This is a genomic window from Enterobacter cloacae complex sp. HYC080_NIDB (genome assembly GCF_056673325.1).
Genome location: NZ_CP114212.1, coordinates 3,905,253 through 3,960,691, shown reverse-complemented (window position 1 = coordinate 3,960,691; position 55,439 = coordinate 3,905,253). Strand labels below are relative to the sequence as shown.

Below are 55,439 nucleotides of genomic sequence, written 5' to 3'. Positions count from 1 at the left end.
GCGTCAGTGGCGTGCGGTGATCGACGATGCCATTCTCGATACCGGGTTAACCCAGTCGAGCTGGACGGTGATGATGCAGCTTTTTCAACTTGGGGATAACGTCTCAATGAGTGAGCTGGCGGAGGTGCAGGGCATTGAACTGCCGCCGCTGATGCGCACGCTCACACAGCTGGAAAAACAGGGTTACCTGCTGCGCACCACATCGCCTTATGACAAGCGCATCCGGCTTCTGACGCTGACGCCTGAGGGAAAAGCCATCTTAAAAAGGCTTACTCAGGTGATTGAGACCTATCAGGCGCGGGTATCGCAAAATATCGCGCCGGAACATATCGAGATCTTCAGCGCCACCCTGAATCAAATCGCCTGTAATTTGCGGACAATCCGCGAAGAAGACAACAAGACCGAAAAATAATGACCCCTGAACAAAAGTTTGCCCGCTGGGTAAGGGTGAGTATTGCCTCTTTCCTGCTGATGTTTATCTATTTTGTCGTCGCGGATATCTGGATCCCGCTGACGCCGGACTCCACCGTGATGCGCGTGGTGACGCCGGTTTCTCCGCGTGTCTCCGGCTATGTGGCGGCCGTGCATGTGCACAACAACAGCCAGGTGAAGCGGGGCGATCTGCTGTTTGAACTCGACGACACGCCGTTTCGCAATAAAGTGGAAGCGGCGCAAATCGCGCTGGAGCAGGCTCGTCTTTCCAACCAGCAGCTGGACGCGCAGATTGCCGCCGCGCAGGCCAGCCTGAAAACCGCCGTGCTGACCGCGCGTAACGATAAAGTGACCTTCGAACGTTATCAGAAGCTGAGCACGTTACAGAACGTCTCGCAGGCGGATCTGGATAAAGTCCGGACCACCTGGCAGAGCAGCGAGCAGTCCGTCAGCACGATTCAGGCTAATATCCAGAACCTGCGTATTCAGCGCGGCGAGCGGGATGAACACCGCAACGTCACGCTGCAAAAATACCGCAACGCGCTGGATGAGGCGGAGCTGAATCTCGGCTGGACGAAGGTGTATGCTCAGGCAGACGGCACGGTCAGTAACCTGCAGTTAAGCCCCGGTTTTTATGCCTCCTCAGGCGCAGCGGCGCTGGCGCTGGTGAACAACCAGACCGACATCGTGGCCGATTTCCGCGAGAAAAGCCTGCGCCATACCCATCAGGGCACCGATGCCGCGGTGGTGTTTGACGCCTTTCCGGGACGCGTCTTCCACGCCCACGTGACCAGCAGCGACGCGGGGATCCTCGCGGGTCAGGAGGCGGTGAACGGCCAGCTCTCCGAGCCGGAAACCTCGAACCGCTGGGTGCGTGACGCCCAACGCATGCGCATCCACGTCATGCTGGACGAGGCGCTGCCGAAGCCACTGCCGACCGGCGCGCGGGCGACTGTCCAGCTCTATAACAGTGAAGGGCCGTTTGCGCGCTTCTTCTCCGGGATGCAGATCCATCTGGTGAGCCTGCTGCATTATGTCTATTAATACGCTGGCGCGGGTGTTTACCCCGCACGGTAACATCGTCTACACGGCAAACGACTTTCGCCAGACTTTGCGCATCGTCTTTGCAGGGATGATTGCGCTGAGCATTTCCAGTTTCTACAACACCAGCTACGGCGTGTTTTTTGTGGTCTACCCGATCATGCTGCTCTCGCTGGTGCCGGTCTTCAACCGCCATGTGGCGAAGCAGTTTATCTTCAGTGCATCGCTGAACTGCGTTGAAATGGTGATTATCATCGGCTATCTGTCGCAATGGCCGGTCATCATGACGCTGGTGGTGTTTGCCCTGTACGTCATGCGTTTTCGCTTTATGAGCAAAGGGCCGCTGTTCCTGTTCGGGTCGATGGGCGTGGTGTGCCAGAGCGTGATGCTCAATTTTATGAGCTACCCCACCACCAACTGGCACACGCTGCTGTTTTCCAACATCGAAGCGAGCGTGATGGCGGTGTGCCTGAGCGCGCTGATGAACTATCTCCTGCCGGACGTGGAACCCCGCAAGCCGCCGCCATTGATTGAGAAAGACGATGCCCGCGTGCGCCATGAGTCGCTGCTCTCCGGCACCGTCGCGACGCTGATTTTCGTCGTTTTTCAAATCAGTGACTTAAGCGATTCCCTCTCGGCGCTGATGGCCGGGATTTTGATCCTGTTCCCGATGCACTATCGTGGCGCGGTGATGAGCTCCATCTGGCGCGTGGTCGGCGTAGTATTGGGCTGTCTTTATATCCTGGTTGTCCAGCTCATACTCTACGACCACAGTAGCCATATGCTGCTCATGATGCCGCTGATTGGCCTTGGGCTGGCGTTTGGCGCACGTCTGCATGTGATGGAGAAAGTAGGCGCAGGCGTAGGATTTTCCAGTATTACCACCATCGGCATTATGTTCGGGCAGAACATGCATCCTGACAGCGACCTGGTGTTCAGCGATCTCTATCGCATCACCTCCGTCACGTTTTCGCTGGTGGCGACGCTGACGATGGTCTTTCTGGTGCATTTAATCCTGAATCGCTTCGAGGCGACGCGCTATATCATCGCGCCGCCCAAAGCGGATTAATGTCCCAGCACGGCAGGCAGCTGCGAGAGTAAAAACAGGATCAGGCCAATCGTCCCGCCCACCAGCGTACCGTTGACGCGGATAAACTGCAGATCTTTGCCGATATTCAGCTCGATCTGGCGGGACATGTCTTTAGCATCCCAGCTTTTCACCGTGTCGCTGATGTGGCGGGTCAGGAACGCGGCGAAATCCGGCGCGACGCGATGCGCGGCCTGCTCCAGATGCTCGTTCAGCGACGCCCGCAGGCTGGCATCGTTTGTCAGCGTTTCGCCAAACCACAGCCCGGCGTTGGCGATGCGCTGCTTCACGCGCGAGTCTTCACTTTGCATATCCGCCTTCAGCCACTGGCGCAGATCGGCCCACATTTCCCCCAGATAGCGGTTAAACGCCTCGTCATTTTTCAGGTAGTGCTTGATGTTGTCGGCTTTCGCCGCCATTTCCGGATCGTTTTTCAGGTTGTCGATAAGCTTCAGCGTGGCCCGGTCGAACGCCTGACGGATCTGGTGCGTGCGGTCGTGGCTGATATCGTCCAGCAACGTGTTCACCGCATTCGATACCATCTCTGCACTCTGATCGCCCAGCCACTCGGTGGGCAATACCATCGCTTTGCGGGGATGTTCGGTCTTCAGCCAGTGGACGATCTGGTCAGAGATAAATTCCCGCGTGCTGTCGCGCTGAATCAAGGTAATCAGGCGGTTGATGATGGCATCGAGCAGCACCTGGTGGCGGTTGTTTTTGGTCATGCTCTCCAGCATCACGGCGCTGGTTTCGGTGAAATCGACCTTATCGATGGCCTTATGCACCGCGCGTTTGAGCATCCGCTGAATGCGCCCGTCGTCGGTCAACTCAAGGAACCCGCTCATCACCTGCATCAGATGCAGCCCGACGCGCTGGGCGTTGTCAGGCTTGCTGAACCAGGCACCGATCATGTGCGCGGGTTCATAGCGGCGGATTAACGCTACCAGGGACTGGGTATCCAGAAACTTCTCCTGCACAAACTGGCCAAGATTGTCGCCGATACGGTCTTTATTGCGCGGGATAATCGCCGTATGGCGCGCGATAAACGGAATGGGGACCCGGCGAAAAAGCGCAACGACGGCGAACCAGTCCGCCAGTGCGCCGACCATCGCCGCCTCGGCAATCGCCTTTACCCCGCGCACCCAGAAAGTCTGCGGCAGGAACAGAGTGAAGATAAACGCCGCGGCGGCAACCAGCAGCAGCGACAGCGCGAGAAGCTTAGCGCGTTTGAGTTCAGCTATTTTTTCCATGGGTTAAGGATAGAGGGAGACGGGAAGAAAATGCAAAAATCGCCACAGCACCCACCCACCAAACCCCATCAGCACCACGCCCGCCGTGCGTTCAATCCACCCGAGCGCACGGCTGAGCTTCTGTTGCACCGCTCGCAACCCCATTAGCGACACCAGCGCCAGATCCCACACCAGCACCACCATCACCATCCAGACGCCGCAGGTTGCCTGCTGAAGCAGCGTGACGTCTGGCCCCAGTAACGCCGTCATCAGCGCCAGATAGAACAGCGCGTTCTTCGGATTAAGCAGTGCCGAGCCGAGCCCCAGCAGGATTTGCTTACGCAATGCGGGAAGCCGCTGATGAGTTTCATTCAGCGCCAGCGTCTGCGGGCGGCTGCGCACCAGGTGCGAGCCAATCCACAGCAGGTACAGCGCCCCGGACAGTTCGATTAGCGTAAACAGCCACGTAAACTGGCGCAGGGCGCTCCAGCCGACAATCACCAGAACAATATAGAGCGCATTACCCGCGGCGATGCCGAGGCACAGCCCGGCGCTGCCGCGCAGTCGGTAGCGCGCCGCGTAGCCCACAAGCAAGAAGAAATCCGGACCCGGGCTTAACAGCGCAACAAAATGCGCCAGCGCCAGGGCGAGAAAAGCGGAAGGGAAGAACAGTTCCATAGTGACCTCATAGCCGTAACTGAGATCACCTTACGGTGTTACGTATCCTGATTATTGTCTGATATTGATCGTCCTGTGGCGTACTGGCGCGGCGTAGCGGCGCTATAGCGAACGAAGGTCTTATGGAAATGGCTCTGATCGGCAAACCCACTCTGGTAGCTTACGTCGGCAATATCATCCCCGGCGCGCAGCCGTGCTTTGGCGTATTCCACGCGGGAGATATTAAGGAAGCTGGCTGGCGTCAGCCCGGTGTCCTGCCGGAAGGTACGAATCAGCGTCTCCTTGCGTAGCGAGAAGCGTTGAGCAAGTTCATCAAGCGAAGGCGGTGCAGCCAGATCGGCAAGAAGTGCCTGCTGAATATGCTGGCTGGTTGAACGCAGCGCATCAGGGTTATCCGCACGGTGGGGAAGGGCAGAAAGCAGCCTGTCCACGGATGCAGGCGACATTGTCTCAACAATATCAAGGAAGTGCTTGAAGAACGTAGCGTTACGGATCACCTGGAGCGCCAGAAGACGATCGGTGTCGATATAGAGCATATGGTAGCTGCGCGCTTGCCCGGCGATGGGGTTGCAGCTGTGCGGCGCATAAGCCGGGATCACAATCAGATCCCCGGGATGAAGGATGTACTCCCTGTCATGGCACACGCAGCAGGTCTGGCCTTCCACAATCGCGCCAATAGAGAGTTGAGGATGACAATGACGTTTGTAGGCCTGCGTGCTCTGCCATGTGCTGCGCAGCTCAAGGCCTGAGGCGCGGTGAAAAGTCTGGAGGATGTGTCGGATATCGGTCATGGGAACTCCTTCTGGACGTTTTTTATACCACGTCAGGCAACCGTCTGGCAGCGCTTCATTAGGAACCGTCCGGATATACCCAACTTTACGTCCATAGCCAGTCATGTTGACTACCCTTAATACCCTAAGCGGTAAAACATGGAGATTCGATATGGCTTATCAGACAGTAAATCCTGCCACTAACCAGCTCATCAAAGAATACCCCTCACATACCGACGCGGATATTGAAGCGGCCCTGAAGGCGGCTGATGCGCTTTACCATTCTGACTGGGCGAAAGGCGACATCAACCAGCGTCTCCCGGTGTTGCATAAGCTTGCCGACCTGATCGACGAGCGCGTGGACGATCTGGCGAAAATCGCCAGTCAGGAGATGGGTAAGCTCATCGAGCAGAGCCGCGGCGAGGTGAAGCTGTGCGCACAAATCGCGCGCTACTACGCCGACAACGCGAAGCAGTTCCTGGCGCCGGTGAAGTATCCCTCAGAACTTGGGGAAGCGTGGGTGGAGCATCATCCTATCGGCGTACTGATGGCCGTTGAGCCGTGGAACTTCCCGTACTACCAGCTGATGCGCGTTCTGGCGCCGAACCTGGCGGCGGGGAACCCGGTCATCGCCAAACACGCCAGCATTGTACCGCACTGCGCTGAGACCTTTGCCCATCTGGTACGCGAGGCGGGTGCGCCGGAAGGGGCGTGGACCAACCTGTTTATCTCGTCCGATCAGGTGGCGAACATCATCGCTGACGATCGCGTCCAGGGTGCCGCGCTGACCGGTTCCGAAAAAGCCGGTAGCGTCGTGGCCGCACAGGCGGCGAAGCACATCAAGAAATCCACGCTGGAATTGGGCGGTAACGACGTCTTCGTGGTGCTGGATGACGCCGACCTCGAAAAAGCGGTGAAGACGGGGGTCAGTGCGCGCCTCAACAACGCCGGGCAGGTCTGTACCGCGGCGAAGCGATTTATCCTGCATGAAAAGATTGCGGATGCCTTCCTGACTAAATTCACCGAGGCGTTTAAGCAGGTGAAAATCGGCGATCCGCTGGACGAAAGCACCACGCTGGGACCGCTCTCGTCTAAAGATGCGCTGGAAACGCTGACCAAACAGGTTAACGAGGCGGTGAAAAACGGTGCGACGCTGCACTATGGCGGTAAACCTGTTCAGCGTGACGGCAGCTTCTTCGAGCCGACGATTCTGACGAATATCTCTCGCGACAACCCGGCGTATTTCGAGGAGTTCTTCGGTCCGGTGGCCCAGATGTATGTGGTGAAAAACGACGACGAGGCCGTCGCCCTGGCGAACGATTCACACTATGGCCTGGGTGGGGCGGTATTCAGTCAGGATATCGAGCGCGCGAAGAAAATGGCGTCGCGGATTGAGACCGGGATGGTGTACATCAACTGGCTCACCGATACCGCGCCAGAGCTGCCGTTCGGCGGCGTGAAGCGCTCCGGTTATGGACGCGAGCTGTCGGATCTGGGGATAAAAGAGTTTGTGAACCAGAAGCTGGTGGTGGTGCGTAAGTAACGTCATCGCCTTTCTTGCCGGGTGGCGCTGCGCTTACCCGGCCTACAAAACCCGTAGGCCCGTGCAAGCGTAGCGCCGCCGGGCGAAACGCGCAATACAGCCTTAGAAGGACACACCACCGCCCACGTATGCGCCGTCAATCAGCGTGTGGCCAGGGCGACCGTCTTTGCCATCAACGCTCACGTGGCGGTAACCCACTTTCAGGGTCAGCGGCGTGACAGGCGTCCAGCTTACGCCGCCGTTGGCTTCCACGTAGTTTTTCACGCTGTTGTTCAGGCCTTCAGGCGCAACGTAACCTTCGCCATAGACATGGATGCTGTCCGTCAGCGCAACGTTTACGCCGCCACCAATCGGGAACGCCACGCCGTTATCGCCTTTTTTCGGGCCGATGTAGATCGCCTTCGCGCCTGCGTTCAGGATGACCGGGCCCACTTCCAGGTTGTAGCCTGCGCCCACGCCACCGGTCTGGGTACCGTCATCGGTGTTTTTGAGCCAGTTGCTTTCGGCGTAAAGGCCGGATGAGGATTTGCCCATTTCCAGATTGAGGTTAGTAAAGTTTTTACCCTGCTCAACGCTACCGCCCATGGCCAGTGCGGAACCAGAGAGGGCGGTCAGTGCAGAAAGAAGAAGGATATTCAGTTTTTTCATGTTTCGTGCCTCATCATCAAATTAATCTGGAGGCACCATAACAAGCGACGTTTATGACTGCAAATGTGATACAAGTCGCTGTTTTATGCTGGTTTTGTTAAATTTAATTTATTTAATGTTGCGTTTTTGTTTGGTTGAACGGGAGTCAACGCGTGATTTTCAGGCGTTTAGAAACCGTTTAGTTTTTTGACTAAACATAAACTGAACGAGGACGGGATAGTGACTGGAGGTGTAATAATGGAGGCTCCAGAAATTTCCAAAAATATTTCAAAAATCACATAAAACAACAAAGATTTACACTTATGGTGGTGAAAACACGTTCTCTCGCGCAGGCGCCTTTCCCTGCGATGTCATTTTTCTGACACGTTTGTTCATTACGTTGTTGGCTTCACTTACTGGATGCTAACAATATGAAAAGAAAAATCATTCCTGTGCTGGTTGGTTGTGCGCTCTCTTTCTCTGGCCTGGCGGCACAGCCCACGGCTGAGCGCTATGTCGTCAGCTTTCCTGAAGGCTCACACGTCAATTACAGCGGCGCGTTCGCCAGCGCATTTCCGAACGGACTCCCGGTGGGCATTGGCTCTGGCCTGCTGTTTACGGGTAAGCAGGGCGATGCTCTGACCTTTGCAACCGTGACCGATCGCGGTCCAAACGCCGATGCGCCAAAAATGGGTAAAAATGAAGCCAAAATTTTTGTCACGCCGGATTTCGCGCCGCTGCTGATGACCATCCGCGTGCAGAACGGTAAAGCAGAAGCGACGGATGCCCGCCCGCTGCATGACGATAAAGGCGAGATTAACGGTCTGCCGCTGCAAAGCGGCGTGATTGGATCCACCAATGAGGTGGCGTTTAGCGACACCCTAAAGACGCTGAAGGGTGACAACCGCGGGCTGGATACGGAAGGCATCACGCCGGACGGCAAAGGCGGCTACTGGCTGTGCGACGAGTATGGTCCGTTTCTGATTAACGTCGACAGTAAAGGGAAAATCCTGGCGATCCACGGCCCGCAGGCGGCGGAAGGGGAAAAGTCGATCGCGGGCGGTCTGCCAAACGTTATCAAATGGCGCCAACCGAACCGGGGCTTTGAAGGCCTGACCCGTATGCCGGACGGACGCATTATCGCCGCGGTACAAAGTACGCTGGATATCGACGGTAAAAGCAAAAAGCAGGCGCTGTTTACGCGTCTCGTGAGCTTCGACCCGGCGACCGGCAAAACAGCGATGTACGGCTACCCTATCGACAGCGCGGCCTACAGCAAAAACAGTGATGCCAAAATCGGCGACATCGTGGCGCTTGATGACCAGCATATCCTGCTGATTGAGCAGGGCAGCGATAAAAATGACGGGATGCGTAACCTTATCTACAAGGTGGACCTCAGCAAGGCGAGCGACCTGAGCGCCTTTGACAAGCCGGGCGAGTACCCGGAGTTTGATGATGAGAAAACCCTGAAGCAGCGCGGCATTACCCTTGCGGCAAAAACGCAGGTCGTTGATTTGCGCGCGCTGGGCTGGCAGCAGGAGAAAGCTGAAGGGCTGGCGCTGATCGACAGCAAACGGCTTGCCGTGGCGAACGATAATGACTTTGGCGTGAAGGTGGCGATGCAAAATCCGGTCGAGGGCAAGAAGCTCAAGGATTATCGGGTGAACGCGGAAGGCAAGCTGACGCTGGATGATAAACCGGTTGAAACCACGCTTAGCGTGAAGCCGCTGAAGAAGCCTGAGTCGGATAGTGAGCTGTGGATTGTGACGCTGCCGGAGGCGTTGAAATAAGTTTAGGCACCCCTCAACCTTCCCCTCTCCCCACGGGGGAGAGGGGAAGCAGGGCGGTTATTTTTTCAGATCTGCAAACGCCGCGCGAATCTCTTCCTCCGGCAGCTGTATGCCAATAAATACCATTACGCTACGCGGCGCTTCATCGCCCCACGGGCGATCCCAGTCGGCGCTGTATAAGCGCTGCACGCCCTGGAACAGCAGGCGGTTCGGTTCGCCGTCGATCCACAGCATCCCTTTGTAGCGCAGCAGTTTGTCGGCAAATGACAGCAGCAGGTTCTCCATCACGCGGGAGACCTTGCTGATATCCACCGGGTAATCCAGCTCCACCACAATCGACGTCACGTCGTTTTGCTTGTCTCCCATAAAGTGGAAACGCGGTTTCGTGGTGACGTTCTCTTCCAGCATAAAGCCGTTGGTGTTAAACAGCTGTGAGAGGTCGATATCGCCGTGCGTCACGGTGTAAATCGGCGCGCGGGAGTTAATGCGGGTCAGACGTTCACGCAGTTTCTCGCTGTCACCCGCCACGTCGGTTTTGGTCAGCAGGATGCGGTCAGCGTAGCCCACCTGAGACTGGGCGATGGTGAACTGGTTCATCTGATCGTTGGCGTGAACCGCATCGACCAGGGCGATGACGCCGTCCAGCAGGTAGCGCTGGCAAAGAATGTCATGGGAGAAAAAGGTCTGAATAATCGGGCCGGGGTCGGCCATGCCGGTGCATTCAATCACCAGGCGGTCGAAGTCGATTTCACCGCGATCGCGGCTGTCGAGCAGATCCAGCAGGGCGTCTTCCAGCTCGTTTGAGCGGGTACAGCAGATGCAGCCGTTGGTCAGGGTTTTGATCTGCGTGGCGCGATCGCCTATTAATTGATCGTCCACGGAGACTTCGCCGAATTCGTTTTCGATGACGGCGATCCTGAAGCCGTGCTGCTCGTTCAGGATGTGGCGCAGCAGGGTGGTTTTACCGGCGCCGAGGAAACCGGTCAGCAGGGTGACGGCAATCGAGGTCATGTTCTCTCCTTTAGCAGCAGCGGACGCCGCCTTCTCCACTTCCACCGTAGCGTGCTTCCTGACGCTCGCGGAAGAATTCAGTGTAGGTCATGTACGGTTTATCCGGATGGTTGGTCTTCATATGTTCAACGTAGTTGTCATAGTCCGGAATACCAATCAGCATTTTTGCCGCCTGACCGAGGTATTTTTTCGCTTCGCCTAAGTTACCAAACATAATGCATCCTGATAAGACAAAGCCCGGTGGCGCTACGCTTACCGGGCCTACAGTACCGTTGTAGGGCGGGTCAGCGTAGCGCCACCCGCCATTTTTTTAATGGTGTGAAGAGGTCTTCACGCCGCCTTCCGGCACCGGCACGTACGGCGTTTCTTTATCCGTACGGCCTTCGGCGTTACGCACTTTCAGCCAGGTTTTGATACCGTAGAAAATGATGCTGTACACCACCACCAGGAACAGAATGCTCAGACCTGCGTTGGTGTAGTTGTTCACCACGATATGGTTCATGTTGGCAATCTGCTGCGCGGTCAGATCTGCGCCGCCTGCGGCAATCTTCTCTTTGTACTGGTTCGCCATGAAGAAGAAGCCTTCCAGCTGCGGGTTGGTGCTGAACAGCTTCAGGCCCAGCGCCCAGGTGGTGCAGAGCAGCAGCCACAGTGCAGGAATGACGGTCACCCAGATGTATTTGGTGCGTTTCATTTTCACCAGTACGACGGTGCCAAGTACCAGAGCCACAGCGGCCAGCATCTGGTTAGAGATACCGAACAGCGGCCACAGGCTCTTCACGCCGCCGAGTGGATCAACCACGCCCTGATACAGCAGGTAACCCCACAGGCCTACGCAACCCGCAGTGCCGAGCACACCCGCCACCAGAGAGTCGGTTTTCTTCAGGAACGGCACGAAGTTACCCAGCAGGTCCTGCAGCATGAAGCGGCCCGCACGGGTACCGGCATCCAGCGCGGTGAGGATAAACAGCGCTTCAAACAGAATACCGAAGTGGTACCAGAAGCCCATGTCTGCCCACGGCAGCACTTTATGGAACACATGTGCGATACCGACAGCCAGCGTCGGTGCGCCACCTGCGCGGTTCAGCACGGACGGTTCGCCGATGTCTTTCGCGGTCTGCATGATCTGCTCAGGGGAGATCACGAAGCCCCAGGAGCTGACGGTCGCTGCCGCGTGGGCGCTGGCATCCTTCAGCTGGGCCATGATCAGCGCGGTATTTTCGCCGCCCATCTCATGCAGGTTTGGCATGGTGATGCCCAGACCCGCAGGCGGGGTGTTCATTGCGAAGTACAGGCCCGGTTCGATGATAGACGCCGCAACCAGCGCCATGATCGCCACGAAGGATTCCATCAGCATCGCGCCGTAACCGATAAAGCGCGCGTCGGTTTCGTTGGCCATCAGCTTCGGCGTGGTGCCGGAGGAGATCAGCGCGTGGAAGCCAGACACGGCACCACAGGCGATGGTGATAAACAGGAACGGGAACAGCGCGCCTTTCCACAGTGGGCCGGTGCCGTCAATGTACTGAGTCACCGCCGGCATTTTCAGCTCAGGGTTGATGATCACAATCCCGATAGCCAGCCCGACGATAACCCCGATTTTCAGGAAGGTCGCGAGGTAATCACGTGGTGCCAGAATCAGCCATACCGGGAGCAGGGCGGATACAAACGCGTAACCAATCAGCGCGAAGGTGATGGTGGTGTCCTTAAAGGTCAGCGCCGGGCCCCAGTACGGGTCATGCGCAATGACGCCGCCAAAGTAGATAGAGGCAACCAGCAGCACGATACCAATCACGGAGACTTCGCCCACGCGCCCCGGGCGCAGGAAGCGCATGTAAATGCCCATGAACAGCGCGATCGGTACGGTAGAGCAGACGGTAAACACGCCCCACGGACTTTCGGCCAGCGCTTTCACGACGATCAGCGCCAGCACCGCGAGGATAATGATCATAATCAGGAAACAACCGAACAGGGCAATGGTGCCCGGCACGCGACCCATCTCTTCTTTGATCATCTCACCCAGCGACGAACCGTTACGGCGTGAGGAGATAAACAGCACCATAAAGTCCTGCACCGCGCCCGCGAGCACCACGCCCGCCAGCAGCCAGAGGGTACCCGGTAGGTAGCCCATCTGCGCGGCCAGTACCGGGCCGACCAGCGGGCCAGCGCCTGCAATGGCGGCAAAGTGGTGACCAAACAGCACGTAGCGGTTGGTTGGCACGTAGTTCAGGCCGTCATTGTTAATGACCGCCGGCGTGGCGCGCGTTGGGTCGAGCTTCATGACCTTCTGCGCGATGTATAAGCTGTAGTAGCGATAAGCCACAAGATAGACGGAAACGGACGCGACGACGATCCACAGGGCGCTGACGTGTTCGCCCCGGCGTAATGCGACAACCGCCAGACAGAAAGCACCGAGGATCCCGAGTAAGGCCCAGGGCACGTGCTTAAGTAGTTTTTTAGTATCCATAGTAAGACCTGGTTTTTTATGTAAAGAAAAAAGGGTCAAGGTTCGTTGTGAGGAGGTATTGAGTAATGCTGGAGCGATCGTGCCAGATCCTCGCGCGTGTAAAGGTGGGTAAATGAATGAGTGGTTGAAAGTGACGGGTGAGCGGTCAAAGGAAGCGGCGAGTGGTTAAGGCTCGCCGCCGCTGGAGGAAATTATGTGATTGAGATCACGTGGTTATCCGGGCTGCGCGCCATCGCCAGATAGTTTTCCAGCGTTTTAACCAGTTTCTCCTTCAGCCAGTTCGGCTCCAGGATTTGAATATTCGGCAGCCAGTAGAACAGCAGCGGCAGGATCTGGTTCTCGTGTGCCGCCCGGCAGCGCAGCGTGATACCGCCGCGTTGTTCTTCCAGCAGCTCTTGTTCCGGCAGAAGATCCCGGCGCAGGAAGTAATGTGAAATATTATCTTTAATGAATATTTTCACGGTGAAAGTATCTTCAGACACCCACGGATCGAGGCTTTTTTCCAGGAGCGCGCGGACATTCTCTTCAGGGGTAAAAAGGGTTTTCTGAATATCAAACCAGCGAATCTGACTCAATGAAAAGGATTTAAGCCGACTATTTTCGGTAGCTTGTAAATACCATATATTTTTTTTGTTAATGAGTTTATAGGGATTAATCAGGCGGGTTTTACCCTTATAAACGATCTGGCAAACATTATGGTTCTTAATAGATTTCTCAATTTTCGCTAAATGACGGCTGATATCACGTTGTACCGTGTGCTCTGCGTCGTTACCAAGGATAAGAATATGATTTTCGTCAACGCGTGTTTCCAGCTTTTGCCAGAATTCCGTATTTCTTTCAGGGAAAAAGTTATCTGCATTCAGGAAGTTAGCCAGTGTGAGATGTAACCCTTGTCCGCCGGGAGATTGTGCGGAATGGATCAGCCGATATAGCCCGTTACCGGTATGTTCAACGATAGGAGAGAGCGCATTTAAATCCCGGTAGACGGTACGCTCGGTAATTTTAAATTTGGTCATTAGCGCACTGCGGTTTACCACACCGTTTAAATGTAGCTCAACCAGAATATCGACCAGACGTTCAGCCGAGCGGCTCCGCGTCGTTTTAGCCATAAGGTCATCCTGTATATTAGGTATGCGCTGAATGAAGCGGGAAGCACTGACCAGAGATGTCAGTATTCAGGCACAGAAAATTTATCTTATGGTTGTATAACGGCGTGATTTAGCGGAAACCTTAGGAGTTTTTGCAGAAAGTGGCGCTGGCCGAAAAAAAGGCCAGCGCGCGGGAGAATTACGCGGTGGCTTCCACCTCCATCATGACCGGGTGGAAACGGCGTTTGAAGTAGATCAGGCCGTGTCCTGCATCACTCAAAATGATATTTTTAATTTCAACAAGATACACCAGATGCGTGCCGATGGTTTGCACCTGGCTTATCTCGCCTTCAAGGCTGGCCAGCGCACCTTTCAGCATCGGCTGCGCCAGCGGGCCTTTCTGCCAGCAGGAGAGGGCAAAGCGCTCCTCCATTGTCATACCGGTCATCCCGGCGAAGTGGCGAGCCATGATCTCCTGCTCGTGGTTCAGCACGTTTATGCACAGTCTGCCGTTGCCCTGGAATACCGGGTTCATGGCGCTGTTGGCGTTGATGCACACCATGACCGACGGCGGGGTGTCCGTAACCGAACAGACTGCGGTGGCGGTAATGCCGCAGCGGCCCGCTTCCCCCTCGGTGGTGACGACATTGACTGCGGCCGACAGGCTGGCCATCGCGTCGCGAAAACGCAGGCGTTCTTCTGATTGCATTGAAACCTCCCGCTGCGCTATTTCAGCAGCTTATCCAGCATGTTGATATCGCTGTTGTTGTGCAGGTGCGGCACCGTCCAGCCGTGTTGGTCGTATTCGGACATACAGCGGTCGACCATCGCCATCATTTTGTCCATGTTGCCGGAGCTCAGCGCCTGGCGCAGACACTGCAGGCGAATTTCATCCTGGCTACCGGAGTAGTTGATCTCATACAGCTCGTGACGGCCGCCAAACTCGCTGCCAATGGCATCCCACATCAGTTTCAAAATCTTGATGCGTTCGACGTGATCCATGCCGTTGGAGCCGCGCACGTATTTCGCCAGATACTGGTCAATCTGTGGGTTATTCAGGTCCCGCGCGCTGGACGGCAGATAGATCAACCCGCTGGTGACGTTACGTTCGATAATATTCTTAATCTTCGCGTAGGCCATCGGGGCCATCACGCGGTAGGTCTGTAGCGCCGCGTGGTCCGGCAGATACGCGCCATTGACCCACGGCGTGGCTTCAGAGCACATTGAGTCGCTCAGCGCCCAGAACATATTGCGCCAGGCCACCACCTCGCCGAGATCCGCCTGTACGCCGCGGAATTCAAGGGTGCCGGTACACTCCAGCGATTTTTTCAACAGGGCGGTGATGAAGTCGAGCTTCACTGCCAGGCGCACGCATGCCTGTAGCGGATACATCCGCGCAAAGCCACCTTCCATCGTCCAGCGACGACAGCGGTCGAAATCGCGGTAGATCAGCACGTTTTCCCACGGGATCAGCACATGATCCATCACCAGGATCGCGTCGTTCTCATCAAAGCGGCTGGAGAGCGGGTAGTCATACGGGGAGCCGGTTGCGCCAGCCACCATCTCGTAAGAGGCACGGGAGATGAGCTTGACGCCTTCGGCATCCATCGGTGCGACGAACATCAGCGCAAAGTCCGGGTTTTCGCCCATCACCTGCGCGGAGCCGAAGCCGATCATGTTGTAGTGGGTCAGCGCCGAGTTGGTTGCCACCACTTTCGCCCCACTGACAACGATCCCGGCGTCGGTCTCTTTCTCCAGTTTGATGTAGACGTCTTTCACCTCATCCGCCGGTTTGTGGCGGTCGATAGGCGGGTTAACGATGGCGTGGTTGAAATACAGGCCGGTTTCCTGAATGCGGGTGTACCAGCTGCGGGCGTTCTGCTCGAACTGACCGTAGAAGGCCGGGTTGGCACCGAGCGCGCAGCCGAACGCGGCCTTATAGTCCGGCGTGCGCCCCATCCAGCCGTAGCTGAGGCGTGACCATTCGGCGATAGCGTCGCGCTGCTGGCGCAGGTCGTCGGCGCTTTTCGCCACGCGGAAGAACTTGTGGGTGTAACCGCCGCTGCCGGTGTCGGTGCCCCAGCACAGCGTGTCCTGCATGTCCGGCTTGTGCAGGGCGTCGTACATCTGCGCGATGGAGGCTGCCGCATTGCGAAACGCCGGATGGGTGGTGACGTCTTTGACGCGCTCGCCGTAGATATAAATCTCACGCCCGTCCTGCAGGCTTTTTAAATACTCTTCACCGGTTAACGGACGTTTGGCATCGGCGCGGAAATCTTCAGGCTTCATAGGGACCTCGTATCGGAATGGTGATGTTAAATTTATGTTTTGTTTTTGTTGTTTAATTGAAGCCTGAGAGGGGCGGAACGTGAAGGGACGATTGGGACAACGGCGGGTACTTTTCGGGGGGGATGTGGATTTGTGATCTGTGCGGCTTTTCGGCGGGTGGCGCTGCGCTTACCCGCCCTACGAACCGTGATGCGTTCAGGAAACCGGTACTTTCTGCGCCCGATATGCGCTTGGCGAGCACCCCACTAAGCGGTTAAAAAAGCGGGCGAAATAGGCCGGATCTTTAAACCCCAGCTGCCAGGCAATCTCGCTGACCGCGCTGTCGGAAAAGAGCAGCAGCCGTCTGGCTTCCCGCAGCTGTCGGTCGAAGATCAACCGCTTCGGCGGGCGGTTGGCGAAGCGGCGACAGATATCGGTTAGCCGGGATTCGGTCAGGTGCAGTTCGCTGGCATATTCCGGCACTGTCCAGTGCTGGTGGTAGTGCGTGTCGATCAGTTGGGTAAAGCGCTGGAACAGCTTCAGCTCGCCGCGCATACCGCCTGAAGCGTGATCGTCGAGCTTCGCGTTGCGCAGCAGCAGAGTGAATACGGCCTGCGCCAGCAGAACCAGCGTATGCTCGCGGCCCGGCAGCTGTTCCATGGACTCCCGGGCTATCAGCTGCCAGTAGTGTTTCAGCGCCGCCAGTTCATCAGGCTTGTCGGCCAGCGACAGGCAGATCCCCGGCAGACCAAACGCTTCCCGCGTGCCGGGGTAGAGCACCTCCAGCAGCGGCCAGATCAGATCCTCGCGCACCGTCAGCACGTGCCCGTCGCTGTCGGATTCGGTAATAAACGCGTGCGGCACCGACGGCGGCGTGAGAACGAAAAGCGGGGCCTGCACCGAGTAACGGTGATCGTCGAGCTGGAGTTCAATCTGCCCGGTATCCAGAAAGTGCATCTGAAAATACTGGTCGTGACGATGCGCCTGCATGTCGCGGCCAAAAAAGGCCGCCATGCGTGCGAACGACTGGTAGTGCACATCGTCGGTGCCCAGACTTTCGTCGTACTCCTTGCTGATATCAATGTTGGCGATAGGGCTCTGGCACATGATCGTTCCTCTGTTGATCCCGCTGCGTCATCGGAATGCGCGTCAGCACCAGCGCGCCGACCACCAGTAGCCCGGCCACGAACCACAGCCCGGAGCTGAAGCTGCCGGTCGCGTCGCGCAGAATGCCGATCAGCAGCGGGCTAACGGCAGAACCCACATTGCCGATTGCGTTGATCACCGCCAGCGCCACCGCGCGGGACTGCAGGCTAATCACCCGATCTGGCGTGGTCCAGAATATCGCCATGGCGGTAAATGATCCGGTTGAGGCCATGATGATGCCAAGCAGCTGGATCAGGCTGTGATCGGTGGCGGAGGCCAGCATCCATCCCGCCGCCGCGAACAGGTACGGCAGGATGGTGTGCTTTTTTCGCTCTTTTAGCCTGTCGGATCGGCGGCTCCACCAGATCATCCCGAGGATGGTGCAAAACTGCGGGATCGCCGCCAGCAGGCCAATGACGATATTGCTGCTGCCGGTGTTAAAGCTCTGCAGGATCTGCGGCGTCCAGATGTTGATCGCGCTCAGCGTGTTGGTCAGGCAGAAGTAGGCCAGCGTATAGAGCAGCACGGCGGGCGTCAGCACTTCTCGCAGCGTCGAGCGCGGCGTGACGGCACGGACAATGGCGACCTCCTGCTCGCGGGCGATCATGGTTTTCAGCGCCTGCTTTTCGTCCTCATCCAGCCAGGTGGCCTGATCCGGCGTGTCGTTAAGGTAGAACCAGGTTACTACCCCGAGCACTACTGACGGCAGCCCTTCCAGCAGGAACAGCCACTGCCAGCCCTTCAGGTTCCACAGCCCGTCCATCGCCAGAATGTACCCGGAGAGGATTGAACCGAGCATCATGGTGACCGGCATGGCGATCATAAACAGCGCGTTGGCGCGGGCGCGGTGATAGGCCGGGAACCACCAGGTGAGATAGACCAGGATCCCCGGCAGGAAACCGGCTTCGGCAATGCCCACCAGCATGCGCAGGACGTAAAGGGTTTCAGGGCTGGTGGCGAACATGGTGCAGGTGGAGGCGATGCCCCACACCACCATGATCCCGGCGATCCAGCGCCGCGCGCCGATCTTCGCCAGCATGATGTTGCTTGGGATCCCGCACAGCACATAGGTGACGTAAAACAGGGTTGCGGCCAGGCCAAACATGGTGGAGGTGAGGCCGAGATCTTTACCCATCGTCAGTCCGGCAAAGCCGATGTTGATGCGGTCGAGAAACGAGAAAACAAACAGGATAAAGAGAAACACGATTAAACGTCGGAACAGCTTGTTAATGGCGCGTTGTTCAACAGCTTTATTATCATGGGTTTGCAGGGTAGAGGTCGTCATGGTGCGCTCCAGATCTTACGTTTAGTAGACGGATTTATTGTTATTAACTGACGTAACCGGTTGTTCGATAAAGCGTGCAGCCAGCGCTTCCGCACCGCGGGCGAGCAGGGTAGTGTCGACGCCGACGGCGACAAACAGCGCGCCGAGGTCGAGATAGCGTTTTGCCAGCGCCTCGTTTGCCATCAGGATGCCGGGGGCTTTGCCCGCGCTCAGGATCTGCGCGATCGCCTGCTCGATAGCGGCCTGGACCTCCGGGTGCTGCGGATTACCGGCAAAGCCCATGTCGGCGCTGAGATCGGCCGGGCCGATAAACACGCCGTCGACGCCTTCCACGTCGAGGATCTGCGGCAGGTTTTTCAGCGCCTCACGGGTTTCGATTTGCACCAGTACGCACATGGCGTCGTTAGCCTGCTGCAGATAGTCCGGAATGCGGTTCCAGCGCGACGCTCTTGCCAGCGCGCTGCCGACGCCGCGAATGCCCGCCGGTGGGTAGCGGGTGGCACGTACCGCCAGCCGCGCTTCTTCGGCGTTTTGCACCATCGGCACCAGCAGGGTTTGTGCGCCGACGTCCAGCAGCTGTTTGATCTGCACCGGATCGTTCCACGACGGGCGCACCACCGGCTGGCTCGGATAAGGGGCGATGGCCTGCAATTGGGTTAAGACGGTTTGCACGCTGTTCGGGGCGTGCTCGCCGTCGATCAGCAGCCAGTCGAAGCCTGCCCCGGCCAGCAGTTCGGCGCTGTAGCTGCTGGTGAGCCCCAGCCATAAGCCGATTTGTGGACGGCCCGCTTTCAGCGCCGCTTTGAATGCATTCTGCATGATCGTCTCCTTACACAAAGCGGCAGCTGATGGAGCCCATGTTGCCGTAGTCAACGTGGAAAGTGTCGCCTCTGCTGGCGGGCACCGGGCGGGTAAACGAACCGCCGAGGATGATCTGCCCCGGCTCAAGCTGCACGTCGTAAGGCGCCAGCTTGTTCGCCAGCCACGCCACGCCGTTCGCCGGGTGGTTAAGCACGCCAGCGGCCACGCCGGTCTCTTCGATCACGCCGTTGCGGTAGAGCAGGGCGGAGATCCAGCGCAGATCCAGCGCGTCGGGCTTAATCGGGCGACCGCCGAGGATCACCCCCGCGTTGGCAGCGTTATCGGAGATGGTGTCGAACACCTTGCGCGGGCGCTGGGTTTCCGGGTCAACGTTGTGGCAGCGGGCGTCGATCAGCTCCAGCGCGGGAATGACGTAATCCGTGGCGTTGTAGACGTCGAAGATCGTGCAGTTCGGGCCGCGCAGCGGTTTTGCCAGCACGAACGCCAGCTCTACTTCGATGCGCGGGACGATAAAGCGATCGACGGGGATGTCGCTGCCGTCGTGGAAAAACATATCGTCCAGCAGCGCGCCGTAGTCCGGCTCGCTGATCTGCGAGCTGGCCTGCATCGCTTTGGAGGTGAGGCCGATCTTGTGACCCTTCAGCACGCGGCCTTCGGCGATTTTCAGGTTTACCCATTCGCGCTGAACGGCGTAGGCGTCGTCAATGGTGATCTCCGGGTAGTCCAGCGAGATCGCGCGGATCTGCTCCCGGGTTTGTTCCGCCTGATGCAGGCGGTGGGCGATCAGGGTATGGGTGTGTTTATCGAGCATGGCGATATCCTGTTGTATTGTTTTCTCCCTCTCCCCGTGGGAGAGGGCCGGGGTGAGGGCATCAGGCCGCTGAGATTTCCCTCACCCTAACCCTCTCCCAAAGGGAGAGGGGACAGATCGAGCGGTATTACTTAAACAACGCGTGCACGTTGTTTTGTTTGTAATTGAGCGTCGGGTGCAGTTCGTCCAGCTCGAACGACAGCGCCAGATAGCGGGCAGCCATCAACGCCGCAAAGTGCGCTTTGATAAGCCCAAACAGCATTTCCCCTACGGCTTCCCGACTTTCCAGGCTGCGCCCGGAACCGATCTTCAGCGTCATATGCACAAAGGCGTAATCCTGCTTACCGTCGGCCATCTGCCAGGTATCCAGCCAGTGGGCGCGGCTGCGGATACCGCCGATCGGGAAGATGCCCGTGGCGGCCAGCGCCTCGTTGACTTTGGCGAACAACCCCGGCAGGTCTGCCTGCTCGCGGATGTTGTCGGTACATTCAGCAATAAAGTGCGGCATGGTGGCTCCTCACGCGGGCAGGGGGAAAACGGCGTTAACCTGGCCGGTGCCGGAGCTGGCGAACAACTCGGTGAGAAACTCCACCTTGCCGTCGTATTTGTCCCAGCCGAGCATGCCCAGCAGCATCACCGTGTCATGCATATTGCCCTCGCCGTAGCAGTAGTCGGCGTATTCCGGCAGCATGCTGCAGAATTCTTTGAACTGCCCCTCGCGCCACAGCTTCACCACGCGCTCGTCCATCTGGCGGTCAAACTCGCGGGTATAGCTGTTCATCCCTTCTTCCGCGCGCTGGTCGTCGATAAAGCGGTGCGACAGTGAGCCGCTGGCGAGCACCGCCACGGTGCCGTCGTATTTTTTGATGGCGCTGACGATGGCCTCACCGAGTTTGCGGCTGTCGGCGAAGTCGTGAACGGTGCAGAACGCCGAGATAGAGACCACTTTGAAGTGTTTATCCGGGTTCATGTAACGCATCGGCACCAGCGTGCCGTACTCCAGCTTCAGGCTCGGGATGTTGTGCGCCTTGGCGCGCACGCCGAGCTTCACCGCCTCGTCGGCAATCAGCTGGCCGAGCGCCGGGTTGCCGTCGTAGTCGTAAGTCATGTCGCGGATAAAGTGCGGCAGTTCGTTGCTGGTGTAGACGCCTGAAAAATGGTCCGCACAGTTGATGTGGTATGCGCTGTTCACCAGCCAGTGGGTATCGAAGACGATGATGGTGTCCACGCCCAGCTCGCGGCAGCGCTTGCCGATCTCTTTATGCCCGTCGATGGCGCCCTGACGGCAGCCGTGGTTTTTCCCCGGCAGCTCGGAGAGATACATTGACGGGACGTGGGTGATTTTTGCCGCTAACGCTAATGTACCCATGATCAGATCCCCCATTTTGGAATCGGATGGTCGCCCATGGAGATGCAGACGTTCTTCATCTCCGCAAACACCTCGAAGCTGTACTCGCCGCCTTCGCGCCCGGTGCCGGAGGCCTTCACGCCGCCAAACGGCTGGCGCAGGTCGCGCACGTTCTGGGTATTGACGAACACCATGCCCGCTTCGATATTGCGCGCCAGGCGCAGCACTTTGCTGACGTCCTGGGTCCAGATGTACGACGCCAGACCGTACTCCACGTCGTTCGCCAGGCGCAGACCTTCCGCTTCATCCTTAAACGGCAGCAGGCAGGCCACCGGCCCGAAGATCTCCTCCTGCGCCACGCGCATGCGGTTGTCGACGTCCGCCAGTACGGTCGGGCGCAGGAAGTTGCCGCCTTTCAGATGCGCAGGCAGGTCGGTCGGTTTGTCCGGGCCGCCCGCCAGCAGGGTCGCGCCCTCTTCAATGCCGAGGCGAATATAGCCAGAGACTTTCTCCCAGTGTGACTTGCTGATGAGTGACCCAATCTGTGTGGTCGGATCGGTCGGGTCGCCCACGCGCAGACGGTTGGCACGCTCCGCAAAGCGTTTGACGAACTCCGGGTAGATGCTCTGCTGGATGAAGATGCGCGAGCCCGCGGTGCAGCGCTCGCCGTTGATGGAGAAGATGGTGAACAGGGCGGCATCCAGCGCGCGCTCGATGTCCGCGTCTTCAAAAATCAGCACCGGGGATTTGCCGCCCAGCTCCATGGAATACTTCTTCAGCCCGGCGTTTTTCATAATATTGCGCCCGGTGGCCGTGCCGCCGGTAAAGGAGACGGCTCGCACGTCGTGATGACGCACCAGCGCATCGCCTGCCGTCGCGCCGTAGCCCTGCACCACGTTGAGTACACCTGCCGGAATGCCCGCCTCCAGCGCCAGCTCGCCCAGACGGTCGGCGGTCAGCGGGGAGAGTTCAGACATTTTCAGTACCGCGGTATTACCCAGCGCCAGGCACGGGGCGACCTTCCAGGTGGCGGTCATGAACGGCACGTTCCACGGTGACACCAGCGCGCAGACGCCCACCGGCTGCACCAGGGTGTAGTTGAGCATTTTGTCGTCAACCGGGTAGGTTTTGCCGTTCATCTGCTGGCACACCTCGGCGAAAAACTCGAAGTTGTGCGAGGCGCGCGGGATCAGCACGTTTTTAGTCTGGTGGATCGGCAGGCCGGTGTCGGCGGTCTCCATAGCGGCGATCTCGGGCACGTTCTGATCGATCAGATCGCCCAGACGACGCATCAGCCGCGCGCGCTCTTTCATCGGCAGGTTGGCCCATTTTGGAAACGCCTCTTTCGCGGCGGCTACGGCCTGATGGATTTCGGCTTCACCGCCGGAAGCCACTTCGGCCAGCACCTCGCCGGAGGCCGGATTGGTGGTGTGGAAATAGTCGCTTCCCGCCAAGTTTTTGCCGTTGATCCAATGGTTAATTTTTTTCATTTTGCCGTCTCCTCACTCACAATTCGGTTTACCAGGCGTCCTACGCCTTCCACTTCCACCACCACTTCATCCCCCGGCACCACGTTGGACAGCCCCTTCGGCGTGCCGGTGGCAATCATGTCGCCCGGTTGCAGGGTCATAAAATCGCTCAGGTAGGCAATCAGGAACGGGATGCTGAAAATCAGATCCGCCGTCGTGCCAAGCTGTCGCAGTTCGCCGTTAACGAAGGTGCGCAGGGCGAGGTTGTGTGGGTCGGGGATGGCTTCTTTTGGCACGATGTTTGGGGAAATGGGGGTCAGCCCGTCGCGGCTTTTCACCCGCAGGTTTGGGCGGTAGTAGTTCTCGAGATAGTCGCGGATGGCGTAGTCGTTGCAGACCGTATAGCCCGCAACAACGTCCATCGCCTCGGCTTCACTCACCTTACGGGCGGTTTTGCCGATGACCACCACCAGTTCCGCTTCGTAGTGCATGTAGTCGATGTTGTTTGGGCGCACCGAGGTCTGGTCGTCACCGTTGAAAGTGTTCGGCGCTTTGATAAACACCAGCGGCTCGGTGGGGGGCTTGAAGTCCAGTTCGCTGGCGTGGTCGGCGTAGTTCAGGCCAAGGGCGAACAGCGTGGCGTGCGGGGGCGTGCGGTGAGCGATAGCGACGTCGCGTTCGTCCACCACCGGGTTTTCCAGCGGCGGAAACCCTTTTGCCAGAATGCGTACCCGGTCTCCAGGGCGGATTTCGACGCGGCTGTGCGGGGTGCCGAGCAATATTGCATCGCCGGGATTAAGGGTCGCGAACTCACTCAGGGCGCTCAGCAGCTGCGCGGCGTTGCGATGCAAATCGGCCGTATTCCAGTGGTCCGCCTCGCGGCCGTTAATCTCGGTGATGAGGGTCAGGTTATCCACGTTATCAACGTTGACCAGCTCGCCCAGCGGGCAGAATCCGTCCCGGCATTTCGCCTTGATCGCCGGGCGGTAGAAGCTCTCTTCCGGCAGACTCACCTCGTTGGCCAGCGCATATCCGGCAATGTACGCCGCCGCGTCTTCCTCGCGCACCTTGCTGGCCGTTTTGCCCACCACCAGCGCGACAGTCGCGCCGCTTAGCACCGTTTCACCCTGCGGGAAGGGAATGGGATCGCCTGCGCGGATCACGGTGTTATGCGGTTTGATAAACCACACTGCCGTTTTCGGCGGCGTGTTGTAGGGGGCTTTTTCAAACGCCTCAGCCCAGGCATCGCGCTGGCTTTGATGATTCAACGCGACGGCAAAAACGGTACCTTTCATTCACCTGCTCCTCACCCCGGCAGTCCGGGTTATGATTTCATTAATATGTTAATGATCTGGTTTTATGCTTTTGCTGTTTATTTCGCAATCAGAAGTGAAAAATTTGTGATATGAATAACAATAAATTTACATATTGATTTTTATTTTGATTAAAATCAGTGTGTTAACAAAATTGGCGGGTTTCTGTTAGACTTTTTGGCAGAAAACGTATTGTTTATAAAAACATCTTTTATAAATTGTTTACTTGTTAATGAAGGGCGGGGAGAGGCTATGCATGATTCATTAACCATCGCGCTGCTGCAGGCGCGGGAAGCGGCGATGTCGTACTTCCGACCCATTGTGAAGCGACATAACCTGACCGAGCAGCAGTGGCGGATTGTGCGCGTGCTGGCGGAACATCCGTCGATGGATTTTCACGATCTGGCGTTTCGCACCTGCATTTTGCGTCCCAGCCTGACCGGCATTCTGACGCGCATGGAGCGCGACGGCCTGGTGCTGCGCTTAAAGCCAGTGAACGACCAGCGCAAGCTGTACGTGTCGCTGACCAATGCTGGCAATGCGCTGTATGAGCACGCCCAGGCGCAGGTGGAAGAGGCGTACCAGCAGATTGAGGCGGAATACACGCCGGAGAAGATGAAACAGCTGACGACGCTGCTGGAAGAGTTTATTGAACTCGGAAACCGGCATAACGCAGCGCGGGAAGAAGAGTAAAAACCACAAATTCCAGGATGATTTTCGTAAAGTTTTCCCTTTCCAGGCCGAAAATTCTGTATCTGTCTGAGGAAAGAGAAAACATGTTAAACCGTATCAAGATTGTCACCAGTTTAATGCTGGTTTTAGCTATATTTGGCCTGTTACAACTCACATCCGGTGGTCTTTTCTTCAATGCCCTTAAGCATGACAAAGAGAATTTCACCGTCCTGCAAACCATTCGCCAGCAACAATCCACGCTGAATGCCAGCTGGGTGGCGTTGCTGCAAACCCGTAATACCCTGAACCGTGCGGGTATTCGCTACATGATGGATCAGAGCAATATCGGCAGCGGCGCGACCGTTAACGATCTGATGCAAATCGCGTCCACGTCGCTGAAGCAGGCGGAAAAAAACTGGGCCGCCTATGAGGCCCTGCCGCGCGATCCGCGTCAAAGCGATGCGGATGCCATGGAGATCAAGCGTAACTACGATATCTACCACGGTGCGCTGGCGGAGCTGATTCAGCTGCTGGGTGCGGGCAAAATCAACGCCTTCTTCGATCAGCCGACCCAGAGCTACCAGGATGGTTTTGAGAAGCAGTATGTCAGCTACCTGCAGCAGAACGACAAGCTGTATCAAATGGCGGTTGAAGACAGCAAGAGCTCCTTCAGCCAGGCCATCTGGGTGCTGATTAGCGTGCTGCTTGCCGTGCTGGTGGTGATCGTGGCCGTCTGGTTGGGTATCAAGCAGGCGCTGATTTCGCCGCTGACGCGCCTCATCGACAACATTCGCCATATCGCCAGCGGCGATCTGGTGAAGCGCATTGAAGTGGAGGGCTCCAACGAGATGGGCGAACTGGCCGATTCTCTGCGTCATATGCAGAGTGAGCTGGTACGGACCGTTGGCGACGTGCGTAATGGCGCGAATGCTATCTACAGCGGCGCGAGCGAAATCGCGATGGGCAATAACGACCTCTCTTCCCGTACAGAACAGCAGGCTGCGTCCCTGGAAGAGACTGCTGCCAGCATGGAGCAGCTGACGGCGACCGTGAAGCAGAACGCCGAAAACGCCCGTCAGGCGAGCCATCTGGCGCTGAGCGCGTCCGAGACCGCGCAGAAAGGCGGTAAAGTGGTGGACAACGTGGTGCAGACCATGCGCGATATCGCCGGTAGTTCGCAGAAGATTGCCGACATTATTAGCGTGATCGACGGAATTGCTTTCCAGACCAACATCCTGGCACTGAACGCGGCGGTAGAAGCGGCGCGCGCAGGCGAGCAGGGCCGTGGTTTTGCGGTGGTGGCAGGTGAAGTGCGTAACCTGGCCCAGCGTAGCGCCCAGGCAGCACGTGAAATCAAGAGCCTGATTGAAGACTCTGTGGGTCGCGTGGAAGTGGGTTCTACGCTGGTAGAAAGCGCCGGTGAAACCATGGGCGAGATCGTGAATGCGGTAACCCGCGTTACGGATATCATGGGCGAAATCGCCTCGGCTTCTGACGAGCAGAGCCGCGGTATCGACCAGGTAGGTCTGGCGGTCGCTGAGATGGATCGCGTGACCCAGCAGAACGCCTCGCTGGTGGAAGAGTCTGCCGCAGCGGCGGCGGCGCTGGAAGAGCAGGCAAGCCGCCTGACCCAGGCTGTCGCGGTGTTCCGCATTCAGCAGGAGCAGATGAAAGCGCGCGAGTTCGCTTCGGCGAAAAGCGTTGCTACCCCGGTGATGTCGCGTAAAGCGGCAACCGCTGATGCGGGGGATAACTGGGAAACGTTCTGATCGTGCGTGTTGTGCCGGGTGGCGGCTTCGCCTTACCCGGCCTACGGGGAGGGGGATGTGCCGGGTGTCGGCTATGCCTTACCCGGCCTACGGTTCAGGGTTTTGTAGGCCCGGTCAGCGCAGCGCCACCGGGCGATATCAAAGCGGCAGACGCATGGCGCAGCGGGAGTCAAACGCTAAGCCGTGCGCTGTCTCATCTTCCCTTTTCTGACGCAGTTCAGGCGTGAGTTCAGTGACATAGTCAAACCCCAGCCGCGCATAGAACGGCGCATTCCACGGTACGTCGCGGAATGTCGTCAACGTCAGCGACGACAGCCCCCCTTCACGGGCATGGTCAGCCACAGCGTTAATGAGCTGCCGACCAATCCCCTTTCCCTGCCAGTCCAGATGCACCGAAAGTTCGACAATAAACAGCGATGTCGCGTGCGCCTCTGCGAGGATAAACCCAACGGGATGGTCGTTCGCCAGCGCCAGCCAGCTTAGCCCCCGTTCGGCATAGTTGAGATGCTCTTCAGTTGAAATCACCTCACCCCCGGCAAGCCAGGCGAGAGGGGGGATTTCACGAAAACGCTCGCCCGCCGCGCGTTCAATGGCGGGCAGGGTGGCAGCATCGTTGAAGGTGGTAGGGCGAATGCGAATGTTCATGGCGGGAAGTATAGCCTGACCCGTCGGTATTATTCTGTGCAGACCAGCACCGGCGAGTAAAAATTGCTGATAACCAGTGCATCATGCGGCGTGCGCTCTATCGCCAGGAGCCTTTTTTTCCCCTGGGTCAGGCCCGCGACGTATTTCTCAAATACGCCCGGCGGCATGGCGTCATGGCCAAAACGCTCCACTTTTTGAATAACGATCTCATACAGTTCTCCTTCCACGTGGCGCCATTTAAACATCTCCTGACGGGACACTTCCCAGTGGTTTGGGGCATTCTCCACGTTACCGTTTAGCGTGATGTACCCGGTTTTGTTGGGGTGAAACTGCATGATGACCTCCCCGTCAAACGTGAAATCGTGGCTGTCACGTTTGTCGGAGAAGGTCAGATATCCATTGCAGGCCACCGACAGCGGTGGCGTGTAGAAATACCACGTCAGTGCAGCGCCGGTAATCATCAGGTTAAGGGCCAGAATGAGCCAGATTTTTATGTATTTCATATCACCACTCGTAATAGTAAAGCGTACGACAGGCGCTCGCTTTCCCCTGCGTGAGCGAGCATTGGGAGAGCACCAGTCGTCCCTCGTGGCCGTAGAAAAGCGTTCGCTGAATGTGCATGTAGAAAATTGAATTTTCCAGGCACGGAAGGTGACCGTCCTGCTGAAGGGTTTGCGCCAGCGCAGCCGCCCGCTCATGAAACACATCCGCCAGCGGCGTAAAGGTATAGACCGGACAGTTCCCGATATGGGTCAACAGATGAATGTCCTTCTGCCGGGTTTCGGGTTTGATAGCCGTTATCCAGAGGCACAGCGCAACGACCGCCAGCGTAAGCGCGCCCCAGAGCAGCCGCTCCGGTCGGGCGGGTACTGCAGTTTTCGCCGTTTCGGCGGCCGGTGTTTCTTCCTCCAGGGCTGTTACCGTGACGTCTGCGCTGAGCATAAAGCCCGTTTTGGGGACGGTGACGATAAACAGCACGTCGGGAAGCAGGCTGGCCAGCATTTTGCGCAAGATGCTGATGTACTGGTTTAACGAATTGTTAGACCCCTGGAGCCCACGCCGATCCCAGACGTCATGCAGGAAGGTCTCCCGCTCGACCACGTTCCCATGATGCTGCACCAGCAGCTTCATAATGCTATTGGCTGTGCAGGTGAGGATCTGCGCATCCTCAGGCGGCACATTGATAAGAGAAACAGAACCGTCCTCGTCGTTGTAGACGATGGCGTCAGCAAGCAGGTATTTCATAAGTTGTTGTAAAACAGACAGAGATAACGAATAAAAAAGAGAAGGTTTACGCCTTGTATGCAGAGCTGGTGGCTATTTTAACGCCATTGTTACCGATAACATTGATCCAGACAGGATTTTGGTCTGTTTAATAAGTCAGCGTGATTATCACGTCATCAATAAATTCCCCTGTACCGCTCAGGGGCTGAGCGGGGACTTCCCCGTAAACGGTGAAGTTCTGGGTGCCGCCAGCGGGATGGGTGACATGCAGCGCATCGCCGCTGTGCAGATCGCCCCAGCTTTGCGTGGCACCCGCATCCTGCCAGAGCCCGTAGCGCAGGCACTGACCCTCATCGTTACACAGCTGCCGCTGATTCCCGATGGCATGGTTGCCGTTGCCCATGCCAAGCGTAAACGCTGTGCCGGCCGGACAGCGCGTGGTAAGGGTTGCGGTGGAACGCGTCGGGCGCAGCGTGGCGGTACTGTTCAGGGTGCCGAAGTTAAGCGGGGTGACGCGTTCTATGTAGCAGCCCTGGCTGATTTCGGCCTGCGCATTGGTACCGCCCTGCACCTGCTCCCCCTCCGCAGAGCCATCCGAGCAGTTTTGCAGTGCATCCTGACGGCTAGCGCTGTGCCAGGCGATGCGCAGATTCATGTTGTAGTTGTAATAGTGGTACGCCGGAAGTTGGTTTTGCCCTGCCGGGACGGTGGCGATAAGCGGAAAGCTCCCGCTGATGTTGGCATTGCTGTCGGCGGTCAGAGTCTGCTGAATGAGCTCCCCGCTGCTGACGGGACCGAGTTCCTGAGCGCGCGCGTCGCCGTTAAGCAGGCGGAAAAGCAGGGTGTACTGTTTACCCTCCGAATCTCCCGGTGAGACCATCTGAAAGGGCGGTGCGTCGATACTGCTCAGACAGACGTTGATATATTCCGTCGTGCCGTTGTTGTCAGCCTGACAGCTAAATTTAACTTCGGTGTTGGTCGACGCGGCATTGCCCGCCACGACATTGCCAAAGTTGATGACGGCAGGTGATGTTATCCAGCATGCGGCGGCCATCGCCTTCACGGACACCGCAAGCAGCAACAAGAACGGTGCTTTTAATGACACTGTTGTTCTCCAATATTCTGTATGGGTGACGCAGTACGGGGGGCCGGAAGCCTGACCCGGCACTCACCCTCACCGGTTTTTACCACCAGCTCACCTGGCAGAGGCGGGTCTTCAAGCCAGATAAAACCGTCACGCCCCACAATGGTGGCACCGCGTGGCGTTGAGACAATGCTGCCGAGCGGGAGCGGATTATGGTGGAGGTCCACCAGTCGGGCCTGAACTGTGACGGCGTGATGAACGTTAAAATCGACTTTTACCGCGCCGCCGTTGCCCGGTCTGGCCTGCATGTCGGTGACGGGGGCAATCACGTCGGCAGGCAGATCCAGCGGATTGATGCTGACTTTGCTGGCGTGGTAACGCGGCAGGTCGGTCAGCAGCAGATACCCTTTCTCGTCGGTTTCGCCTGCCGGGCGGTTTTCCAGCATCACCGGCACATGTCCGACACCGTGCGTGGAGACCAGCGCCAGGCTTTGTTGGCTGTAGCGCAGCGTGTGCAGGCTGCCATCCAGCAGCGTCAGGCTACCCTCGGCTGAGGCATAGTTAGCGCCCTGCGCCATCCCAACGTGCCACTCACCTGCATGGCCCAGATAGCCCACGTCCGCATAGGTTTCCCGGTGCTCGCCAAAGCCTCGCCCCAGCTGCCATGACCAGCCGCCGACCTGATCGTCCGGCTGATGGCGATAATCCATGCGCGGCATATCGCGGCTGGCCTGAACGGAGAGGGTATCCTCACGCCCTAACGGGATCGAAAGCATCAGCTGAACGTGGCTCGACGCATCCGTAAACGAGCGGGTGTAGCTCAGCGTGGTGGAAATATGTGCCGGCAGCGAGGCGGACCAGGAGGCGTTGAGATAGCGTTGTTTGGTGCCCTGAATGTTTTGCTGTACCCAGCCCGCACCGACGGTACCTAAATGGGGTATCGACTGGCTGACCCAAACGCTATCGCTGCGTCTGACGGGGAGGGTACCGCTCATGCGGGCGTTATCGGCAAATGTGGCATCGGTACGAGCGGTACTGGCAGAGATCCCCGTCCCGCGACCGTTCCATTGCCAGCCAAGGCCCCACTGTTTTCCCTGACCGTAAGGGCTGTCGCTGATGGCGACATGCTGGCTGATAATCCCTGTCCCGGGCGAGATCAGCCAGTCGACCCCTGTCCCGACATTGCGCAATTTACTCTGCTGCTCCGTGTGCAGCGCCAGCGTCAGCTGGTTATTCACCCCGTAGCGCCACCCTGCGTCGAGCATGGGCGAGGCGGCATAGTCATTGGATCGCAGGGCGTAGTTTTGTCGCATCCAGCCGATATCCAGCGAGCCGCTGCTGAGTCCTTCCGCCAGCATCCCCGGCGCACCGTAGAGATCGAGCTGTACGGTACGACGCTGACCGTTGATGTCGGTAATGACCACCTGGGCCTGCCCGCTTCCGGTAAATGAGGGCAGGGTATCCAGCAGAAAATCGCCCGGCGTGACGCGCTGGCTGCTCTGCTTAAGCCCGTCGATGTACAGATCGACCGTAGAAGGCAGAACCGCCGTGTCGCTGTAACGGCTACGCGGTTCGGTGTTGAGCTGCGGATTGAGCTCAAAATTACGCGCCCAGTGCAGCCCGCCAAAGCGTACCTGTCGGCTCCAGCGGGAGCCCGTGGTGATGTTGTCGCCCAGCGCCAGGCTCGTGAGCGAGTCCGTGTTGTCCCACTGCCAGCGGGTTTCAAGGCGTGTGTGGCGGGGCCGACCTGCGCTGTTTTCCTCACCGGCATGGCTCGAAAAGCTGCTGCTGAACGTTCCGGGAAGCGCCCCGGATGCGGTGAGCGACGTTTGCGCGTTAAGCTGGCGTTTCCCCTCTGCGCCGCTGCCATAAAGCGCATACCCGAGCGTCAACACGCTAATGGGCTGCGCCTCAGGATAGCGATACTGCGGCGTCGGCCTCCCGACAGACAGATGCTGTTGGCCCTCAAGCGCCTTTGCGTCGGCGGTAATGGAGACCTGCTGAGCATGCAAATCGAGACTGACTTTCAGGCCCGGCAGCGACGTCAGCGCGACCCACTCGTTGGCGTTATCCGGGGCGCGCAGCCCCAGTTTTTTGAGGTCGCGGTGGTCCATCCATAGCGCATCTCCCACTACCCGGCAGGCCCACAGATCCCCGCGCGGGTCGTGGTTCACGGTGATTGCCAGCCATTGCAGGGTATCGGCGGCGGGTTCAGTCCGGGCTGACAGCATCAGCGGTAGCCAAAACAGGAGCGCGAGAAGCAAGCGGGCGCAGGGGTATCTGGCTGGCATTGTGGTCGTCATTGAGATAGGCGCGCAACGCGCTGAACGTGTGGCGCGAAGTGTGCTTAAGCGTTATAAGCGCGGTCTGTCCCGGCAGAACATAACCCGCCAGCCCTTTCAACGACCCGACGACCTGACCGGCGGCCGTCAGGACCTGCAGGTGGCTCAGGCGGATATGGCTGTTTCCGGCGTTATAGCAGCGGATCGTTCCCGGGGTGTCCGCCTGTTCGCAGCTCAGGGCATCGCGGCTGACGGGCATATTCTGGTTTCCGGCAATGAAGACAGGAATAGAGTAGCGAAGCAGAAAGTGTATCGCGTTGGGATTGGCCGCGCGGGACGTTGCATCCGGTAGCTCATCAATGACCAGCCGGTAACTTTGCTCCTGTTCACGGATCCCTGGCTGCATCACGATTATGCGCACCAGCTGCTGCTGGCCCGGCGCCAGTGAGGTCATCGCCGGGCTGCTGACCACCTCGTCGGTGGCCGTTAATACATCTTTACCGTTTTGCTGGGTCCATTCGTAAACCCGTATCTGCGCATGGATGGCCGCTTTACCGCTGTTAGTGAGGTAGACCGCCGAGGCGCTTTGCCCGCTCTGGAGGTCGAGCGTCACTGGGGCCACCTGAAGCGTGGCGGCCATCGCGTAGCGTGACAGCAGCGCCAGCATCATGAACCACAGAATGAAGCAGGGGAGAAAACGACGCATGATCAATACACCAGATTCAACGTGACATCATCGCTATAGGCGCCAGCCTGCGCGGTCGTCAGGGCACCTGCGTCAATCACGCCATACAGCGTCTCTTGCTGTTCCATGCCGTTGCCGGTGTCGGTGAGTCCATCGGTGCTGGTAATTTGCGTCTGTTTGCCCTCATCGGCAAAAAGTTTCCAGGCAATCTTCTGTGCGCCCGTTTCACCGTTTTCTGGCTTCAGCCAGAAGGTGCCGTTGTCACTGCTATCGTTGCTGGTAGCAGAGAGCGTGAACGGCGTCCCGTTGGTACAGACGATATCGACCTGCGTTTTGGCCTGAATTTCGCTTGATTCGTCCGAGCCGTGGCGCGAGAAATTGAGGTCGTTGGCTTTGAGCGTGCAGGACTTCACCACCTCAAGTGAAACGTGCATCGTCGCGCTTGTGGTGCTGTCTGCGGCGATTGCAGCAGCAGGAAGCAGGAGAACGGAACAACATACAACAACAGGGATAATTCTCATGATCGTATTTCCTGACGTGAATAACAGTGCAATTACAAAGAAGAGGGGAGCGCGTCCAGCAGGCAGAGTTTTTGATGGAATTCCGCCAGGTTCTGGCAGCAAAATTTGTTCATCGCGTTACGTTTGTGGGTGTAGATCGTTTTAGGTGACTTATTAAGGATTTGCGCAATACGTATCGGGCTGAATCCTTTATGGAACAGCATGCAAACCCGCATCTCCTGACAGGTGAGCGTGGCGGTATTCTCGAAAGAGAAGCTTGTGTCGCTAAAACAGTGGCCTAGCTGCGCGAGAGACACATTGTCCGCAACCACTCTGACCCGCGCGTTGTGTAGCCAGGCGTTAATGTCGTTGACCCGGGCCGCGTCCGTCAATAACAGCCAGTTTCCCCCGACGTGCGTATTGAGCAGCAGTGTCTGCAGACGCATAAGCCCTTGTGGATTAACGTTGTTAATCCAGTACACCTCAGGACGGGGTGATACGGCTGTCGACAGGATCGAATTCAGGCCAAGCCATAAAAAAGCGTTGCTGCTCAGAACGATAACCTGATAGCCGGCATTTGCGATGAAAGGCGTCATTTTAGACCCCACAGATAACCCTGGCCGTAATCGGCCGCGCTCGCCCGGGCCAGTGCGAAATCGCCCGCCGTTTCGATGCCTTCAATAAGGACTTTACTGGCGACACGCTTACATTGACGGGTGAGATGCAGAAACTTCGCCTGCTCTGTGCGCCCGCTCCAGAAAGTATGTTTGTCAATTTTGACGCCACAGAAGCGGATCTGGCTGGCAAGCAGTTCGGGAAGAATGGCTTCACAGACATCATCAGCCCACACTTCAATTCCCCAAAGATGAAGTTTCGCAATGCAGTTCCGCAGGGCCCGGCTTTGCGTATCATCGAGTTGTACCATCGTATGGAGATCGGTCACTTCGATAGCAAGCCTCTCCGGACAGGGTGTTGCTTCTTTTAGCCTGTCGAGGAAGTCCGTTTCCAGCAGCAAATCCGATGTCGCGTTGAGATAATATTTGTCGCCCTCTTCGCAAAACATGGCATGGCGAAGCTGCGCAAAGAAAAGTTGTTTACGCTGCGTCGAAGGCATGGCGTCAAAATAGTCTTCGAGATTGACGTGGGGTTTTGCCGTGGACAATACCTCCCAGGCAATCACATGTTCACTGCGCAGTGCCCGGATGGATTCGAACTTATAGCCGGTTAGCATGATAAAAGTGTGTCACTCTCCGTCGTTACTTTAGGAGCTACACATTTTATAGAATGGTGTTTTTGCGGGATATTTATAAATAAAAATGACTTATATATGGTGTTTTTATCTGATTTATAATCAATTTATAGGTTTATTTATTTTTATAAGCACCCGGCAGGGACGCCGGGTGCTCAGGCATTAACCTTGTCTGCTGACAATTTTGATTTCGACCATGCCAATCCCGAGCTCGCGCGGTGAGTGGCCAAGAATATTTCCTTCATTGGTGGACTGCGGGTCTGGCGGCACAATCACCAGGGTATTGCTGCGCGATGGGTTGGCAAAATGCAGAGTGTGCGTGCTGACATCATTCCCAAGCGTCAGCGTCTGCTCCTCATCGCCCACGCGCACCGGCACTGGCTTATTCGCGTTAGGTCCATACGCTCTGGCTGTGATCACCAGGTCAAATTGCTCCGGCAGGGGATGGGTGTACTCAATTTTCACTTCGTTACCCAACTGCGCGTTTGACCAGCGTCCCCACGACTCCGGACGAGAGATGCCGCTAAACTGCTTCACTTCTTCAGGCGCGCCGGCCACGTTGAAGATGAAGCTGTCTGCTTTATAGCGAATGTCGTTGTCGACGATTTTCAGCATGTCGATGTTGTGCTGATAGCGTGTGGTATCAATCACCGTATCTTTAAAGGCGGTTTTGCCTTTCCACTGGGCTTTGTCCACATGCTGCACGGTTTGCTCCCCGCCAAGCTGCCCCTGAGAGACGCACCAGTCGGTCGACAGCGCCAGCGGCTGTGACCAGAGCTGACCCATTTTGTAACACCTGTCGATCCAGACAAAGTTATCGCGTGGGGCGAAATCGGCCAGCTGGAAACGCAGCGGTGCGGAATATTCACTTTCCGGTAGCGGTTCAACGCGACTGTCCGACACCCGTACCAGCAGCGGCAGACGGAAGTTACTGCCAGAGAAGGCAATCGTGTTTTTCTCCCGATCGATGGTGAAGTCTTTCATCTCTTTCGGGAAGTTCCACAGCCGGATGATGTCGGGCTTCCAGGCGAGGATTTTCTCCTTCATGTTGAGGAACACTTCCGACAGGGATTGCCCGGACAGCGTGCTGCGACCCAGGCCAATAAAGTTGTCGCCGCCCAGAATGTCCAGCACGGTTGCGCCGTTATCCATGGAGTTGCGTTTGGTGGCGATCACCTCTTGTTGCGGCTGGTCGCCGCGCAGAACGAAGAACAGGTTGCTGCGATCCTGCTTGTTGAGCTGATCCCAGGCGCTGTTTTTCATCGCCAGATGGTCAGACGAGACGACGATGACGGTGTTTTTAAAATACGGCGAGGCTTTGATTTTCTCGACCAGCGCGGCGATATGCTCCTGGCTACAGGTCACGGCGCTGAAGGAGGCGTTGCTTTTGCCGTCCACGTCATAGCGTTTGCGTTTACAGGTGCGCGAGACGAAACCATCCGGATGGTGCGTATCTACCGTCAGCGCGAAGAGGGAAAAACGCTTCCCGGCGCGGGAAAGCGCCTCGAATTTCTTCCAGGTTTCGTCCAGTACCGTATCGTCATAGAAACCCCAGTCGTTGCGGTAGGTCGGGTCGGCAACCGTCGTCTTTAACTCTTCTGAGCCGTACAGGTGATCAAAACCGTGGGATTTCAGGAACACATCTTTTCCGGCAAAGCGCAGGTTTGCACCCTGCACGAAGTAGTTTTCGTAACCGGAATTTTTCAGTATATCGCCCAGGCAAATATTCTGCGGGAAGAACGTCGACATCGAGGCTGAAGCGTTACCTTCAAAAGGTGCGAACAGCGGGATACCGCACTGGGAAGCCACCATCCCGGCGATAGTGTAATCCGTGCCGGGTAACTGCATGGTGTGGCTGAAATCGAGACCTTCATCTTTCAGCGCCCCCAGGTCCGGGGTCAGGTTCGGGAACTCAGTGTTGTCGAAGTAGGTGCGCTCCAGGCTTTCACCGTAGATATAGACCAGGTTGAGTTTCGGGTTGGCGATCGTTTTCGATGGCTCTTTGTAGTACGCCACAAAGTCTGGATCGCCGTCACGCGACTGAGATTTCACCAGTTCGGTGATCTGATGAAACGCCGGGCTGGCGTCGACGGAGGCTAACGCCAGGAAAAGCGCCAGCAGGCTGTAACCATGATGATGAGGAAGATGGCGCCGGCGGCGCAGCACCCAGGCGAGTGCGCCAAATATGGTTACCAGCGCCACAACCAGGCCCAGCCCCGGAAGAATGTACTTGCCCACTCCCGCGCCCGTCAGGCTGTTCGTCAGGGTATAAAGTACCGCATCGTTGATCCCGTCACCGGTGAAGTAATCGCTGGCGTATAAGGTAATGTTTAAAATAATAAAAAAGCCGAGTACGACCAGTGTGGCGATAAACCACCAGGTGTTACGGCCGGCTTTCCAGGCATAAACGCCCACAGAAGCCAGAAAAAGGACAAGAGACATGAATTCTGACAACAGCATATCCTCATGACGCCAGGTGCTTCGCTGGCTAACTGTTTATTTTTTGGGTTATACAATGTAATGGCGATGTCGTTTAGCTGCAATTTTAGTGTCACGAAAGTGTGCTGTTGTTAGGATTTGGTTTAGAAAATCGTTTTTATGAAGAAGGTCGCATCCTGACAAACGGACGCTGAGACGGTGGCAGGTTGGAAAAACGCTCGTTTCACGCCGCGATGCAAGACTATCGCATTAAACGCGGCGTGTTGTGGCAGAAAATGGGGGAAATCAGGAGATGAAATTAACGCCTTGTTTCAACACCAGATCGCAGGCTTTGGTTTTCACCTGTTTCGCCAGAGAAGAGTTGCCAAGGGTGCTCAGGTTAAGTTGCTGACCGTTTTGTGCGTTAAGCAGACCCTGAATGCCATCCATATAGCTGGTATCCGCTTTTTGCTCCTGAGTATCGAGACCCAGTTTACCCAGCACCTGGTTTTTCACGTTTTGCGCGTCGGTCACCGAGGCCAGTTTTTGCTTCGCGCAATATTCCAGAATCCCCGCCGCGTTGTTCATCGTGCCCGCGCTCAGGCTTTGGGAGCTGTTGCTTAGCAGGCTGGTGAGGGAAGAGGCGGAGAGCCCACCCTGAGTGCTGCTGCTCTCTTTGGTCAGCTCGTTTGCTGCGCTTGAGAGGGACTCCTGCCAGGACGCCGCTTGCGCTGCGCCGGTAACCAGCAGCGCGCCTAAAAAGGTGCTGATAAGGATCTGTTTTTTCATAATGGCTTTCTCAAAAAGGTCCGTTTTGGGCCGGAAGGGGTTCCAGTATATACCTGTGTCCCGCTGGCGATTCCTGGAACTGTCTTAATACTCTTTGCCGGTAACGCGGCTGCGGTAACTGTCCCAGTCGAAGATGACATACAGACTGTTACCCAGCTTCATACGGTCCATGACGCGTTCGCCCAGTAAGCGGGTCATCTCGTCGATGTTGTGGTTTGTGAGCATGCCGGTGGGGCGTTTGGAGGAAGAACGGCGATCGACAATCTGATTGATGATGACCTTTTCATAACGGGATTCCGTCTGAACGCCAATCTCGTCGATGACCAGTAAATCGACATTACTCAGATCGTTAAGCAGCTGTTCTTCGCTGGTTTCGCGGTTGCTAAAGGTGTCTTTCATGGCGGACATGATATCGGCCACGGTGATAATGAGCACCGATTTACCGCGCAGAAGCAGTTCGTTACAGATGGCCGCGGCAAGATGGTTCTTCCCGGTGCCCGGTTTACCGCTAAAAATGAAGCTGGCGATATTACCGTCAAATTCATCCACGTACTGACGTGCGGCGGCGAGCGCGTTCATTTGCCCGCTGGTTTCAACTTTATAGTTATCAAACGAGCAGTTCTGATGCAGAGGGCGAATACCGGAGCGGTTAAACGTGCGCTGCATTTTCATCGCCCGGTTTTCGCGGGCGAGCGCGGCGGCACGGATTTTTCCTTGCTCTTTTTGCCACGCCAGCAGTTCTTCCCCCGTCGTGAAAGCGGGCTTCACGTTGGCTGGCATCATTTTTTGCAGACGTTTCATCAGGTCACCGACGTTCTTCATTTCGCACCTCGGAATCCACTGGGGATCTGTTTATCCGGTTCTGAAAACGCGTTGATATCGCGTTTTGTCTGGCCGTTATTGCTGGCGCGGGTAATCTGCAGATGACGCGCGAGCTTTTGCTGCCACTGAATATGGGTGAAAACTTTACCCTCTGCCTGCCACCAGGCCGTAAAGGCGGCGAGCTCTTCCGCGGTGGCCGGTTGGGTTAACGCAATGCCCCACAGCGCGGCCTGCCGTTGAAAATCGGCGTCGGGCTGCCAGCCCGCATAAAGGGCAAATTTGCCCATCGGAACGGTCACCGGGGCGTTAACCGGTTCATCAAACAACTGGTTATCCAGCGTGACATCGCTCGCCGGGCGGGATAATTGCGCTTCAGTCTCCAGAAGCTGTGCCAGACGTTCCGGCGTGATTGCGTAAAACGCCGGCGCGTTGTCGGCAAAAACCGCAACCGTGCCGCCTTCGGCGTGAGTCAACACACCGCGTGGGTCGCGCATAAAGGCATCAATGCCAGCAATGCTGGTGGTCAGAATTCTGGAGGACATAACGCTTACTCTACTGATAACGACGGGCGTGATAAGGGCTTATGGTAGCACAGAGAGGGGGAAGGGAAGGAGGGGATTTCCCCGGTGGCGCTGCGCGTACCGGGGCTACAGTCATAGACCTGATAAGCACAGCGCCATCAGGCATTTATCACGCGATGATATTCAGGGTCACATCGATGTTGCCGCGGGTCGCGTTAGAGTAAGGGCAAACAATGTGCGCCGCATCGACCAGTTTTTTGGCTTCCGCCGGATCCATCCCTTCAACGTGGATGTTCAGTTTTGCTTCGATACCAAAACCGGTTGGCAACGGACCAATACCCACTTCGCCTTCAATAAAGGCTTCTTTAGGCAGGGCAAATTTGTCGCGAGCCGCGACAAACTTCATTGCGCCCAGGAAGCAGGCGGAGTAGCCAGCAGCAAACAGCTGCTCAGGGTTAGTCACTTCACCCCCCATGCCGCCCATCTCTTTTGGCACGCCCAGTTTGACATCCAGAACGCCATCGGAAGAGGTCGCGCGGCCGTCACGGCCCCCGGTGGCTTTTGCCTTGGCGGTATAAACAACTTTTTCTAAAGACATGGCAGGTTCCTCATCTTACTTTTATGTGTGCTATTAAATAGCGTGCGATATAAATGGGTAAAGAAATACGCGTAAAGTATAGCGTCACGCGCGTTGAATCTGTTGTCGCAAAACTTCCAGCTGCTGCTTGAGTGACAGCATGGTCTCGGTATCACACTGTGCCGCGCATCCCACCGCATGAGGGATCCCTGCGGCCTGCTGCTGTAGGTGGCGTCCTGCATCAGTCAGGGTGACAGCGACCTGGCGTTCGTCTTTACGCGAGCGGTGACGGTTGATGAGCCCGGCGCTTTCCAGACGCTTCAGCAGCGGCGTCAGCGTTGCGGAATCAAGGAACAGCCGTTCACCGATGTCTGATACCGTCACGTCATCCTGCTCCCACAGCACCAGCATCACCAGATATTGCGGGTAAGTCAGGTTTAGCGGTGCCAGCAACTGCCGGTACAGCTTGTTAAGCGCCAGATTTGCCGAATAGAGGGCAAAGCAGAGCTGGTTATCCAGCAGGAGCGCAGCGGTCGTGTCGTTCGTTTTCGCGTTCATGAGATGAATATAGATAGTGTGCGATTTAATTGCAAGCAATTTTATGGGCAGGTATATCGCAGCGCCACCTGAACGGCCATTTTACGGTAGTGCTGGCGCTGAGCCCGCTCGTCGGCACCCTCTTCAAACAGCAGGGTGAAGGTGTAGCTGTTGGCAACGTAATGAAAGCTGAAGCTGCTTATCAGGCGGTGGAGATCGCGGGCCTCAACCGTCTGGCTGAACAGCAGTTTCTCTTTGCCGCGACGCAGGATTTCTTCCAGCAGGTCGAGCGCGCTGCGGTTAACCTGGCGCAGATAATTCGACTGCTGCATAAAGCGGCCACGCTGCATGTTTTCCATGCAGATGATACGGATGTAATCCGGATGGTCAGCATGATAGTCAAAGGTGGTTTCAACCAGGTGGACCAGCGCTTCGACGGGGGGCATATCCGCCAGGCTAAGCGCTTTTTCGCTGGCGCGAATTTCGGTGTAAACATGTTCCAGCACCAGCAGATAAAGATTTTCTTTATTCTTAAAATGGTAAACCACCATGCGTTTGGTGGTGCCCGCTTTCTCCGCGATCTGCTCCATGCGGGCGCCGTTCAGTCCGTATTCGGCAAACAGCGCAATAGCGCTCTGAAAAATTTTCTCTTTCAGGCTGGACTCTTCGTTGTGCTCGGGGTGTTCGCTGCCAGGGTTAGCCACATCCTTTCCTTATTTTCACCAAACGGACCAGAAAGATTATCTCCACGGCAGCGAAATAACACAAATATCAAACGCGCGGGCGTTTGCGGTACAGCCACAATCCGGGGATCGACAGCCCGATAGAGAGCGCACCGACAATGGACGACGCTTTAAGAAAGTTGCTCAGAAGAAGGATCATCTGCGGCTCGGTGTAGCCAAAATGGCTGATTTTCACCGCCGAAATCATTGCCGTATACGCCGATATGCCCGGGAACATTGGGATCACGGCGGCGACGGTGAAGACTTTAGGATGCGCCAGATACCAGCGCGACCATTGAATGCCGATGCTACCGACCAGCATAGAGGCCATAAATGTCGACCATTCGATATTAAAACCCGCCGCCATCATGGCCATTCGCGAGCCGTGACCAATCGCCCCCAACAGCGCACACCACGGCAGAGCACGTTGCGGAACGTTAAAGACCATCGCAAAGCCGACGGCAGGAATGGCGGCCAGGATCATATCCTGTGCCAGTGCCAGCAGAAAATCTATCACGCCCATCCGCGTAACCCCCAGAGAGTCATAGCCATGACCACGCCGATACAGGTTGCCAGCGTCAGCAGGCTGGCGATGGCCCAGCGTGCCAGACCGGTATTAATATGCCCTTTAAACATATCGGCGACGGCGTTGATTAACGGAAAGCCCGGCACCAGCAAAAGCACGCTGGCCGCCATGGCAATCGTCGGGGTGTTGGCGAGCTGCGGCAGGCGCAGCAGCAGGCCTGAAACGGTAGTGGCGACAAACGCGGTAATGCAGAAGTTAATTTGCGGGTGCAACTGCCGATGGGTCAGCAACTGGCGTACATACATGGCGATACTACTGGCGAAAAAGGTGACCAGTGCGCCATCCCAGCCGCCTTTATTGAGCTTACAGAAACAGGCGCATGAGAGCCCGACCATCAGCACGACAAGCCAGCGCGGATAACGTAACGGTTTGATTTGGTTGAACCGTTTTTCAATCTCTTTGAGATCGAGAAGCTTATGCTCCGCAAGGATGACGATATGCTGCACTTCGGTCACAACGTGCATGTTAATGCCACGGTCCTGGTTTTTACGGGTGGAGGTCAGGCACTGACCGTCCTTGATCGTGGTCAGCACAATGGCGTTGGAAGAGATGGCGCTTTCCACGCTGTCCATCCCCAGCGCCAGCCCCAGCCGGGTTGAAAGTTCCTCAACCAGCGCGCTTTCCGCGCCGTGCTGGAGCAGAAAAAGACCGCACTGAATACAGAGCCGCGTGATAGCACGCTGCGTTGACCGTTCTGCCTGCATGTCGTGTCCTGAAGAGAAGATGAAGAGTAGCCGCGTGGCCCGCAGTGCCTACTTTTAGCACAAAATGCAGTGGCAGTTGCTGTGGGTCAGATCAAGGTTTATGCAAACAGTTGCAGCCTGGCTGACGAAAGACGTTGGGATCAATTTATCAATTCGGTGAATTATTGGTTTGGAAATATAGAATATTTGTATTTAGTTATTCTAATTTTATATTGTCGATATTTTAATGATTGTCGAATTAAATTTATTGTCGCTTTGTGAGATATTAGTGAAGTTTTAGGCATTTCTTAAACTTAAAACATTTCTCATCTTCTGCTTGTATTAATCAGTTTTACACTCAGGGACGAAAATACGTATAACTTGATGCGTTTTAACGTTACTTATCAAATGAAAATGGACACGGAGGGTCTATGTTGTCATTGCACGGTAAGCATGGCGTTGTCATTAGCCGGATACCCGTAATGCAAAATGGGTTAGGGGATGTGGTGACACGTCATTTTCCCGATTTTGAATTGACCTATTGCCGCTCACTGCAGGAGTTGAGCCTGCTTCAGTTACGCCGCGCAGATGTGATTATTGCCGATGTTTCAGGCGAATACAGGAACCCGCGGGGTGCGCTCGAAGAGTATTACCGCTTATTGAATCAGTACAGGGATATCCACTGGATCTTTTTGGTTTCCCGGCCATTTTATCCTATTGCCGTTGAGCTGCTTATGCGCCCGGAAACCACGTTGCTTTCTGATATGGAACCTATCGAAGGTGTCGTGAACGCTATCCGGGCAGGAAGTGAACGCGCAGAGCGGATTAGCCAGACGTTATTAACTCCCGAATCTCAGGAAGGCGAAGAGGAAGACGAACACGTCATTGCGCTTACAAATTCTGAGCGCAAGGTACTTCGTCTGTTAGGTAAAGGGTGGGGGATTAACCAAATCGCTACGTTGCTTAAGAAGAGCAATAAAACGATCAGTGCGCAGAAAAACAGTGCGATGCGAAGGCTGTCATTACGGAGTAATGCCGATATGTACGCCTGGATCAACAGTACACAGGGAATGAGAGAGCTGAATCTCATGTCAGCCTATGGAGAGTTCGAGGAATGGAAAAAACCGATTCAACACGACATATCGCCATCATCGAAAATTGCACGATGAGTGCCATTGGGCTGCAGCATCTTTTTGCGCAGTCCGAACTCAGTCAATATCAGCTGCACCTGTTCAATGATTTCGATGGCTTTAAGAAGGCGCTTTATCACGTTAATTTTTTCTCGCTGATCTATTCCCTTTCCGATGCGCGAGAAGCGCGTCGTAACTGCCTGGCGCACCTGAGGGATCTCGCGTTTACGCATAGCCATATTCAGCGCATTATACTGGTATCTGATGAGATGGAGGCGCGGCTGATTAGCCATCTTTCCCCTTCTCGTCTTCACGGTGTGGTCAGTAAATCAGTGACGCTTGAACACCTGCGGAAAGAATTCATGGTGCTGTTGAGCGAAACGCTGCGCATAAACGACAATATGCTTAATCACTGGTACTGCAGCCAGAACCGGATGTTAAGCCCGACGGAGAGGGCAATATTGCGTTATATGTCGTGCGGCTATTCCATCCCAGAAATCGCGGCGCAGCTTAAGCGCAATATCAAGACTATCCGCGCACATAAGTTTAATGCGATGGTGAAGCTGGGGGTGAATTCTGACGTTGGGTTGCTCGATGCCGCGGATATTCTTACGCATTTGCCGGTAAGAGAAACGCGTAGTGTGGGGTTAAACAAACCGACATTTTTGTAACCTGCCTTTTGCGCCAGAGATCTTCTGGCGCATCAATCAGATGCACACATCGACCCACTTTGCGGATGTCAGCTCTGCCATTCTGTCCGGAGAAATACGCACAGCACTATGGATTGCGCCAGCGGCAGGAAGCACTTCCGCGTACTGTTTTAGAGAGATATCACAGTAAACCGCGAGCGGGTTTTCCAGCCCGAACGGGCAGACGCCGCCAACGGGATGGCCCGTCACGGTGACCACTTCATCACTGCTGAGCATGCGCGCTTTTGCGCCAAAGGTGTCTTTCAGTTTTTTGTTATCCAGACGCGCATCACCCTTCGCAACGACCAGTATCACCTCATTTTTAATCTTCAAAGATAAGGTTTTGGCGATTTGTCCCGGTTCCACACGATGGGCGGCAGCAGCCAGCGCAACGGTAGCCGTACTCTGGCTAAGTTCTATAACTTCTATCTCCGGCGCGTTGTCGGCAAAAAACTGCTGTACGGACTGCAAACTCATTATTTCCTCCTGACAAATAACCTGCGTAATCTGTCATAAGAATTTATGCTCTGTAAATATCTCTTAAGTAACAAATATCCCGGATGGCTGATTTCTGGATCCCCTTCACAATCACAGAAACCGGTTACAGTAACCGGTTGCAGAGCGTGATGCGTAGATTAATACTGAGTATGTAACGTCCCCTATATCCAATAATAAGAGCCAATTATGAAACCATTTCGTCTGAGCAGTACCGCGGGTACACAAGCCAGCAAGGTTGTGAAGCTGAGTTATGGAACAACGTGCGGCGCGAGCGCGTCCGTTATAAACGTCTGACAGGAGAGCTGCCATGTCTGCCAACCATGCTGCGTTTAATCTGATATTCCGTTTCGTTGAAAATTACGTTAGCCCGATTGCCGGGCGCATCTCTTCTCAACGTCATGTGATGGCTATCCGTGATGGCTTCATCTCCGCGATGCCGTTTATGATTGTGGGTTCATTTTTATTAGTGTTCGCTTACCCGCCGTTTTCGCCTGATACCACCTGGGGTTTCGCACGCGCCTGGCTGGATATGGCGAAACAATTTGAAGGCCAGATCCTCACGCCGTTTGATATGACGATGGGGATTATGTCCATTTATATTTGCGCGGCCATTGCCTATAACCTGGGCAAACACTATGTCAAAACGCACCAGCTCGATCCGTTTATGTGTGCCATGCTGTCGCTCATGGCATTTTTGCTGGTCGCGGCACCGAAAACCAAAGGCACACTTCCTGTCGATAGCCTCGGTGGAACCGGTATTTTCACCGCCATTCTGGTCGCGATTTACTGCGTTGAGATGATGCGTTTCCTCAAGGCGCATAACATCGGTATTCGCCTGCCAGACCAGGTACCGCCGATGATCAAAAACTCCTTTGACCTGCTGATCCCGGTGCTGGTGGTGGTGTTAACGCTCTATCCGCTGAGCCTGGTGATTCAGTCTCAGTTTGACATGCTGATCCCGCAGGCGATTATGTCGATCTTTAAACCCCTGGTTTCCGCGGCAGACTCACTGCCTGCGATTCTGCTGGCGGTACTGATTGGGCATTTGCTGTGGTTCGCCGGGATCCACGGCGCGGCCATTGTCTCCGGGATGCTGCAGATGTTCTGGCTGACAAACCTTGGGGCCAACCAGACCGCACTGGCCGCCGGTCAGCCTTTGCCACATATTTTTATGGAAGCCTTCTGGACGTTCTTCATCGTGATCGGTGGGTCGGGCGCGACGATGGGGCTGGTGATTTGCTATCTGCGTAGCCGCTCGGCGCATTTACGTTCTATCGGGCGTTTGAGCGTGGTGCCCAGCTTCTTTAACATCAACGAACCCGTTATCTTCGGCACGCCGATTGTGATGAATCCGGTGTTCTTTATACCGTTCCTGCTGGCCCCCATGGTTAACGCCGTCCTGGCCTGGGCCGCGATGACCTTTGATTTGATTGGCCGCGTCATTTCCGTCGTACCCTGGACAGCACCGGCGCCGATAGGCGCAGCATGGGCCCTGGGCTGGGATTTCCGTGCAGCTATTCTGGTTGTCGTTCTGGCCTGCGTATCGGCCATCATCTACTACCCGTTCTTTAAAGTTTACGAGAAACAACTGCTGGAGCAGGAAGCTGAAGAAGCGCAGCGTAATGCGGAAGAGGATAATCAGCAGGTGGCCTAGGTAAAAGCAAAACGGCAACTTTCAGGTTGCCGTTTTTAGTGTTTGTTCCCTCTCCCCGTGGGAGAGGGGCAGGGTGAGGGCATCAGGCCGCACCCAATTACTTCAGCGTACAATCCCCGCACTGCTTAACGTCCGGCAGGCGATAGCGCTGGCAGCAGGTGCGGCGCACCAGGAGTCCGTCACGGAGTACAACGGTACGAAAGAGCGGGTTATCGCGGCCGTCTGAAAGCTGTTTTGCAAAGAAACAGGACTGACGCAGTGCATCAACGTTCTCATCACCAAGCAGCGGTTTCATTTCCGTTAAATACCAGTGGATTAAATATCCGGTATTACTCCAGATAAGCTTTCCGTTGATCTCCCCCGTCGCTTCAAGCGCATCCACCACCGGAATCAAGGCCTGAATGACAAGTTGCTCCAGACGTTCCTGGGCAGAGAGTGGCGCCGCGTTCAGGTCTTCGTGCAGATCGATCCAGAAACAGGCCGCTCGACCGGTTTCGTGGAACTCGACATGGAAATGTTCCGGGGAGAGCGCCAGCATACTTTTCTGGGTTAATACCGCCAGCATGAGCGGAGGCACCATCAGCCCGATATACCATTGTGCCCACAGGGAAAGCAAAGGCTTATTTTCTCGCGTCAGGGCTGGCTGATTGCGATAGATATGGTCGGAATAGGTGGCAAGCAGCGACTGCAGCGTAGAGGGTTGTCGCCACTCCGCGAGGGTCATGGCGTGGTGCGGGGGCGCTTCATCAAGCCGGATAAAGTCCAGCAGGTGAGCGCGTGTTTCCGCAATCTTATCCCGTATGGCATCCGCAAGCGACGCATTCCCGTTGGTGAGGGGCGCTCGCCAGAGAAGGGGTTCAACAATGTGTGCGGTATGCGTAGCCATAGTTGAGATAGGAATCTAAATGATAATGATTGCCAATCCTAACTATTGCTTATACCAATGGCAAGACTTTTGTCCTGATTCAACGCCGACCCGTCTACGCGGTTTGCAGCTCTTCGCTCAGAAGAATGTTGTTACGTCCCAGATGCTTTGCTTCATAGAGCGCTCTGTCTGCTCTCTCCAGCGCGCCTTCGACATCTTCATTTTCAAAAATGGCAATACCGATGCTGATGGTGACATTGGTGGCGACGCTTTCGTTGAAGAGATGCGGGATTTTCAAATCGTAGACTTTCTGCCGGATCCGCTCTGACGTATGACGGGCGTGTTCAAGTGAAATATTCGTCAGCAGCACCATAAACTCTTCCCCGCCGAAACGCGCCACAATGTCACGCGAACGCACGGCGTCGCGGATTGCTGCAGAAACACGTTTCAGAGCCTGGTCACCCATCATATGGCCGTAGTGGTCGTTATAGGCTTTGAAGTGGTCGATATCCATCAGCAGAACAAAGTGTTCACCGTTTTCCACCGCTGGCAGGTTCTCCAGGCGGCTCTGCAGGCCGCGCCGATTATAGAGGCCGGTAAGCGGATCCATCATACTGAGATCGGTAAGGGTCTCCCGTTCTTCCAGCAGCCGGGAAAGCAGTTCCTGCGCAAAGCGATCGTTGCGTCTTTGCAAAATGTTATGAATAGCGATGGCCACCACAGGAAGTGCGAAAGAATAGGTCATTCTCAGCCACATCTCTGGTTCGCTTAACCACAGACAGACAATAAACGCGGGGAGTGAATGCAGAGTAAATGCTTTGATATTACTGGCGAATGCCAGCGTTCCGATAAAAAGCACCGTTAATAGGGCGATTAACAAATACGTCGCCTGGTTATGGGTAATTAGCGAAAATTTCGAATCAATTTGCCATGCCCACAAAATACCGAAGATCCCTGAAACAAAAGGAATATTTATCTTTCGCGCACACTTTTTCCAGTGCCAGACGAACAGGCCGGTGCTGATGGAAAAAATAGCAATCAGCGGGGCGGAAAACACGCGCACGGAATAGAGCGGATTTGTTACCGAGAACACCGCTGAGGTTGCATTCAGAAATAAAAATAAACGTAACGATAATTGATATTTTCGTTGAACCAAAGACCGCCAGGATTGTGATGTCATAGTCGTGCGTTTTTATTAAAATTTAATTAAAACAGATAAATAGGCGTTGTTTCGCAATAAAATATGCAAAAAACTCAAAGAGTAATTATAAGAAAAACTTTATGTGTAGTTAACAGGTGAGCAATTTATCACCTTAGGCTATTCCTGTCATTCTACATAGCGGTAAAGGTCGAACTTTTTTGATTGTCTGCGCTGACAAATGATAATCTTTATCATATGATATTGTTTATCATTATCGTTATGAAAGGGCGATGCATGTTGAACAGGGTGCTGGGAAGTGCATGGGGGGTACTGCTGCCGGGCGTCGTGCTTGGCGGTTTGATGTTCGCCGATCTCTCCATTGATGTCTGGAAGACCATTCTTGTGTCGGGATTGCTGGTGACTTCATGCATGATCTGGCATAAGCAACTACGTCACTTTGTTTTACTGCCATCCGGTATGGCACTGATCGGTGGAATTCTGGTAATACTGATGAGTTTGAAATAACAGGGAAAAATAAGAGGTACAACAGAAGGGATGCAAGATAATTGGTGCGAGGGGGGGGACTCGAACCCCCACATCTGTAAGGACACTAACACCTGAAGCTAGCGCGTCTACCAATTCCGCCACCTTCGCACAGTTATCTTACTGGTTTGATATCGCCTCGTTGGTGCGAGGGGGGGGACTCGAACCCCCACATCCTAAGGACACTAACACCTGAAGCTAGCGCGTCTACCAATTCCGCCACCTTCGCCCAGTGCGAGCAATATCAACGTGATTTATGGTGCGAGGGGGGGGACTCGAACCCCCACATCCGTAAGGACACTAACACCTGAAGCTAGCGCGTCTACCAATTCCGCCACCTTCGCATACCATCGATACTGTAAAAGTATCGTAACCACGGAGGCGCATTCTAGATGTTTTCAGCTTTACGTCAACAGAAAAGTGCGCACGATTTATTGATCGCTGCAAAAATGGTCGGGAGCGAGGTGCCTGTTTGCCAGATAGCGCGTGCGCTTATCTGGCAAACAGAACGGGAGATTACTTTTTGGCCTGACGCGTCATCACGGTGCGATACACCTTAAAGCGGCCGGTCTGGGCGATCACTTCGTGGAAGCCAAAGGTTTCATCCAGCACTTTCGGATACGCCAGGAAGGCGTTCGCGACGATACGCAGTTCACCGCCGCTGTTGAGGTGACGGGTCGCACCACGAATCAGCGCTTGCGCCGCTTCGAGGCTGGTCTCCATACCGTCGTGGAACGGCGGGTTAGAGATGATCATGTCAAAGCGGCCGGTCACGTCAGAGAAGACGTTGCTGGCAATAACATCGCCTTCAATGCCGTTTGCCGCAAGCGTTGCACGGCTGGCTTCTACCGCCGGGGCGCTCACATCACACAGGGTTAAACGGACTTTAGGCGAATGGCTGGCAAGCACCGTTGAAAGTACGCCCGCGCCGCAGCCCACGTCCAGCACTTTGCCTTTGGTGTGTGGTGTCAGGGTAGAAAGCAGCAGCTTACTGCCGGTATCCAGCGCATCACGGCTGAACACGCCCGGCAGGGTTTTGATGGTCAGGCCGTCAAGCTGATACTCGTCCCAGTAAGTGTTAGCATCGAATTCTGTCTGTTTTTCCAGACGACCATGGTACAGACCGCAGCGACGCGCGCTGTCGACTTTATTCAGTGGCGCATAGCCTTCCAGCATCTGTTCAGCACTGCGCACGCCGCTGCGGTTCTCACCGACAACGAAAATGTCGCAACCCACCGGCAGCAGGGAGAGCAGGTTCATCAGCTGAAACTGGGCTTCCGGCTTGTTCTTCGGCCAGTAGTAGATCAGCGTATCGCAGTCAGCAATATCGCGCTGCTCCGCCACCAGGCTAAAGCGCGCGCGCTCGCCCATCTGACGGCTCAGCACCTGCCAGTGGTGGTAGTATTGGGTATGGGCACGGCTTTCAGCACAGTCGAAACGCGCAGGCAGGTCATCCTGCATATCTCCGGCAAACAGAATACGGCTTTCTTCGAAATCATCACTGTGACGCAGCAAGACTTCACTTGCCGGGGTAAATGCAGACATGAATTGTTCCTCAATAAACTCAGGCGGGGATTATAGTAGGTAGATGGCGCACTTTCGACACATTTGCTATATTTGCGCGCCTGAGAGACAGGAGTTTTCGCTATGACATCCCGACGAGACTGGCAGTTGCAGCAGCTGGGCATCACCCAGTGGGCCTTGCGTCGCCCGACGGCGTTGCAGGGCGAAATCGCTATCTCCATCCCGGCGCACGTCAGGCTGGTGATGGTGGCGGAAGAACTGCCTGCCCTGAATGAACCCCTGATTGGTGATGTCCTTCGCAGCCTGAAGCTGACTTCCGACCAGGTTTTACAGCTGACGCCGGAACGGGTGGCAATGCTTCCTCCTGAGAGTCGGTGTAACAGCTGGCGCATCGGAGAGACGACCGACATCTCTCTTCAGGGGAGCCAGATCTGCTCGCCAGCGCTGGACGAACTGAAAGCCAACCCAAAAGCGCGCAGCGCGCTATGGCAACAAATCTGCGAATATGAACACGATTTCTTCCCTCACGACGCCTGACCTGACCACCGCGTTCGCGATTGAAACACGCGCCCACGCGTTTCCGTGGAGCGAAAAAACGTTCGCCAGCAACCAGGGCGATCGGTACCTCAACTACCGGCTGGACGTTGACGGCACTATGGCGGCGTTTGCCATAACGCAGGTCGTCCTTGATGAGGCGACGCTGTTTAACATCGCGGTTGACCCTGCGTTTCAGCGCCGGGGACTGGGAAGAGAACTGCTTGAGCATCTCATTCGTGAGCTCGAAACTCGTGACGTTTTTACCCTCTGGCTGGAGGTGCGCGCGTCGAATGTCGCCGCCATCGCGCTCTATGAAAGCTTAGGCTTTAACGAGGCGACAATCCGCCGTAACTACTACCCCACCGCAGAGGGACGTGAAGACGCCATTATTATGGCTCTGCCAATTGGATAACAAAGATAAGGTTGTAACGATGAAATGGGACTGGATTTTCTTTGATGCCGACGAAACGCTGTTTACCTTTGACGCGTTCGGCGGCCTACAGCGGATGTTTCTCGACTATAGCGTGACCTTCACCGCTGAAGATTTTCAGGACTATCAGGCGGTGAACAAGCCGCTGTGGGTGGATTATCAGAACGGCGCCATCACCGCGTTACAACTCCAGCACCAGCGTTTTGACGCGTGGGCGGAACGCTTAAACGTCAGTCCGGGCTCGCTGAACGAAGCTTTTCTCAATGCGATGGCAGAGATTTGCTCCCCACTGCCGGGCGCGGTTTCCCTGCTGGATTCGCTCAAAGGTAAAGCGAAGCTTGGAATCATCACCAACGGCTTTACCGCGCTGCAGCAGATCCGCCTTGAACGCACCGGCCTGCGCGATCATTTTGACGCGCTGGTGATCTCCGAAGAGGTGGGTGTGCCGAAGCCGGATCCGCGAATTTTTGATTATGCCCTGGCGCAAGCCGGAAATCCTGACCGCGACCGCGTGCTGATGGTAGGGGATACCGCAGAGTCTGATATTCTGGGGGGTATGAACTCCGGTCTGTCGACTGTCTGGCTGAATGCGCATGGCCGCGTGAAGCCTGAAGGCATTGAGCCGACCTGGACCGTCACGTCGTTGAACGAACTGGAGCAACTCCTGTGTAAACAATGATTGCCTGCCCCCCATTGATGGGTAAAATAGCCGCAATTTTGTATTCCATGACGCGTGGCGTGCTGCCGCGCTTATAAAAGAAGATTTAATTATGACGTTGTCTCCTTATCTGCAAGAGGTGGCCAAGCGCCGTACTTTTGCCATTATCTCGCACCCGGATGCCGGTAAAACGACCATCACCGAGAAGGTGTTGCTGTTCGGACAGGCGATCCAGACTGCGGGTACCGTTAAAGGCCGTGGCTCCAGCCAGCATGCGAAATCAGACTGGATGGAGATGGAAAAGCAGCGTGGTATTTCGATTACCACCTCCGTGATGCAGTTCCCGTATCACGAGTGCCTGGTGAACCTGCTGGACACCCCGGGCCACGAAGACTTCTCCGAAGATACCTACCGCACACTGACGGCAGTGGACTGCTGCCTGATGGTGATCGACGCCGCGAAAGGGGTAGAAGATCGTACCCGTAAGCTGATGGAAGTCACCCGTCTGCGCGATACGCCGATCCTCACCTTTATGAACAAACTCGACCGTGACATCCGTGACCCGATGGAGTTAATGGATGAAGTGGAAAACGAGCTGAAGATCGCCTGTGCGCCAATCACCTGGCCTATTGGCTGCGGTAAGCTGTTTAAAGGGGTGTATCACCTCTATAAAGACGAAACTTACCTGTATCAAACCGGTAAAGGGCACACCATTCAGGAAGTGCGCATTGTGAAAGGTCTGGACAACCCGGATCTGGACGCTGCGGTCGGTGAAGAGCTTGCCGCGCAGCTGCGCGATGAGCTGGAGCTGGTGAAAGGTGCCTCGCATGAGTTCGACAAAGAACTGTTCCTGAGCGGTGAAATTACCCCGGTGTTCTTTGGTACCGCGCTCGGTAACTTTGGCGTAGACCATATGCTCGACGGTCTGGTGGAGTGGGCGCCACAGCCGATGCCACGCAAAACCGACACCCGTGAAGTGGAAGCGAAAGAAGAGAAATTCACCGGCTTCGTCTTCAAGATTCAGGCCAACATGGACCCGAAACACCGTGACCGCGTCGCCTTTATGCGCGTAGTGTCCGGTAAGTATGAAAAGGGCATGAAGCTGCGCCAGGTGCGTATTGGTAAAGATGTGGTGATCTCCGACGCGCTGACCTTTATGGCGGGTGACCGCTCGCACGTTGAAGAAGCGTATCCGGGTGACATCATCGGTCTGCACAACCACGGTACGATCCAGATCGGCGATACGTTCACTCAGGGTGAAATGATGAAGTTCACGGGTATCCCGAACTTCGCCCCTGAGCTGTTCCGTCGTATTCGCCTGCGCGATCCACTGAAGCAGAAACAGCTGCTGAAAGGTCTGGTTCAGCTCTCTGAAGAGGGGGCGGTGCAGGTCTTCCGTCCTATCGCCAACAACGATCTGATCGTCGGTGCGGTCGGCGTACTGCAGTTCGACGTTGTCGTTGCGCGTCTGAAAAGCGAATACAACGTGGAAGCGATTTACGAATCGGTGAACGTGGCGACGGCGCGCTGGGTTGAGTGTTCTGACGTGAAGAAATTCGAAGAATTTAAGCGTAAGAACGAAGTACAACTGGCGCTGGATGGCGGCGATAACCTGACCTATATTGCCCCAACCATGGTGAACCTGAACCTGACGCAGGAGCGTTATCCTGACGTTCAGTTCCGCAAAACGCGCGAACACTAATTCCCTCTCAGAGCACGGCACTCGCCGTGCTCTTCTTTATTTCCTGTCTTATTAGTCCCTTGCGGAATGTTCTTAATTCACTGCGTTTTCACGTCTTTTGCCTATTTTTTGCCCAAATCTGAAAGCGGCATTGTGAGAGTGATCTATATTTAACTCAGTGTTTAGCACCTGGCGTGGATAAATTAACTGTTCAATGCATGGCTTTAGGTTATCCATTTCGCCCGTGTGTTTATTCGCAATATATAAAACTACTAAGGAAGTATGTAGCCCGAATAACGGGTCAACACAGGAATACATCGATGAATATGACAAGACTGAAGATTTCTAAAACTCTGCTGGCTGTAACACTGGGTAGCGTTCTGGTTAGCGGTTCCGCTCTGGCGGAAAGCAGCACCAAGGATAAAGCACAGTCCACGGCCGATAGCGCAGGGCAAAAAATCGATAGCTCTATGAATAAAGTCGGTAATTTCATGGACGACAGCTCTATCACAGCAAAAGTGAAAGCCGCACTGGTGGATGACGAAGCGATCAAGAGCACCGATATTTCCGTTAAAACCGACAAGAAAGTCGTGACCCTGAGTGGCTTTGTGGAAAGCCAGGCCCAGGCCGAACAGGCTGTCAAAGTGGCGAAGGGTGTTGAGGGTGTCACCTCCGTGAGCGATAAACTGCACGTTCGCGACAGCAAAGACGCTTCAGTGAAAGGTTATGCCGGGGATGCGGCAACCACCAGCGAAATCAAAGCTAAACTGTTAGCAGATGACATCGTACCGTCCCGTAAGGTGAAAGTGGAAACCACCGATGGCGTGGTTCAGCTTTCCGGTACGGTTGATTCCCAGGCGCAAAGTGAACGCGCCGAGTCAATTGCGAAAGCGATTGATGGTGTGAAAAGCGTTAAAAACGATCTGAAAACGAAGTAAATCTGGACCAGTCGCCCGCCAGGCTCAACCCTGCGGGCGAAATAAGAACGACTCTGGAAAAACGCCGGTGAGTGACCTGAGCGCTCACGTTTAGCGGCCGACATTAACTATGGTAAAGGAGAAGCTTATGTTTCGTTGGGGCATTATATTTCTGGTTATCGCGTTAATTGCCGCCGCATTGGGCTTTGGTGGACTGGCAGGTACAGCGGCATGGGCAGCTAAAATTGTCTTTGTTGTGGGTATTATTCTGTTCCTGGTCAGCCTGTTTACAGGGCGTCGACGTCCATAGCAAACGCAATATTTCATCAACAAAATAAAGCCAGTCACTGCGACTGGCTTTTTCTTATTTGCGTTACAGGTCGGGTGCGTTACTGTGGTGTTATAAAATAATCAAAACAGGAAAGCAGAGGTGGGGCAACGAATTCCCGTTACGCTCGGCAATATTGCGCCGCTGACGTTAAAACCGTTTCGCGCGGGTCAACTCGCACTGGTCTGTGAGGGCGGTGGGCAGCGCGGCATTTTCACCGCTGGCGTGCTGGATGAGTTTATGCGCGCGCAGTTCAACCCGTTTGATCTCTACTTTGGCACGTCTGCCGGGGCGCAGAATCTCTCTGCCTATGTTTGCAACCAGCCTGGCTACGCGCGAAAAGTGATTATGCGCTACACCACGGCGAAAGAATTTTTTAACCCGGTGCGCTTTGTGCGCGGCGGCAACCTGATCGATCTCGACTGGCTGCTGGAGTCGACCTCCAGCCAGATGCCGCTGGCAATGGACACGGCGGCCCGTCTGTTTGATAGCGGAAAAGAGTTTTGGATGTGCGCCAGTCGGGGGGATGACTATTCCCCGGGCTATTTCTCTCCGCAGAAGGAGAACTGGCTGGACATCATCCGCGCCTCCAGCGCCATTCCCGGTTTTTATCGTACCGGCGCCCTGCTGGACGGGATCAGCTATCTGGACGGCGGGATCAGTGACGCGGTACCGGTGCAGGAAGCCGCCCGTCGCGGTGCGAAAACGATCGTGGTGATCCGAACCGTGCCGTCGCAAATGTACTATACACCGCAGTGGTTTAAGCGGATGGAGCGCTGGTTGGGTGACAGCAGCCTGCAACCGCTGGTGAACATCGCGAAGCAGCATGAAACCACCTACGGCGCGATGCAGCGTTT

General features: G+C 55.8%; 58 protein-coding genes and 3 tRNA genes (2 of these 61 cut by a window edge). 18 read left to right on the top strand and 43 right to left on the bottom strand.

Going from position 1 to position 55,439, the window contains the following annotated elements; translation table 11 throughout:
• The 3 genes in view from O1723_RS18860 to O1723_RS18850 are tightly spaced (each overlapping or abutting the next) and all read left to right on the top strand, a layout consistent with a single transcriptional unit that may run on beyond the window.
• A protein-coding gene (locus O1723_RS18860) for a MarR family winged helix-turn-helix transcriptional regulator (RefSeq protein ID WP_014882398.1) crosses the window boundary here: on the top strand, nt 1-412 show its 3' portion. The gene continues 59 nt to the left of window position 1, outside the view; the window shows 412 of its 471 coding nt (coding positions 60-471); its start codon lies beyond the left edge, outside the window; its stop codon occupies nt 410-412.
• Nucleotides 409-1,476, top strand: a complete 1,068-nt coding sequence (locus O1723_RS18855) for an HlyD family secretion protein (protein ID WP_086527800.1) — start codon at nt 409-411, stop codon at nt 1,474-1,476. The genes O1723_RS18860 and O1723_RS18855 overlap by 4 nt, the downstream gene beginning before the upstream one ends.
• Nucleotides 1,466-2,542 carry a DUF2955 domain-containing protein gene (locus tag O1723_RS18850; protein WP_014882400.1) on the top strand — a complete coding sequence of 359 codons (1,077 nt, stop codon included), beginning with the start codon at nt 1,466-1,468 and terminating at the stop codon, nt 2,540-2,542. Before O1723_RS18855 ends, O1723_RS18850 begins: the two co-directional genes overlap by 11 nt.
• On the opposite strand, the gene O1723_RS18845 is transcribed toward O1723_RS18850, so the two are convergent.
• Genes O1723_RS18845 through O1723_RS18835 form a run of 3 tightly spaced genes read right to left on the bottom strand, consistent with a single transcriptional unit; the run spans nt 2,539 to nt 5,258 of the window.
• Entirely contained in the window at nt 2,539-3,810 is a 1,272-nt protein-coding gene (locus tag O1723_RS18845) for a DUF445 domain-containing protein (protein WP_014882401.1), read from the bottom strand. The genes O1723_RS18850 and O1723_RS18845 overlap by 4 nt on opposite strands.
• A 3-nt stretch (nt 3,811-3,813) precedes the next feature.
• The gene (locus tag O1723_RS18840) at nt 3,814-4,467 is read right to left on the bottom strand and encodes a LysE family translocator (protein ID WP_014882402.1); all 654 of its coding nucleotides are present in this window, start codon (nt 4,465-4,467) and stop codon (nt 3,814-3,816) included.
• 38 nt (nt 4,468-4,505) lie between these two features.
• Complete coding sequence (locus O1723_RS18835) at nt 4,506-5,258, bottom strand: AraC family transcriptional regulator (protein WP_014882403.1); 753 nt, start codon at nt 5,256-5,258, stop codon at nt 4,506-4,508.
• A gap of 151 nt (nt 5,259-5,409) precedes the next feature.
• Between O1723_RS18835 and O1723_RS18830 the strand changes: the two genes are divergently transcribed.
• Nucleotides 5,410-6,780, top strand: coding sequence for an NAD-dependent succinate-semialdehyde dehydrogenase (locus O1723_RS18830; protein WP_023331941.1), 1,371 nt, complete (start codon nt 5,410-5,412; stop codon nt 6,778-6,780).
• A 102-nt stretch (nt 6,781-6,882) separates the two neighbouring features.
• Here the strand turns inward: O1723_RS18830 and O1723_RS18825 are convergent, their stop codons facing one another.
• Entirely contained in the window at nt 6,883-7,428 is a 546-nt protein-coding gene (locus O1723_RS18825; protein WP_248191237.1) for a YfaZ family outer membrane protein, read from the bottom strand.
• A gap of 410 nt (nt 7,429-7,838) precedes the next feature.
• On the opposite strand from O1723_RS18825, the gene O1723_RS18820 reads away from it, so the two are divergent.
• Nucleotides 7,839-9,197 carry an esterase-like activity of phytase family protein gene (locus O1723_RS18820; protein ID WP_014882406.1) on the top strand — a complete coding sequence of 453 codons (1,359 nt, stop codon included), beginning with the start codon at nt 7,839-7,841 and terminating at the stop codon, nt 9,195-9,197.
• 57 nt (nt 9,198-9,254) lie between these two features.
• Here O1723_RS18820 and yjiA read toward each other — a convergent pair whose 3' ends face one another.
• From yjiA to hpaG, 14 genes are all read right to left on the bottom strand, one after another.
• A complete protein-coding gene (gene yjiA / locus O1723_RS18815; RefSeq protein ID WP_014882407.1) occupies nt 9,255-10,208 on the bottom strand; it encodes a GTPase in 954 nt (317 codons plus the stop codon).
• 10 nt (nt 10,209-10,218) lie between these two features.
• The gene (locus O1723_RS18810; RefSeq protein ID WP_003856610.1) at nt 10,219-10,422 is read right to left on the bottom strand and encodes a YbdD/YjiX family protein; all 204 of its coding nucleotides are present in this window, start codon (nt 10,420-10,422) and stop codon (nt 10,219-10,221) included.
• A 96-nt stretch (nt 10,423-10,518) separates the two neighbouring features.
• On the bottom strand, nt 10,519-12,672 hold the full coding sequence (locus O1723_RS18805; RefSeq protein ID WP_014882408.1) for a carbon starvation CstA family protein: 2,154 nt from the start codon (nt 12,670-12,672) through the stop codon (nt 10,519-10,521).
• Between the two features lie 191 nt (nt 12,673-12,863).
• Nucleotides 12,864-13,781, bottom strand: coding sequence for a helix-turn-helix transcriptional regulator (locus O1723_RS18800; RefSeq protein WP_023331945.1), 918 nt, complete (start codon nt 13,779-13,781; stop codon nt 12,864-12,866).
• Between the two features lie 178 nt (nt 13,782-13,959).
• The gene (locus O1723_RS18795; protein ID WP_014882409.1) at nt 13,960-14,469 is read right to left on the bottom strand and encodes a 4-hydroxyphenylacetate 3-monooxygenase reductase subunit; all 510 of its coding nucleotides are present in this window, start codon (nt 14,467-14,469) and stop codon (nt 13,960-13,962) included.
• Nucleotides 14,470-14,486: 17 nt separating this feature from the next.
• A complete protein-coding gene (hpaB, locus tag O1723_RS18790) occupies nt 14,487-16,049 on the bottom strand; it encodes a 4-hydroxyphenylacetate 3-monooxygenase, oxygenase component (RefSeq protein ID WP_014882410.1) in 1,563 nt (520 codons plus the stop codon).
• Nucleotides 16,050-16,244: 195 nt separating this feature from the next.
• Nucleotides 16,245-17,135 (bottom strand): 4-hydroxyphenylacetate catabolism regulatory protein HpaA, encoded by an 891-nt coding sequence (gene hpaA, locus O1723_RS18785; RefSeq protein WP_014882411.1) that lies wholly within the window; start codon nt 17,133-17,135, stop codon nt 16,245-16,247.
• Nucleotides 17,107-18,459 (bottom strand): 4-hydroxyphenylacetate permease, encoded by a 1,353-nt coding sequence (gene hpaX, locus O1723_RS18780; protein ID WP_014882412.1) that lies wholly within the window; start codon nt 18,457-18,459, stop codon nt 17,107-17,109. Before hpaX ends, hpaA begins: the two co-directional genes overlap by 29 nt.
• Nucleotides 18,460-18,480: 21 nt before the next feature.
• Nucleotides 18,481-19,278 (bottom strand): 4-hydroxy-2-oxoheptanedioate aldolase, encoded by a 798-nt coding sequence (gene hpaI / locus O1723_RS18775; protein WP_014882413.1) that lies wholly within the window; start codon nt 19,276-19,278, stop codon nt 18,481-18,483.
• A 10-nt stretch (nt 19,279-19,288) separates the two neighbouring features.
• Nucleotides 19,289-20,092, bottom strand: a complete 804-nt coding sequence (hpaH, locus tag O1723_RS18770; protein WP_014882414.1) for a 2-oxo-hept-4-ene-1,7-dioate hydratase — start codon at nt 20,090-20,092, stop codon at nt 19,289-19,291.
• 127 nt (nt 20,093-20,219) lie between these two features.
• Nucleotides 20,220-20,600 (bottom strand): 5-carboxymethyl-2-hydroxymuconate Delta-isomerase, encoded by a 381-nt coding sequence (locus O1723_RS18765; RefSeq protein ID WP_014882415.1) that lies wholly within the window; start codon nt 20,598-20,600, stop codon nt 20,220-20,222.
• Nucleotides 20,601-20,609: 9 nt separating this feature from the next.
• Nucleotides 20,610-21,461 (bottom strand): 3,4-dihydroxyphenylacetate 2,3-dioxygenase, encoded by an 852-nt coding sequence (gene hpaD / locus O1723_RS18760; protein ID WP_014882416.1) that lies wholly within the window; start codon nt 21,459-21,461, stop codon nt 20,610-20,612.
• Nucleotides 21,462-21,463: 2 nt separating this feature from the next.
• A complete protein-coding gene (hpaE, locus tag O1723_RS18755; protein ID WP_023336728.1) occupies nt 21,464-22,930 on the bottom strand; it encodes a 5-carboxymethyl-2-hydroxymuconate semialdehyde dehydrogenase in 1,467 nt (488 codons plus the stop codon).
• Nucleotides 22,927-24,204 (bottom strand): 4-hydroxyphenylacetate degradation bifunctional isomerase/decarboxylase, encoded by a 1,278-nt coding sequence (gene hpaG / locus O1723_RS18750; protein WP_023336729.1) that lies wholly within the window; start codon nt 24,202-24,204, stop codon nt 22,927-22,929. Before hpaG ends, hpaE begins: the two co-directional genes overlap by 4 nt.
• Before the next feature lie 270 nt (nt 24,205-24,474).
• Between hpaG and hpaR the strand changes: the two genes are divergently transcribed.
• Nucleotides 24,475-24,915, top strand: coding sequence for a homoprotocatechuate degradation operon regulator HpaR (gene hpaR, locus O1723_RS18745; protein ID WP_023331950.1), 441 nt, complete (start codon nt 24,475-24,477; stop codon nt 24,913-24,915).
• 83 nt (nt 24,916-24,998) lie between these two features.
• The gene (tsr, locus tag O1723_RS18740; protein WP_014882420.1) at nt 24,999-26,663 is read left to right on the top strand and encodes a methyl-accepting chemotaxis protein; all 1,665 of its coding nucleotides are present in this window, start codon (nt 24,999-25,001) and stop codon (nt 26,661-26,663) included.
• Between the two features lie 138 nt (nt 26,664-26,801).
• Here tsr and O1723_RS18735 read toward each other — a convergent pair whose 3' ends face one another.
• From O1723_RS18735 to O1723_RS18650, 18 genes are all read right to left on the bottom strand, one after another.
• A complete protein-coding gene (locus tag O1723_RS18735; protein ID WP_023336730.1) occupies nt 26,802-27,308 on the bottom strand; it encodes a GNAT family N-acetyltransferase in 507 nt (168 codons plus the stop codon).
• 29 nt (nt 27,309-27,337) lie between these two features.
• Complete coding sequence (locus O1723_RS18730) at nt 27,338-27,811, bottom strand: hypothetical protein (protein ID WP_014882422.1); 474 nt, start codon at nt 27,809-27,811, stop codon at nt 27,338-27,340.
• Nucleotide 27,812: 1 nt separating this feature from the next.
• Complete coding sequence (locus O1723_RS18725; RefSeq protein ID WP_014882423.1) at nt 27,813-28,553, bottom strand: winged helix-turn-helix domain-containing protein; 741 nt, start codon at nt 28,551-28,553, stop codon at nt 27,813-27,815.
• Nucleotides 28,554-28,680: 127 nt separating this feature from the next.
• Entirely contained in the window at nt 28,681-29,637 is a 957-nt protein-coding gene (locus O1723_RS18720; RefSeq protein ID WP_014882424.1) for a Csu type fimbrial protein, read from the bottom strand.
• Nucleotides 29,628-31,907 (bottom strand): fimbria/pilus outer membrane usher protein, encoded by a 2,280-nt coding sequence (locus tag O1723_RS18715; protein ID WP_225990827.1) that lies wholly within the window; start codon nt 31,905-31,907, stop codon nt 29,628-29,630. The genes O1723_RS18720 and O1723_RS18715 overlap by 10 nt, the downstream gene beginning before the upstream one ends.
• A complete protein-coding gene (locus O1723_RS18710; protein WP_014882426.1) occupies nt 31,828-32,604 on the bottom strand; it encodes a fimbrial biogenesis chaperone in 777 nt (258 codons plus the stop codon). The genes O1723_RS18715 and O1723_RS18710 overlap by 80 nt, the downstream gene beginning before the upstream one ends.
• Before the next feature lie 2 nt (nt 32,605-32,606).
• A complete protein-coding gene (locus O1723_RS18705; RefSeq protein ID WP_014882427.1) occupies nt 32,607-33,104 on the bottom strand; it encodes a Csu type fimbrial protein in 498 nt (165 codons plus the stop codon).
• 32 nt (nt 33,105-33,136) lie between these two features.
• Nucleotides 33,137-33,679 carry a helix-turn-helix transcriptional regulator gene (locus O1723_RS18700; protein ID WP_014882428.1) on the bottom strand — a complete coding sequence of 181 codons (543 nt, stop codon included), beginning with the start codon at nt 33,677-33,679 and terminating at the stop codon, nt 33,137-33,139.
• Nucleotides 33,676-34,314: an EAL domain-containing protein gene (locus O1723_RS18695; RefSeq protein WP_014882429.1), complete on the bottom strand. Its 639-nt coding sequence runs from the start codon at nt 34,312-34,314 to the stop codon at nt 33,676-33,678. The genes O1723_RS18700 and O1723_RS18695 overlap by 4 nt, the downstream gene beginning before the upstream one ends.
• A gap of 180 nt (nt 34,315-34,494) precedes the next feature.
• On the bottom strand, nt 34,495-36,786 hold the full coding sequence (gene opgB, locus O1723_RS18690) for a phosphatidylglycerol--membrane-oligosaccharide glycerophosphotransferase (RefSeq protein ID WP_248191241.1): 2,292 nt from the start codon (nt 36,784-36,786) through the stop codon (nt 34,495-34,497).
• 270 nt (nt 36,787-37,056) lie between these two features.
• Complete coding sequence (locus O1723_RS18685; RefSeq protein ID WP_014882431.1) at nt 37,057-37,539, bottom strand: YjjA family protein; 483 nt, start codon at nt 37,537-37,539, stop codon at nt 37,057-37,059.
• 84 nt (nt 37,540-37,623) lie between these two features.
• Nucleotides 37,624-38,361, bottom strand: a complete 738-nt coding sequence (gene dnaC, locus O1723_RS18680) for a replicative helicase loader DnaC (protein ID WP_014882432.1) — start codon at nt 38,359-38,361, stop codon at nt 37,624-37,626.
• Nucleotides 38,358-38,903, bottom strand: a complete 546-nt coding sequence (gene dnaT, locus O1723_RS18675; RefSeq protein ID WP_014882433.1) for a primosomal protein DnaT — start codon at nt 38,901-38,903, stop codon at nt 38,358-38,360. Before dnaT ends, dnaC begins: the two co-directional genes overlap by 4 nt.
• A 148-nt stretch (nt 38,904-39,051) precedes the next feature.
• The gene (locus tag O1723_RS18670; RefSeq protein ID WP_010427173.1) at nt 39,052-39,480 is read right to left on the bottom strand and encodes an organic hydroperoxide resistance protein; all 429 of its coding nucleotides are present in this window, start codon (nt 39,478-39,480) and stop codon (nt 39,052-39,054) included.
• 84 nt (nt 39,481-39,564) lie between these two features.
• Nucleotides 39,565-40,017 (bottom strand): MarR family winged helix-turn-helix transcriptional regulator, encoded by a 453-nt coding sequence (locus O1723_RS18665; RefSeq protein ID WP_014882434.1) that lies wholly within the window; start codon nt 40,015-40,017, stop codon nt 39,565-39,567.
• Nucleotides 40,018-40,058: 41 nt separating this feature from the next.
• A complete protein-coding gene (locus tag O1723_RS18660) occupies nt 40,059-40,700 on the bottom strand; it encodes a TetR/AcrR family transcriptional regulator (RefSeq protein ID WP_014882435.1) in 642 nt (213 codons plus the stop codon).
• A gap of 67 nt (nt 40,701-40,767) precedes the next feature.
• Entirely contained in the window at nt 40,768-41,241 is a 474-nt protein-coding gene (locus tag O1723_RS18655; RefSeq protein ID WP_014882436.1) for a threonine/serine exporter, read from the bottom strand.
• Nucleotides 41,232-42,008 (bottom strand): threonine/serine exporter family protein, encoded by a 777-nt coding sequence (locus O1723_RS18650; protein ID WP_014882437.1) that lies wholly within the window; start codon nt 42,006-42,008, stop codon nt 41,232-41,234. Before O1723_RS18650 ends, O1723_RS18655 begins: the two co-directional genes overlap by 10 nt.
• Nucleotides 42,009-42,418: 410 nt before the next feature.
• Between O1723_RS18650 and O1723_RS18645 the strand changes: the two genes are divergently transcribed.
• Entirely contained in the window at nt 42,419-43,156 is a 738-nt protein-coding gene (locus O1723_RS18645) for a helix-turn-helix transcriptional regulator (RefSeq protein ID WP_248191242.1), read from the top strand.
• Entirely contained in the window at nt 43,153-43,788 is a 636-nt protein-coding gene (gene bglJ / locus O1723_RS18640) for a DNA-binding transcriptional activator BglJ (protein WP_014882439.1), read from the top strand. The genes O1723_RS18645 and bglJ overlap by 4 nt, the downstream gene beginning before the upstream one ends.
• A gap of 36 nt (nt 43,789-43,824) precedes the next feature.
• On the opposite strand, the gene O1723_RS18635 is transcribed toward bglJ, so the two are convergent.
• Nucleotides 43,825-44,283 (bottom strand): YbaK/EbsC family protein, encoded by a 459-nt coding sequence (locus tag O1723_RS18635; RefSeq protein ID WP_014882440.1) that lies wholly within the window; start codon nt 44,281-44,283, stop codon nt 43,825-43,827.
• Nucleotides 44,284-44,611: 328 nt separating this feature from the next.
• On the opposite strand from O1723_RS18635, the gene O1723_RS18630 reads away from it, so the two are divergent.
• Nucleotides 44,612-45,958: a PTS sugar transporter subunit IIC gene (locus tag O1723_RS18630; RefSeq protein WP_014882441.1), complete on the top strand. Its 1,347-nt coding sequence runs from the start codon at nt 44,612-44,614 to the stop codon at nt 45,956-45,958.
• A gap of 97 nt (nt 45,959-46,055) precedes the next feature.
• On the opposite strand, the gene fhuF is transcribed toward O1723_RS18630, so the two are convergent.
• Nucleotides 46,056-46,844 carry a siderophore-iron reductase FhuF gene (fhuF, locus tag O1723_RS18625; RefSeq protein WP_023336732.1) on the bottom strand — a complete coding sequence of 263 codons (789 nt, stop codon included), beginning with the start codon at nt 46,842-46,844 and terminating at the stop codon, nt 46,056-46,058.
• Nucleotides 46,845-46,938: 94 nt separating this feature from the next.
• On the bottom strand, nt 46,939-48,003 hold the full coding sequence (locus O1723_RS18620) for a GGDEF domain-containing protein (protein WP_045307548.1): 1,065 nt from the start codon (nt 48,001-48,003) through the stop codon (nt 46,939-46,941).
• A 216-nt stretch (nt 48,004-48,219) separates the two neighbouring features.
• Here O1723_RS18620 and O1723_RS18615 point away from each other — a divergent pair, with 216 nt between their 5' ends.
• Entirely contained in the window at nt 48,220-48,489 is a 270-nt protein-coding gene (locus O1723_RS18615; RefSeq protein WP_032637555.1) for a DUF1435 domain-containing protein, read from the top strand.
• A 42-nt stretch (nt 48,490-48,531) separates the two neighbouring features.
• On the opposite strand, the gene O1723_RS18610 is transcribed toward O1723_RS18615, so the two are convergent.
• The 4 genes from O1723_RS18610 to rsmC form a co-directional block, all read right to left on the bottom strand.
• Nucleotides 48,532-48,618, bottom strand: a tRNA-Leu gene (locus tag O1723_RS18610).
• 32 nt (nt 48,619-48,650) lie between these two features.
• A tRNA-Leu gene (locus O1723_RS18605) sits at nt 48,651-48,736 on the bottom strand.
• 28 nt (nt 48,737-48,764) lie between these two features.
• Nucleotides 48,765-48,851, bottom strand: a tRNA-Leu gene (locus O1723_RS18600).
• A 172-nt stretch (nt 48,852-49,023) separates the two neighbouring features.
• Complete coding sequence (gene rsmC / locus O1723_RS18595; RefSeq protein WP_014882445.1) at nt 49,024-50,052, bottom strand: 16S rRNA (guanine(1207)-N(2))-methyltransferase RsmC; 1,029 nt, start codon at nt 50,050-50,052, stop codon at nt 49,024-49,026.
• A gap of 102 nt (nt 50,053-50,154) precedes the next feature.
• Here rsmC and O1723_RS18590 point away from each other — a divergent pair, with 102 nt between their 5' ends.
• From O1723_RS18590 to O1723_RS18560, 7 genes are all read left to right on the top strand, one after another.
• Entirely contained in the window at nt 50,155-50,568 is a 414-nt protein-coding gene (locus O1723_RS18590) for a DNA polymerase III subunit psi (RefSeq protein WP_014882446.1), read from the top strand.
• Nucleotides 50,537-50,980, top strand: a complete 444-nt coding sequence (rimI, locus tag O1723_RS18585) for a ribosomal protein S18-alanine N-acetyltransferase (RefSeq protein WP_014882447.1) — start codon at nt 50,537-50,539, stop codon at nt 50,978-50,980. Before O1723_RS18590 ends, rimI begins: the two co-directional genes overlap by 32 nt.
• A gap of 19 nt (nt 50,981-50,999) precedes the next feature.
• Nucleotides 51,000-51,677, top strand: coding sequence for a pyrimidine 5'-nucleotidase (gene yjjG, locus O1723_RS18580; protein WP_014882448.1), 678 nt, complete (start codon nt 51,000-51,002; stop codon nt 51,675-51,677).
• Nucleotides 51,678-51,768: 91 nt separating this feature from the next.
• Nucleotides 51,769-53,358, top strand: coding sequence for a peptide chain release factor 3 (gene prfC, locus O1723_RS18575; protein WP_014882449.1), 1,590 nt, complete (start codon nt 51,769-51,771; stop codon nt 53,356-53,358).
• 299 nt (nt 53,359-53,657) lie between these two features.
• Nucleotides 53,658-54,275: a molecular chaperone OsmY gene (osmY, locus tag O1723_RS18570; protein ID WP_014882450.1), complete on the top strand. Its 618-nt coding sequence runs from the start codon at nt 53,658-53,660 to the stop codon at nt 54,273-54,275.
• A gap of 127 nt (nt 54,276-54,402) precedes the next feature.
• Nucleotides 54,403-54,564, top strand: coding sequence for a DUF1328 domain-containing protein (locus tag O1723_RS18565; RefSeq protein ID WP_003856556.1), 162 nt, complete (start codon nt 54,403-54,405; stop codon nt 54,562-54,564).
• A gap of 120 nt (nt 54,565-54,684) precedes the next feature.
• Nucleotides 54,685-55,439, top strand: partial view of a patatin-like phospholipase family protein gene (locus O1723_RS18560; RefSeq protein ID WP_014882451.1) — the 5' portion only. The gene runs 298 nt beyond the window's last position; 755 of the gene's 1,053 nt are visible here — the first part of the coding sequence; the start codon lies at nt 54,685-54,687; its stop codon lies off the right edge, out of view.

Excerpts from the sequence above, each read along its gene's own strand:
- O1723_RS18850 (WP_014882400.1), top strand. The coding sequence starts at position 1,466 with ATGTCTATTAATACGCTGGCGCGGGTGTTTACCCCGCACGGTAACATC.
- O1723_RS18845 (WP_014882401.1), bottom strand. The coding sequence starts at position 3,810 with ATGGAAAAAATAGCTGAACTCAAACGCGCTAAGCTTCTCGCGCTGTCG.
- O1723_RS18840 (WP_014882402.1), bottom strand. The coding sequence starts at position 4,467 with ATGGAACTGTTCTTCCCTTCCGCTTTTCTCGCCCTGGCGCTGGCGCAT.
- O1723_RS18835 (WP_014882403.1), bottom strand. The coding sequence starts at position 5,258 with ATGACCGATATCCGACACATCCTCCAGACTTTTCACCGCGCCTCAGGC.
- O1723_RS18830 (WP_023331941.1), top strand. The coding sequence starts at position 5,410 with ATGGCTTATCAGACAGTAAATCCTGCCACTAACCAGCTCATCAAAGAA.
- O1723_RS18825 (WP_248191237.1), bottom strand. The coding sequence starts at position 7,428 with ATGAAAAAACTGAATATCCTTCTTCTTTCTGCACTGACCGCCCTCTCT.
- O1723_RS18820 (WP_014882406.1), top strand. The coding sequence starts at position 7,839 with ATGAAAAGAAAAATCATTCCTGTGCTGGTTGGTTGTGCGCTCTCTTTC.
- yjiA (WP_014882407.1), bottom strand. The coding sequence starts at position 10,208 with ATGACCTCGATTGCCGTCACCCTGCTGACCGGTTTCCTCGGCGCCGGT.
- O1723_RS18810 (WP_003856610.1), bottom strand. The coding sequence starts at position 10,422 with ATGTTTGGTAACTTAGGCGAAGCGAAAAAATACCTCGGTCAGGCGGCA.
- O1723_RS18805 (WP_014882408.1), bottom strand. The coding sequence starts at position 12,672 with ATGGATACTAAAAAACTACTTAAGCACGTGCCCTGGGCCTTACTCGGG.
- O1723_RS18800 (WP_023331945.1), bottom strand. The coding sequence starts at position 13,781 with ATGGCTAAAACGACGCGGAGCCGCTCGGCTGAACGTCTGGTCGATATT.
- O1723_RS18795 (WP_014882409.1), bottom strand. The coding sequence starts at position 14,469 with ATGCAATCAGAAGAACGCCTGCGTTTTCGCGACGCGATGGCCAGCCTG.
- hpaB (WP_014882410.1), bottom strand. The coding sequence starts at position 16,049 with ATGAAGCCTGAAGATTTCCGCGCCGATGCCAAACGTCCGTTAACCGGT.
- hpaA (WP_014882411.1), bottom strand. The coding sequence starts at position 17,135 with ATGTGCCAGAGCCCTATCGCCAACATTGATATCAGCAAGGAGTACGAC.
- hpaX (WP_014882412.1), bottom strand. The coding sequence starts at position 18,459 with ATGACGACCTCTACCCTGCAAACCCATGATAATAAAGCTGTTGAACAA.
- hpaI (WP_014882413.1), bottom strand. The coding sequence starts at position 19,278 with ATGCAGAATGCATTCAAAGCGGCGCTGAAAGCGGGCCGTCCACAAATC.
- hpaH (WP_014882414.1), bottom strand. The coding sequence starts at position 20,092 with ATGCTCGATAAACACACCCATACCCTGATCGCCCACCGCCTGCATCAG.
- O1723_RS18765 (WP_014882415.1), bottom strand. The coding sequence starts at position 20,600 with ATGCCGCACTTTATTGCTGAATGTACCGACAACATCCGCGAGCAGGCA.
- hpaD (WP_014882416.1), bottom strand. The coding sequence starts at position 21,461 with ATGGGTACATTAGCGTTAGCGGCAAAAATCACCCACGTCCCGTCAATG.
- hpaE (WP_023336728.1), bottom strand. The coding sequence starts at position 22,930 with ATGAAAAAAATTAACCATTGGATCAACGGCAAAAACTTGGCGGGAAGC.
- hpaG (WP_023336729.1), bottom strand. The coding sequence starts at position 24,204 with ATGAAAGGTACCGTTTTTGCCGTCGCGTTGAATCATCAAAGCCAGCGC.
- hpaR (WP_023331950.1), top strand. The coding sequence starts at position 24,475 with ATGCATGATTCATTAACCATCGCGCTGCTGCAGGCGCGGGAAGCGGCG.
- tsr (WP_014882420.1), top strand. The coding sequence starts at position 24,999 with ATGTTAAACCGTATCAAGATTGTCACCAGTTTAATGCTGGTTTTAGCT.
- O1723_RS18735 (WP_023336730.1), bottom strand. The coding sequence starts at position 27,308 with ATGAACATTCGCATTCGCCCTACCACCTTCAACGATGCTGCCACCCTG.
- O1723_RS18730 (WP_014882422.1), bottom strand. The coding sequence starts at position 27,811 with ATGAAATACATAAAAATCTGGCTCATTCTGGCCCTTAACCTGATGATT.
- O1723_RS18725 (WP_014882423.1), bottom strand. The coding sequence starts at position 28,553 with ATGAAATACCTGCTTGCTGACGCCATCGTCTACAACGACGAGGACGGT.
- O1723_RS18715 (WP_225990827.1), bottom strand. The coding sequence starts at position 31,907 with ATGCCAGCCAGATACCCCTGCGCCCGCTTGCTTCTCGCGCTCCTGTTT.
- O1723_RS18710 (WP_014882426.1), bottom strand. The coding sequence starts at position 32,604 with ATGCGTCGTTTTCTCCCCTGCTTCATTCTGTGGTTCATGATGCTGGCG.
- O1723_RS18705 (WP_014882427.1), bottom strand. The coding sequence starts at position 33,104 with ATGAGAATTATCCCTGTTGTTGTATGTTGTTCCGTTCTCCTGCTTCCT.
- O1723_RS18700 (WP_014882428.1), bottom strand. The coding sequence starts at position 33,679 with ATGACGCCTTTCATCGCAAATGCCGGCTATCAGGTTATCGTTCTGAGC.
- O1723_RS18695 (WP_014882429.1), bottom strand. The coding sequence starts at position 34,314 with ATGCTAACCGGCTATAAGTTCGAATCCATCCGGGCACTGCGCAGTGAA.
- O1723_RS18685 (WP_014882431.1), bottom strand. The coding sequence starts at position 37,539 with ATGAAAAAACAGATCCTTATCAGCACCTTTTTAGGCGCGCTGCTGGTT.
- dnaC (WP_014882432.1), bottom strand. The coding sequence starts at position 38,361 with ATGAAGAACGTCGGTGACCTGATGAAACGTCTGCAAAAAATGATGCCA.
- dnaT (WP_014882433.1), bottom strand. The coding sequence starts at position 38,903 with ATGTCCTCCAGAATTCTGACCACCAGCATTGCTGGCATTGATGCCTTT.
- O1723_RS18670 (WP_010427173.1), bottom strand. The coding sequence starts at position 39,480 with ATGTCTTTAGAAAAAGTTGTTTATACCGCCAAGGCAAAAGCCACCGGG.
- O1723_RS18665 (WP_014882434.1), bottom strand. The coding sequence starts at position 40,017 with ATGAACGCGAAAACGAACGACACGACCGCTGCGCTCCTGCTGGATAAC.
- O1723_RS18655 (WP_014882436.1), bottom strand. The coding sequence starts at position 41,241 with ATGGGCGTGATAGATTTTCTGCTGGCACTGGCACAGGATATGATCCTG.
- O1723_RS18650 (WP_014882437.1), bottom strand. The coding sequence starts at position 42,008 with ATGCAGGCAGAACGGTCAACGCAGCGTGCTATCACGCGGCTCTGTATT.
- O1723_RS18645 (WP_248191242.1), top strand. The coding sequence starts at position 42,419 with ATGTTGTCATTGCACGGTAAGCATGGCGTTGTCATTAGCCGGATACCC.
- bglJ (WP_014882439.1), top strand. The coding sequence starts at position 43,153 with ATGAGTGCCATTGGGCTGCAGCATCTTTTTGCGCAGTCCGAACTCAGT.
- O1723_RS18635 (WP_014882440.1), bottom strand. The coding sequence starts at position 44,283 with ATGAGTTTGCAGTCCGTACAGCAGTTTTTTGCCGACAACGCGCCGGAG.
- O1723_RS18630 (WP_014882441.1), top strand. The coding sequence starts at position 44,612 with ATGTCTGCCAACCATGCTGCGTTTAATCTGATATTCCGTTTCGTTGAA.
- fhuF (WP_023336732.1), bottom strand. The coding sequence starts at position 46,844 with ATGGCTACGCATACCGCACACATTGTTGAACCCCTTCTCTGGCGAGCG.
- O1723_RS18620 (WP_045307548.1), bottom strand. The coding sequence starts at position 48,003 with ATGACATCACAATCCTGGCGGTCTTTGGTTCAACGAAAATATCAATTA.
- O1723_RS18615 (WP_032637555.1), top strand. The coding sequence starts at position 48,220 with ATGATATTGTTTATCATTATCGTTATGAAAGGGCGATGCATGTTGAAC.
- rsmC (WP_014882445.1), bottom strand. The coding sequence starts at position 50,052 with ATGTCTGCATTTACCCCGGCAAGTGAAGTCTTGCTGCGTCACAGTGAT.
- O1723_RS18590 (WP_014882446.1), top strand. The coding sequence starts at position 50,155 with ATGACATCCCGACGAGACTGGCAGTTGCAGCAGCTGGGCATCACCCAG.
- rimI (WP_014882447.1), top strand. The coding sequence starts at position 50,537 with ATGAACACGATTTCTTCCCTCACGACGCCTGACCTGACCACCGCGTTC.
- yjjG (WP_014882448.1), top strand. The coding sequence starts at position 51,000 with ATGAAATGGGACTGGATTTTCTTTGATGCCGACGAAACGCTGTTTACC.
- prfC (WP_014882449.1), top strand. The coding sequence starts at position 51,769 with ATGACGTTGTCTCCTTATCTGCAAGAGGTGGCCAAGCGCCGTACTTTT.
- osmY (WP_014882450.1), top strand. The coding sequence starts at position 53,658 with ATGAATATGACAAGACTGAAGATTTCTAAAACTCTGCTGGCTGTAACA.
- O1723_RS18565 (WP_003856556.1), top strand. The coding sequence starts at position 54,403 with ATGTTTCGTTGGGGCATTATATTTCTGGTTATCGCGTTAATTGCCGCC.